Below are 57,671 nucleotides of genomic sequence, written 5' to 3' on the forward strand. Positions count from 1 at the left end.
ATCGGTTCAGGTTTTGGTAAAACTTCTGGTAGAGGTCACGGTGGACAAAACTCCCGTTCGGGTGGTGGCGTACGTCTTGGATTCGAGGGTGGTCAAATTCCACTTTTCCAAAGACTTCCTAAACGTGGTTTTACGAACATCAACCGTAAGGATTATGCAATCGTAAACCTAGACACACTTAATCGTTTCGACGAAGGTACTGAAGTTACGCCTGAGCTACTAATTGAATCAGGCATCGTGAGCAATGCTAAATCAGGTATTAAGATTCTGGGTAACGGAATTCTTGAGAAAAAGATCACTGTCAAAGCTCACAAATTCTCTGCTTCTGCTAAAGAGGCAATCGAGAAGGCGGGCGGACAGACCGAGGTGGTTTAATGTTTCAGACAATCGCCAACTTTATGCGAGTAAAAGATATACGGTCTAAAATCTTTTACACACTACTGGTACTCATTGTTTTTAGACTAGGAACATTTATTCCAGTCCCAAACGTTGATGCAACTGCACTACAGCAAACTGATAATAATCTTATTGGCCTACTGAACGTGTTTGGTGGGGGTGCCCTTGCGAACTTCTCGATCCTTGCAATGGGAATTATGCCTTACATCACTGCATCTATCATCGTGCAATTATTGCAGATGGATGTCGTACCTAAATTTACTGAATGGGCGAAACAAGGAGACGTTGGAAGACGGAAACTTGCGCAGTTCACGAGGTATTTCACAATAATCCTAGCCTTTATTCAAGCAATTGCTATGTCATTTGGTTTCAACCAAATGTATGGTGGTACGCTGATAAAAGACGAAGGTGTTTCGACATACGTGGTTATCGCGATCGTATTGACGGCAGGAACTGCATTTCTTTTATGGCTTGGTGAACAGATTACAGCAAAAGGTGTTGGGAATGGTATTTCCATCATAATCTTCGCTGGTATCGTCGCAGCAATCCCAAATGCAGTCAACCAACTTTACGCAACTCAGATTCAAGATGCGGGCGACGCACTGTTCATTAAACTGGCAGTTATGGCTCTTCTACTCGTCTTGGTCATTGCGATTACTGTCGGAATTATTTACTTCCAAGAAGCACTACGGAAAATTCCGATCCAATATGCGAAACGTGTCACTGGACGAGGTCAAACGACTGCAGGCCAACAGACACACTTGCCCTTGAAACTTAATGCGGCAGGGGTTATCCCGGTAATCTTTGCTTCTGCATTTTTTATTACACCACAATCAATAGCGACCTTCTTTGGCACTAACAGTGTAACAACTACAATTACAAACGTTTTCGATTATACGAAACCGGTTGGAATGGTATTTTACCTGATACTGATCATTGCATTCACATACTTCTACGCATTCATCCAGGTGAATCCGGAGAATATTGCGGATAATTTGAAAAAGCAAGGCGCTTATATCCCGGGCATTCGTCCAGGACAAAATACACAAAATTACCTAACGAGCACTTTGTATCGATTGACATTTGTGGGGGCAATATTCCTCGCTACAGTGGCAATCATGCCGATATTCTTCATCAATATCGCAAACCTTCCACAGTCTGCGCAAATTGGAGGAACAAGTTTAATCATCGTCGTCGGGGTTGCACTTGAAACGATGAAACAACTTGAATCACAACTTGTGAAAAGGCATTACAAAGGATTCATGAAGTAATAATCACAAAGGTTCATCTCTATGTGATGTGAATATGAATGGGAGTGCAATACGTATGAATATCGTATTAATGGGTCTGCCAGGAGCCGGTAAAGGTACACAGGCAGACAGAATTGTCGAAAAGTACGGAACCCCTCATATTTCTACAGGCGATATGTTCCGTGCTGCTATCCAAGAAGGCACGGAACTTGGAGTCAAAGCAAAATCGTTCATGGATCAGGGAGCACTTGTCCCTGATGAAGTGACAATCGGAATTGTTCGTGAAAGACTAAGCAAATCCGATTGCGATAATGGATTCCTACTCGATGGTTTCCCACGTACAGTTCCACAAGCTGAAGCACTTGATCAGCTTTTGGCTGACATGGGTCGGAGAATTGAGCATGTTCTCAATATCCAAGTCGAGAAAGAAGAACTTATCGCGAGGCTGACAGGCCGCCGCATCTGTAAAGTTTGCGGTACATCCTATCATTTGCTTTTTAATCCTCCACAGGTTGAAGGTAAATGTGATAAGGATGGCGGAGAACTTTATCAGCGAGCCGATGACAATCCGGAAACTGTCACGAACCGTCTGGAAGTAAATATGAAACAAACCGCACCACTCTTGGCGTTTTACGATTCCAAAGAGGTGTTGGTAAATATCGATGGACAAAAAGACATCAAAGACGTTTTCAAGGATCTGGACGTTATTCTGCAAGGAAGCGGACAATAATCCTTTTCGAACTTAGATATTATACGCATTTTTTGGGCAGTATAGCATAGAAGCATAGAAGGACGTTTCAACGAGCTGCAAAAGCATATGATGCCCGGTATAACAACTAGATGGTTTTTAGCAGGGTTATGGTTCTGAAACATAGTAAATGCATTTTCTTGCTTTGGTAGGTATAATGGATTTCGTGGAAAGAACTGTATAACGTAACTGGGAACTCATCCACGGCATTCTGGACAGTCGTGTCCATTTCGACGCGATTTTCCATAACAAGAAGTCGAGGACGGACTTAAGGGAAACGGAATGTGGCAGACCTCTTTCGAACATCACTCATGCAATCCGGACATATGTTGAAGGAAGCTTTAAAGGCGACTGATGCCGCTCGATGGTGAGAACCTTTATTGGATATAGAAGGGAGACTGGGTTGATGGCGAAAGATGATGTAATTGAAGTTGAAGGAACCGTACTCGAAACACTGCCAAACGCAATGTTTAAAGTAGAGCTGGAAAACGGCCATACGATTCTTGCGCATGTATCTGGCAAAATCCGTATGCACTTTATCCGTATTCTACCTGGCGATAAAGTGACAATGGAACTCTCGCCTTATGATTTAACACGTGGTCGTATCACATACCGTTTTAAATAAACTTTTGTAACTCCGGAATACTGAAGGAGGTTGGGTAAGATGAAAGTTAGACCATCTGTAAAACCGATGTGCGAAAAATGTAAAATTATTCGCAGACGCGGCCGAGTAATGGTAATCTGTGAAAATCCAAAACATAAACAAAGACAAGGCTAATTCTGAAGGAGGTGCACAATATATATGGCACGTATTGCTGGTGTAGACGTTCCGCGCGATAAGCGCGTAGTCATTTCATTAACTTACATTTTCGGAATCGGAAAAACAACTGCTCAAAAAGTATTGGCGGCAGCTGGAGTATCTGAGGACGCACGAGTTCGCGATCTTACTGACGCAGAGCTTGATAAAATCCGTGAACAAATGGACACGCTTAAAGTTGAAGGTGACCTTCGACGTGAAACTTCCCTTAACATCAAACGTTTGATGGAAATCGGTAGCTTCCGTGGTATCCGTCATCGTCGCGGACTTCCTGTTCGTGGACAAAACACGAAAAATAACGCACGTACTCGTAAAGGTCCTAAACGGACAGTAGCGAACAAGAAAAAATAATAGGTAAAGGAGGTATCTTCTTAACATGGCACGTAAACAACAAACTCGTAAACGTCGTGTGAAAAAGAATATTGAATCCGGTATTGCACATATCCGTTCGACGTTCAATAATACAATTGTTACAATCACTGACATGCAAGGGAACGCAATATCTTGGTCAAGTGCAGGTGCATTAGGCTTTAAGGGTTCTCGTAAATCAACACCTTTCGCTGCACAGATGGCTGCTGAAGCGGCTGCTAAATCATCTATGGAGCACGGTCTGAAAACTTTGGAAGTTACTGTTAAAGGTCCAGGTGGTGGACGTGAAGCAGCAATTCGTTCATTACAGGCTGCAGGTCTTGAAGTTACTGCAATCAGAGACGTTACCCCGGTTCCACATAACGGATGCCGCCCGCCAAAACGCCGTCGTGTATAATGGCTTCTTCTCCATATGATTGAGAAACACAATTTATGTCAACAATGATTGTGCGATTGCAATTTGCCGTCTATGAAAATCGATTTCAATATGGAACGGCCTATACATTGATGTTTTGAAGGAGGGTAAATGAATGATCGAGATTGAGAAACCGAAGATTGAAACAATTATGATCGCCGAAGACATCAAGTTCGGTAAGTTTATCATCGAACCACTTGAACGCGGATACGGAAATACGTTAGGAAACTCCCTACGTCGCATCCTTCTATCTTCACTGCCAGGAGCTGCTGTTACATCTATCCAGATTGATGGTGTGCTTCATGAATTCTCAACAATTGAAGGTGTCGTCGAAGACGTCGCATCAATTATTTTGAACGTGAAAAAACTGGCTCTCAAAATCTATTCAGATGAAGAGAAAGTGATTGAGATAGACGTGAAAGGCGAAGGTGTTATCACAGCTGCGGACATTACACATGATAGTGACGTAGAAGTGTTGAATCCTGAACTTCCTATCGCGACACTTGGTAAAAACGGTCACTTGCGCATGCGTATGTATGCTGTACGTGGACGTGGTTACGCACCTTCTGATCAAAACAAACGTGAGGATCTCGCAATTGGCGTTATTCCAATCGACTCTATTTACACTCCGGTTTCACGAGTTAACTTCCAAGTGGAGAATACTCGGGTTGGCCAAATGGCGAACTTTGATAAGTTGACACTTGATGTTTGGACAGATGGTAGCATCGGTCCTAAAGAAGCTGTTTCACTTGGGGCAAAAATCCTAACTGAGCATCTAAATATATTTGTCGGCATGACAGATGAAGCACAAACTGCAGAAATCATGGTAGAAAAAGAGGAAGATCAGAAAGAGAAAGTACTCGAGATGACTATTGAGGAACTTGACCTTTCAGTTAGATCTTACAATTGCCTAAAACGTGCAGGCATCAATACAGTTCTTGAACTTGCTAGCAAGTCAGAGGACGAAATGATGAAAGTACGAAATCTTGGCCGTAAATCACTTGAAGAAGTGAAAGCGAAATTGGACGAGCTTAACCTAGTGTTACGCACCGAAGATTGAGCGAATTTATAGATTGAAGGAGGGAAACTTCTATGGGATACAGAAAACTTGGACGTACAAGTTCACAACGTAAAGCAATGCTTCGCGACCTAGCGACAGATCTAATCGTACACGAACGTATTCAAACGACAGAAGCTCGTGCGAAAGAATTGCGTTCAGTTGTTGAGAAAATGATTACGCTTGGTAAACGTGGAGACTTGCATGCACGTCGTCAAGTTGCACAATTTATCCGTCGCGAACTGGTTACAGTGGCAGACGGTGAAGGCAACGAGAAAGAAATCTACGCAATCCAAAAACTTTTTGATAATGTTGCACCACGTTACGCTGAGCGTCAAGGTGGATATACACGTATCATGAAAATGGGACCTCGTCGCGGCGACGGAGCACCTGTCGTTGTAATCGAACTCGTTTAATATATACAATGGCAATTGATTAAATCTTCAAGGGGTGTGTCTGGCGTACCCAGAGCCGCACCCTTTTTTTAAAAATTTATACGACAACTTTAAAAGCTGAGTGTTACGATCGTCGGTTTATACCGTCTGGTCTAGCTCTACGCACCTCATCCGCGGTACCGGATTGAGCACCTGGTACCAGTCATAGATATGAGCGCATTTCTTCGGATGAGGTGCGCGCTTTTTTTTATCCAAAAATAATGTCCAGATTTTTCAATATATAAGTTTTTGACTAATATGATGTCTAGGCACCAGACGCACGGGTCATAAGAGGGTAAGCTAGGAAGGATTAAACTTGCTTTTCTTTTACGCCTTCCTTGGCAAAGAACGCCGCTTCGCCGGTCCCTCTAATGCCTGCCGCGGACCTACAAGATGTAGGTCATGCAGCTATTACCCCTGGAAATGGTGTTCTTAAGCTGCGTTCATTTGTGACGGTGCCTAGCGCATTTTTAAAAAAGGATTCCTTGTCAATTGGCAGGGGATCCTTCGTAGTATACATAATGTGAATGTAGCCGGAGGTGGTAGGCGATGAAGGAAATTCTGTCGATGGATAATGTGTCTTATTCCTATGACTCTGAGGACGAGGTAGCAAAGAAAGCAGTCGACGGCGTGTCGTTTACGGTACAAGAAGATGAATGGATTGCTATTGTTGGCCATAATGGTTCCGGTAAATCGACACTTGCGAAATTGATGATTGGACTTTTGTTCCCAGAAGAAGGGGACGTTAACGTATTTATTGAAAAACTGACTGAGAACAATATATGGGAAATTCGTTCACGGATGGGTTTTGTTTTTCAAAATCCAGATAACCAGTTTGTTGGTTCGACAGTTCAAGATGATGTTGCATTTGCGCTAGAGAACAATGGAGTTCCCTTCGAAGAAATGGTGACTCGGGTTCATGAGGCACTTGCGCAAGTAAACATGAGTGATTTCCTCGACCAGGAGCCTCACCATCTCTCAGGCGGACAAAAGCAACGAGTTGCAATAGCTGGGGCGCTCGCGTTACATCCAAAGCTTCTTATTATGGATGAAGCGACGTCGATGCTTGATCCACAAGGACGTAATGAAGTAATTCATTTAGTAGAAGAATTAAAGCGTAAGACGGGCCTCACGGTCATTTCCATTACACATGATTTGGAAGAGGCGCTGTTGGCAGATCGTATTATTGTCATGAACAAGGGGAAAGTTCTGACTGTTGGTACGCCGGAGCAGATATTTGCTCGGGGAAATGAACTTGAGGAAATTGGTTTGGACTTACCATTCGCTTTAAGAGTATCCAGTTTGTTACGTGAAAATGGGCTGGATCTTGTCGGTGAGCATATGACGGAAGAAGAGTTGGTGAATGAATTATGGACATCTCACTTCAGCAAGTAGGATATTTGTATGGAAAAGATACTCCTTTTGAGAAAAGGGCATTGCAGAGTGTAGATGCGACAATACATTCTGGCTCTTATTCTGCAATAATTGGACATACCGGATCAGGAAAATCGACACTTCTTATGCATCTGAATGGTTTGTTAAAGCCTTCAGAAGGGATTGTGAAAATTGGAGATACGACAATTACTGCCGGTACGAAAGCGAAAGGACTGAAAGATGTCCGGAGGCATGTGGGTATTGTATTCCAGTTTCCAGAGCATCAGCTTTTTGAAGAGACTGTTGAAAAAGATATTATGTTCGGTCCTATGAACTTTGGTGTACCTGAAGAAGAGGCAAGGAGACGAGCGCATCAACTGATAGAATTGCTAGGACTTCCTCCAGAGGTTGCCCAGCAGTCTCCTTTCGATCTTTCGGGAGGGCAGATGCGCCGGGTTGCGATTGCGGGTGTACTCGCGTTTAAACCTTCTGTGCTCGTATTGGACGAGCCGACTGCGGGACTTGATCCGCGGGGGCGGCTTGAAATTATGGAACTTTTCAAACGTCTCCATGTGGAAGAAAAACTAACGACAATTCTTGTGACGCATAGTATGGAAGATGCTGCACGTTATGCGGACAATATTATCGTTATGCATAACGGAAGTTCAGTCATGTCTGGGACGCCTCAGGAAGTGTTCGCTGACGAAGAGAAGCTGACCTCCTTTAGATTAGGTCTACCGCGCTCAGTAAAGTTCCAGCGTGACATTGAGAAGTTAATTGGTCGTCCTCTCCAGGGACTGGCATTAACGGAAGCTCAGCTTGCCAAGGCAATTGCATTTGCCGCTACGGAAGAAGGTGGCCGTTAATGTTGGAAAAGATGATTTTCGGACGCTATATTCCAGGCAATTCATTTGTCCACAAGCTCGACCCTCGTTCGAAGCTGTCATTTGTTTTTCTTTTCATCATTGGAGTCTTCCTTGCAAATAATACTGTTACGTACGCCGTGTTATTAGGATTTACGTTACTCGTAATTTTAAGTTCAAGGATTCGGTTGTATTTCCTATTTAACGGATTGAAACCAATTCTTTTCTTGATTATTTTCACGCTACTCATGCATATCTTTTTTACGAAAGAAGGAGCACTTCTCGTCGATTGGAAGTTCATCAAGATATATGAAGAAGGGTTGAGGCAAGGTATTTTTATTTCCATTCGTTTTCTTGTATTGGTTTTGCTGACGTCTATCTTGACGTTGACGACATCGCCGATTTCAATCACGGATGGTATGGAAGACTTGCTGGGACCATTTAAGCGAATTAAATTGCCTGTTCATGAGCTTGCGCTGATGATGTCAATTTCCCTGCGCTTCATCCCCACATTGATGGATGAGACGGATAAGATATTGAAAGCGCAATTGGCGAGAGGTTCGGACATTAGTACGGGTTCTATTAAGCAGCGAATTCGTGCAGTCATTCCTTTGCTCGTACCTCTCTTTGTGAGTGCGTTCAAACGCGCTGAAGACCTTGCAGTCGCCATGGAGGTTCGTGGCTATCGTGGAGGCGAGGGGAGGACGAGGTACAGGCAGCTGAAGTGGCACTGGCGTGATACCACGATAATGGTATTGCTTGCTGTTCTAGTTGTCGTCCTCTTTCTGCTTAGGGCATAGGAGGTGGATACAAATGCAACGTGTTAAAGCAATTGTTTCGTATGATGGTACTCGATTTTCTGGATACCAGATACAGCCGGGAATGCGAACGGTGCAATTGGAAATTGATAAAGCATTAGTGAAAATGCATAAAGACAAGGAAATTTTTTCGGTCGCAAGCGGCCGGACGGATTCGGGTGTACACGCAAATGGCCAAGTGATTCACTTTGATACACCGCTGAACTTGCCGATAGATCGATGGAAGCTGGCGTTAAACGTCCTTTTACCTACAGATATCCGACTGGTTGAAGTTGAATACGTCAGCGAAGATTTCCATGCGCGTTATTCTGCTACTGGCAAGACGTACGTTTATAAGTGGTCCTATAGCGAAGTGCATAGTCCGTTTGAGCGTGATTTTTCCGTTCATCTCGGTAGATCACATCCTGATATTGAGTTGATGAAGGAAGCTGCTGCCTATTTAATTGGGACGCATGATTTCACAAGTTTCTGTTCAGCAAAAACCGCGACTTCCAATAAAGTCAGAACGGTGAGAATGCTGACACTCGAAAAAAAAGGCGATTATCTCATCATGACAATTGAAGGAAATGGCTTTTTATATAATATGGTAAGAAGCATTGCAGGTATGCTTCTTGTCGTAGGGAACGGCTGGAAAACGCCGGCAGACGTCAAGCAAATACTTGAATCTTGCAGCCGTAAAGCGAACGTTAAAACCGCGCCAGCACACGGTTTGTATCTAGATGAAGTGAGCTACAAAGACTAAGGCAACTTTTCCTAGCGTATTTAGAGGAATCGCTTGACTTAATGTGGAATTCAGTATAAGATGAGTAATGGTATTTCAATAACCCCACAAATAAGCCCCGGAAGGTAAACTTGTGTTTAGGGATAGAGAAAACGGGAACTAATAGAGATTCATTTAGGAGGATAAAATTATGCGTACAACATTCATGGCTAAAGGTCACGAAGTAGAGCGTAAATGGCTCGTTGTCGACGCTGAAGGACAGACGCTTGGTCGTCTTGCTTCTGAAGTTGCATCACTTTTGCGCGGCAAACATAAACCTACGTTCACACCACACGTTGATACAGGTGACCACGTCATCATCATCAATGCAGAAAAGATTCATCTTACAGGTAACAAATTGAAAGACAAAATTTACTACCGTCACTCAGGTTACACGGGTAGCATGAAACAACGTACGGCTCTTGAAATGCGTACAAACTTCCCGACAAAAATGCTTGAACTTGCAATTAAAGGAATGCTTCCAAAAGGTCCTTTAGGCCGTCAAACATATAGAAAACTTAATGTATACGCTGGACCAGATCACCCGCACGCAGCACAACAACCAGAAGTATTCGTACTTCGCGGTTAATTAAAGAGGAGGAAACAACTTGGCACAAGTACAATATCTCGGCACAGGCCGTCGTAAAAGCTCAACAGCTCGTGTACGTCTAGTTCCTGGAGATGGCACAATTATCATCAACAAACGCGACGTAGAAGACTACGTACCATTTGCAACACTTCGCGAAATCATCAAACAACCACTTGTAATTACGGAAACTCTTGGAAGCTACGATATCCTTGTAAACGTTGATGGTGGTGGATACACTGGACAAGCAGGAGCAATCCGTCACGGAGTTGCACGTGCTCTACTTCAAGTAGACCCTGACTTCCGTCCAGCGCTTAAATCAGCAGGACTTCTTACACGTGATGCAAGAATGAAAGAACGTAAAAAACCAGGTCTTAAAGGCGCACGTCGTGCACCACAGTTCTCAAAACGTTAATCTTTCAATTAAAAAAAGCCCTTTTCCATTCGTGGAAGAGGGCTTTTTTATGGTTGTATCCTGAGAAGGTAGTTAGTTAATTAAGAAAATCACTTGACCTACAGTATATGGCAATTCATAATTAGAGCTATTGGAGCATAACTGGATATAACTAGTTATATCCAGTTATAATAGACATGAGAAAAGGGAGGCTTATGATGATGAAAAAGATGAGTTATTTCCTTGTTTTACTATGCTTGCTATTGATTTCGGTAGGGTGTTCTAATGGTCAACAACCAATTGTCAGTGATTCAGATGATGAAGTTGAATTAATAATTTCGGCCGCGGCCAGTTTAACAGATGCATTGAATGAACTGAAAACTAGTTTTGAAAGTGAACATTCGACCATTACCTTGTCGTTCAATCCCGGGGGCTCAGGTAAATTAGCGCAACAAATTGAGCAAGGTGCACCCTCAGATGTGTTCCTATCGGCAAGTAAAATAGATATGGATAAGCTGCAGGAGGGAAATCTGCTACTTGAAGATACACGAATAGATTTTGCTACAAACGAGCTGGTGTTAATTACGAATAAAGAAAAACCGTTCAATTTATCCTCATTTGAAGATATAGATCCAGCAACTATTGATCATTTTGCTATCGGCGAGCCAGAAAGCGTGCCTGTTGGCCGTTATTCGAAAGAGGTACTTGAAACATTGAAGCTTTGGGAGCCGTTACAAAGTAAGTTGGTTTTGAGTTCGGATGTACGCCAAGTTCTGACACATGTTGAAATGGGCAATGCGGATATTGGCGTTGTGTATGCCAGTGATGCATTGATTTCAGATAAGGTAAAAGTAGTGGCTACGGCTAAACCTGAATGGCATGATCAAATTGTTTATCCGGGGGCCGTCATTGCCGACTCGAAGCACCCTGAAGAAGCGAAAGCATTTTTAGCGTTTCTCGCAGGCGAGCAAGGCAAAGAAATCTTGAAGAAATACGGATTCAAGTAAGTAGAAAGAGGGATGCATGTGAATGAGACGGATTATACGCCATTACTTTTATCGTTAAAAGTAGCGGGCATCTCCACTCTTTTCGTTTTTATAGGAGGAGTCTTCTTCGCACGAATACTGGCACGCAAAACGTTCTTTGGAAAAGGGTTTATCGAAACGTTATTCCTTTTGCCACTCGTTTTACCTCCGACTGTCGTTGGGTTTGGATTACTGATACTTTTTGGGAAGAATGGGTTTATCGGAAGTTGGCTATATTCCGTGTTCGGTATTCAAATCATTTTCTCGTGGCTTGGCGCGGTTATAGCTTCAATTGTCGTCTCATTTCCTTTGATGTATCAAAGTGCAAGTGCGGCTTTCGAAAACTTGGATTCAAAGTTGGAGAATGTGGCTAGAACAATGGGAGCTTCGGAGTGGCGTGTTTTTTGGACCATTTCGTTTCGTCTTGCTTGGCCGGGTCTTCTTGCTGGTTTAGTCCTCTCTTTTGCAAGGGGACTCGGGGAATTCGGGGCTACGTTGATGTTGGCGGGCTATATTCCTGGAAAAACAGATACGATTCCGATGGCCATCTACTTTGCGGTAGAATCGGGGCAAATGGAGAAGGCTACCTTTTGGGTAGTTATTATCGTTGCTTTAGGATTTAGTACAATCATGTGGTTAAATTGGTGGAGCAGGCGGAACATGCGTCGCTATAAAAATGACAATGGATAAGAGGATGATTGTATGCTCGAAGTACACATCAAAAAAAAGCTACCTCACTTTTTGTTGGATATTGAATTGAAGGTAGAAGATGAAATTCTTGTTTTATTTGGACCCTCTGGATCCGGGAAAACATCAATTTTAAATAATATAGCAGGGTTGGACAAACCCGACGCAGGATATATCAAGTTAAATGGAAAAACGTACTTCAGTGAAGGAGGCAAACCGCTACCGACTAAAAACAGAAACATCGGCTATCTCTTTCAGGATTATGCACTTTTCCCTCATATGATTGTGGAAAAAAATATTGCCTATGGAATGAAAAAGAAAAAAGAGGGTGAGCCCCCGTTTCGGATTGAACACTTAGTAAGCGTGTTAGGGATAGAGCATTTGTTACAAAAATATCCCCACCAAATTTCTGGCGGAGAGAAGCAAAGAGTTGCACTTGCGCGTGCCTTAGCAACAGAACCATCCATTTTATTACTTGACGAGCCCTTGTCTGCGTTAGATCATGAAACGCGGATTGAGTGCCAGGACGAACTGTTAAGACTCCATGAGATTTGGCGAATTCCGTTCATTATCGTTACGCATGACATGAATGAGGCGGAGAAGCTTGGAGATACAATCCTGTATCTTGAAAAGGGGTCGGTAATAAAGACTGTCGATAATTTGCATAAAAGGATAGCTGTTTCAAATTGAAAAAAGTTCCACCCTTCAACTGAGTCAAATCGTTGAAGGGTGGAACTTTTTTAGACTTCGTTAAAATGTTTCATAGATGATTTTCCCTGTTTTGGATAAATCGTAACCGCCAATTGATTGGATCTCTTTCTGAAATGAATCTGAATGTAAAATATGTGTTATCAAATTAATAAGCCCTTCATTTTGTGGAGTTTTCAATATGACGAGATCATACTGTTCTTGGATGAGGGGAATAAAGTCAACGTCAACGAGGTGGGCAGTTTTCTCAGTGCCTATCCCTACATCGGCTTTTTCGCTTGCAACTTTGCTGGCAACTCCTATGTGGTTCAATACTTCTACTTCATAGCCAAGTACATGTTGAGGAGAAATACCTTCTATCCGAAACTTCTCGTCAATTAATACCCGTACACCAGATCCTTTTTCCCGGTTGACCATTGTGATTCCTGGTTTCGTTAAATCGGTCCAAGATTGAATGTTTTTAGGGTTTCCCTTTCTCACGTAAAAGCCTTCCCAGCGTGATAGGAAATTGATGATGAGGTAAGGTTGTCCGACGAGGATTTTGCGGATGTACGGAATATTATATTCCCCTGTGTCTCCGTCAAACAGGTGAGTACTTACGACATCTGCCTCCCCTTGGTACATGGAAACTAAACTATTCAAACTGCCTGTATACGAGCGAAGTGGACGATACCCAGTCGAATTCTTCTCAATGTAATTAGCCAATATGTCTAAGCTCAAATCCTGCCCGCTAATTATGATTTGTCTAGTTGGTGTGGTAAATGACTTACTTTCATCGGGAGGGTTTCCGTTAAAGTGCGCGTCCACTCTATTTACGTTTCTTCTACTTTTAGTTTGTTCTTTATAATCAGCCAAGTCATGGGCGTCTACTCGTATTTGGCGTCCAACCCGGTACGAGGGCAATTGTTCTTTTTTGATCAAATCGTAGACCGTCAATTTGGACACTTTCAAAATCTGAGCAATTTCTTCGGTCGTGTATGAAATATCTTCTTTCATGCTCGATTCGTCCTCCTTCGTGTTGCATGATAATCTAGATTCCACCGAGGTATTAAAGACAGGGTATAAATAGAGTGCAAGCCTCTTTAAAGCACCGTAGTGGATTTGAAAGGAGTCATAATTTCAATTTATACTAGTTCTCAAATCATTTCTAACTATATATGTTGGACAAATGAATACCTATATAAACTGAGCGGGGGCGCCTTACAAGGGGTAGCCGAAGCCCTAAGACTGGCGGCGAAGCTGCTTGGCTTAGGGCGGGAGGCATCCCCGAGCGGCGAAGCGGATTCAATGGGATTCTTCATTTCAATATATGTAGTATACCAAAGCTTTTAGGTAGAACCTAATTGAGCTTCAGCTGGAACTTGTCGTTGAAGGCAGCTGTTTTTCGTGAATATCACCGCTTCTATGGTAAAGTAGAAAGGATAAAATGTGAGGAGGATTTGCTATGAAAGAAATCACAACTACCGAATTACAAGAACGGCTAGAAAAAGGTGAGCAGCTTAACTTGGTCGACGTGCGCGAGGCAGATGAAGTAGCGGCAGGGATGATCCCTGGTGCAATTCACATCCCTCTAGGCGACGTACCGGTGCGTATGAGTGAACTTGATAGCTCTAAGCCATATATACTGATTTGCCGTTCAAGCGGCCGTAGTGGGCGTGCGCAAGAGTTCCTAGCGGATGAAGGCTATGATGTTACAAACATGCTAGGCGGCATGCTGGAATGGGAAGGCGCTACTGAATAAGTACTTTTGGAAAGGAACCTTGCGGGGTTCCTTTTTTGGTTTTAGGAATATAGGGGTACAGTTGGCTTGTTGTTTAGTTTAAGGGAAGCGTTGTGGAAATTTATGAAAGTGTTGTGAACTATTGCTGTAGTCTCTTTTGGTTTTGGCAAAGCATTGCTTCGTTCAGTAAAAACTAATTCTACCCCCAATCTCTACTCAAAGTAGGACATATCTGCCGCTGAATCTGCGTATAGTGAAGGAAAAAGGCGGTGTCCATATGAAACGGTGGTTTGTGATCTGTTTATTATTTGTGTGTTCTCTTGGAATTGTCATGTATGGCGTTAAGGCTTCGTCAGATCGGAATTTTTTCATGCCCGCAGAGCTTGGTGGGGTGAAGATACTTATCGACCCGGGACATGGAGGTATGGACGGGGGCGCTTCATCCGGAGATGTCGTAGAACGGGATATTACACTGAGTATCTCTCATGAATTGAAGAAGCGGCTTGAAAAGAAAGGGGCGACAGTTATCATGACGCGGACACAAGATGGCGACGCGTTGGCCGAACATGCCCCGGCTGAGAAATTCGGAACAACTCGCGAACGCAAAATGGCTGATTTGAAATTGAGGGAAAGCATTGCAATCAGTGAAAAACCTGATATGTTCATCAGCGTTCACGTTAACGCAATACCAGAGGAAAGATGGCGCGGGTCTCAAGTTTTTTATCATCCGGGGGGAGATCCTAATGGTGAATTTCTGGCAAAAGCTATTCAAGAATCATTCCAGACTAATTTAAAAAATACGGAACGAGTAGCAATGGCAATTAAGGGTGTCTATTTGCTGAAAAAAGTACCGACTCCAGCAGTTCTCGTTGAAACAGGTTTTCTGTCAAACAATGAAGAAAGGGCCCTCCTAATTGACCCTGCTTATCAAGGCAAGGTAGCTGATGCGATCATGGAAGGTATCGTTGAATTTCATACTGCAGATGAAAAGTGAGAGCCTTAATGGGATTTGCGGGTAGCTTATTATGGTATACTTGGAGGTGAATGAATAAACCTCCAAGGGGTGTCTACATTGATGAATGAAGAAACAGTACGTGAATTGTTGGGGCAACTGAAAGATCCGTTTTTACATAAAACGCTTGCGGAGACGAGTGGAATTACAGGCGTAACAATCAAGCCAGAGAAGAAGCATGTTAGCGTGAAGATAGCTATCGCTAAAATTAATACTGCTGAACAGATGGGTCTTCAAACACAAGTGGTCGATGCATTGAAAGGAGCAGGTGCTGATTCTGTTGGTATCCGTTTCGAAGAATTACCGGCAGAAGTGCTGGAACAGTTCCGTGGAAAAGTGACGGAATCGGAAGCACAAGATTTATTGTCACCGCTGAATGACGTTGAATTTATTTCAATAGCGTCTGGTAAAGGTGGCGTAGGGAAATCGACTGTGTCGGTTAACCTTGCTGTAGCGCTTGCGCGTCTAGGGAAAAAGGTCGGTTTAATTGATGCTGATATTTATGGCTTTAGTGTACCAGATATGATGGGTGTAACTGATTTGCCGGTTGTTCGGGGTGACCGGATTATCCCAGTTGAACGTCTAGGCGTAAAAGTTATTTCTATGGGCTTCTTCGTTGAGGATAACGCACCAGTTGTATGGCGCGGTCCAATGCTTGGGAAAGCACTCGACCAGTTCTTCCGCGACGTTGAGTGGGGAGATCTTGACTACCTATTCCTCGATTTGCCGCCAGGTACAGGGGATGTTGCGCTTGATATCCACCAGATGATTCCAACGTCTAAAGAAATCGTTGTAACGACTCCGCATCCGACAGCTGCATTTGTTGCTGCGCGTGCAGGAGCAATGGCGCTTCAGACCGACCATGAATTGCTTGGTGTAATTGAAAATATGTCTTGGTTCGAATCGAAAACGTCAGGTGAACGTGAATTCGTATTCGGTCAAGGCGGCGGCGTAAAATTAGCTGAGGAACTTCGTACAGAGTTACTTGGGCAAATTCCTCTTGGCCAACCGGACTGGGATGAAGAAGATTTTGCACCTTCCGTCTATGCAGAAGATCATCCTATCGGGAAAATTTACATGGACATTGCGGAAAATATTATTAAAAAAACTACGAAACAATAATGGATGTAAAAAGGTGGAGAAGGCTATTTGCCTCCTCCGCCATTACTTTTTTCCTGCTTGTCTTCTCCGCTACTTCCGCCAGCACCTCCACCACTACCTCCACCGCTCTCCTCTGGTTTCGGTTCACCGGCTTTTAAAATCAGTTCTTGCCATTTCGTTTGCAGTAAAGGGCTGTTAATGGTTTCTTCAACAACTTTTTCAAGATGTTTCTTCATATTTGCCGACTGGGTAACGGTTTCTAACTGCTTTAACATATCGGGCTGGGTGAAAAACTCTTCCAACTGTTTTTGGAATGATGAATCATCCATCAGTTGTTTCATGATATCTTGCTGCTGTTCCTTCATGCTTTTTGCAATGGTTTCAGTGAACTTTGGATCTTCGAACGTTTTTTTCCAAAAATCTTCCCCTTTTTTAGAAAGGAGAGTGTCTTCGACGGATTTCTTTACTTCAGGTTGTTCTAGAATAAGTAGTTCCTTAAATTCCGGATCTGCGAACATTTGCCGAACCGCTTTTTTCCCCTCCTCCGTCTGGAGTGCATCGGTCATCATTTTTTTTGTTTCGTCGTATGTCGGAGCAGCCTGCTGCATGCTACATCCAGTCAATAAAAGGGCCGAAAACAGGAATAGACCAATTCTTTTTTTCATGGAAATCAAATTCCCTTCCAGATGCATTTTCATTTATTGTTCACAATACGACGTAGAATATGCATGAATCGTTTAATGAAATAGATTTTTCATCAAAACGTTGTTACACTATTGGAAGGAAAAACAAAACGGAGGATCACTATCGTGACAATACGAAATTGGGTCAAATTCTTTTTTACAGCATTACTAATCGGAGGCTTCATGACGGCGGTTGTAGGATTAATTGTCCGCTGGGAGTTCTTCTCTCAATATTTATCCAATGGTGAATACGGTCAATTCATAGGTGCATTTCTTTGGATGATCTTCCTTGGGTTTACGATGAGCGTCGTTGCGCAAATGGGCTTTTTTGCTTATTTAACGGTCCATCAATTCGGTGTGAATATCTTTAAAACACTCACATTGTGGAATTGGGTTCAGCTATTAATCATTGCGATTGTCCTATTTGACCTTATCTTCTTCAGATTCCAATTGACGTCAGATGAGACAGGTCGTACAGTTCTGTACCTAGGATTACTTGCAACACTAGTAGGTGTTTCCGCGGTAACCGCTTATTTCAAGGCGAAATGGACGAAGAAACACACGCTCATTTCAGCACTATTCTTCATGATCGTTATTACAACACTTGAATGGTTACCTGCGTTGATGGTACGTTCAGGTAATATCGATTCATGGGTCACAATCCTGCTCTTCCCGCTTCTTGCAGTGAATGCGTATCAAATCTTAGTACTACCGAAGTTCAACAAGCAGTCTGATGAAGATAAGGTGAAGCTGGAAGCACGCAGAAAAGCACGAGGCAAAGTTACGAAGTCTGCTAAAGCAAAATAAAAAAACAGCACACCAGCCAGTTGATAATGGCGGATTGTGCTGTTTTTTTATAAGAGTAGGTGAGGCGGTTGGGTTATTCGGGTATTTTTTTGACATTCACCTTCGTTCCGAATAACATGGCTTCGACGGATATAAAAGTTCGATCTTTATCTAACTTTTTTAACTCAGCCAAATTAACACGGTTTTCCCGGTGATGGGGGACAGAAATAATTTCTCCTTTAGTGACAGAAGGGAGGTCGCCACCATTCCAAACAACAGATGAACCCAGTGCATTAACTTCCGCATCCCAGAGCATACTATGCAAGTTCGCTGGAAAAACTTCATCAATGGTACGAAACCAAAGAGGTTTTACCCCGAAAGTTTTTTCGAACTGCTCAAGTTGTTCTGTGAACAAAATTGTGTTTTGTTCATAGGTTACACCCTTATCGCCGAGTAACCCTATAGAAATATTTTTTTCTTTGATGAGTTGCACGGTTTCTGGAAAACGACCAGCCCATTTCATATCAACGAGTAGAAGTGGATAAGGTTTACTGAGTTCTTGGATCCATTGTTCCACTTCTATATCCCCGAATGAAATATTTACGGTCAGTGCGGAACCACTAGCGCCGCGTACAATAACAGCAGGTTCCTCCGTTACGCGGAACACGGATACAAGAGATAGTTGTTTAGGTAAAGCGGGAAGGAGCAGGAAGAGCGCGCAGCAAATAATGGCAGTGATCATGTACTTGTTTCGCATATGTTGTCCCCTTTTTGCACAATCTACCGTAAGTTTATGAAAGTGTGTTGACAAATATGCAAAAGACGTGATAATATATATAAGTTGCTGTCGGGAACAAAACAAACTTTAAAAAAGGTCTTGAAAAATATTTAATGTTTGTTATAATGGAGTTTGTCCTGAACGACATGAACAAATTTAAATGAATACTTATTATTCCGCAGTAGCTCAGTGGTAGAGCAATCGGCTGTTAACCGATCGGTCGTAGGTTCGAGTCCTACCTGCGGAGCCATATGCTTCCATAGCTCAGTAGGTAGAGTGCTTCCATGGTAAGGAAGAGGTCACCGGTTCGAATCCGGTTGGAAGCTCCAGAGCAACTTTAAGAATGAGGCCCCTTGGTCAAGCGGTTAAGACACCGCCCTTTCACGGCGGTATCACGGGTTCGAATCCCGTAGGGGTCATTAAAACTTTTTCAGCGTGAAATGTTGAAAGAAGTTTGCTTGTTACTTAAGGTTTTGAATCTAATAATACATATTTTAACATGGTGGGGTAGCGAAGTGGCTAAACGCGGCGGACTGTAAATCCGCTCCTTCGGGTTCGGCAGTTCGAATCTGCCCCCCACCACCATTACTTTTTCAACGCTTGCGTTGAAAACAGTATTCCTTGATTTTAACGTTTCGCGTTAAAAAGAGTTTACTTTAAGGTTGTTATGTAAAGCATTGAATAGAGTAGATCTTACTTTAATGCAAAGCACCGAAAAGAATTAAACTTAAATACTAATGGGGTATAGCCAAGTGGTAAGGCAACGGACTTTGACTCCGTTACTCGTTGGTTCGAATCCAGCTACCCCAGCCATTTTCTTGCTTTACCAAACCATGTGAATTGCAAATAGCTTTATTAACCCTTTCGCCAAAGTGAAAGGGTTTTTTTCTATTTTCAACTAGATATAATTCTCTATATTGAACAAATGAAATACCGATATGAACTGAGTGAAGGCGCCATAAAAAAGATAGCTGAAGTCGGCAGGTATCCCTTAGCTCCGAAGCGAATTTACTGAAGTTCTTTATTTCATCATATATAGCCCGAAAGAACGAATTTATAGTAGAGTAAATGGGGTTATAATTATTTTTGCAGGCCCACGTAGGTTGAAAAAGGTTTTTAGGAAAGAAGTGATTTTATGCAAGGAAATAATAAAATGGTAGATGATTTAATTCGCCATGATGGTAGTCATAGTCCGGAAAAAATGCTTAGGGACATTGCCTATGCACTTGATCAGTCAGCTATTGTTGCTGTCACAGACCAGACTGGGAAAATAGTGTATGTGAATGAGTTGTTTACAAAAATAGCGCAATACAGTGTGGAGGAACTTGTGGGGGCAGACCATCGGATTATCAATTCAAGCTTTCATCCTTCTTCGTTTTTCAAAGAGCTATGGGCGACAATCGGCAGGGGAAATACATGGCGTGGTGAAATCTGTAATAAAGCCAAGGATGGATCTTATTATTGGGTCGACACGATGATAGTTCCATTTTTAAATGATAACGGAAAGCCCTATCAATATATATCCATCCGCTATGACATCACTAAGAGTAAAGAGTCTGAGCGGATGATACGCGACCTTGCTTATAATGACCAATTGACCAGTTTACCTAATCGAACTTCATTTCGGAAAATGTTTTATCAAGAAATAGAAGTAGCGAAAAAACAGAGAACAAAACGAGCCTGTATCTATATGAATGTCGACCGTCTTCGCTATGTGAATGATTCGCTTGGACACGAGGTAGGTGATTATATTTTGTCTGTTATTGCGAAGAGGTTAAGGACAATTCTAAAAGAAAAAACTGTTATTGGCAGACTTTCAGGTGATGAATTTGCATTCCTTCTTTTAGATGTACGTGATGCACAACACGCTGAACAACTGACAAAAGAAGTTCAGCAATATATTGAGGAACCTATTGAAGTAAAGGACCAAATGCACACACCATCTTTAAGTTTCGGGATTGCCTTGTATCCGGAGCATGCTAAAAAACCTTCAGAGCTTGCAATGAAAGCAGAAAAAGCTCTTTCTATCGCCAGAACGCATGGCGGCGGAGGATGTGAGATGTATCAGCACGGAACAGCGGCCAAAACATTGGAGCGGATCTTGCTGGAGAATGAATTACGGAAAAGCGTTCATTTGGGTCATCTCCATCTTGATTATCAGCCTAAAGTGAACTTGAAGACAGGGAAGTTGATAGGTGTTGAAGCGTTAGTGCGGTGGAATCATCCCGATCTTGGCAGAATACCACCCGATAAGTTCATTCCCGTGGCGGAAGAGACGAAAATCATCATACCTCTCGGGGAATGGGTACTGCGTGAAGCTTGCGGGCAGGCAAAAAAGTGGCAAGATAATGGATATGGACCGTTTCGGGTGGCTATCAATATGTCAGCCGTGCAATTGGAAGAACCAACTATTTTGCATACGATTAAAACAATTCTTGAAGAGACGGGTGTCACAACAGATTTGATTGAAATCGAATTAACTGAAAGTGCATTTGCCGACCGGGAAGATATGCAGGGAAGAATTCGTGAAATAAGGGCGTTGGGTATTACGGTGTCTATCGATGACTTTGGAACAGGTTATAGTACGTTTAGTTATATCAAAGAACTACCAGCTGATACGATTAAAATCGATATGTCCTTTGTGCGCGATATACACCTGAATGAAGATAGCCAGGCAATCGTTAAGGCTATTGTAACTTTAGCAGATACTGTGGGCTTAAACGTCATTGCGGAAGGTGTGGAGTATGAAGAACAAGCCGTTATCCTAATGAATTTAGGTTGTCGTGAGGGTCAAGGCTATTACTATAGCAAACCAAACTCTCCTGATGCATGTGAACAGTTCATGGGGAAAAGATTGTAAACGAATAAATATTCAGATACTTGTTGAGTTGAGCCAAACCTTCTCATGGACTTATACTAGAGATATAGATAAGGGGAGGTAATTTGACATGCAACATTTGAATATTTCATTAATCGGTGTACCACTCGATTTTGGACAAAGTCGTCGTGGGGTGGATATGGGGCCAAGTGCAATCCGATATGCAGGTGCTGTAGGGAGAATTGAATCGATTGGCCATCAGGTTACGGATGAGGGCGATGTTCAGGTAAGTGCTGTGGAAAGAAAAAAACATAGTGATACGAATTTGAAGAACTTAGATGAAGTCATTCAAGCGACTACGGAGCTTGCGCGAAAAGTTGCTGAAGTTGTGGATGCGGGTAGATTCCCACTTGTTTTAGGAGGCGATCACAGCATCGCTATTGGAACACTTGCTGGCTTGTCGGAAAAATATAAAAATCTCGGTGTCATCTGGTATGATGCGCATGCAGATTTTAATACTGCAGAGACATCGCCTTCCGGTAATATTCATGGAATGCCTCTTGCCGTAAGTGTTGGGCTAGGGCACGAAAGTCTCGTTAATATACATAGTGAAGGTCAAAAAGTAAAACCGAAGAATGTTGTCATCATCGGAGCACGTTCTGTGGATCCGGAAGAACGTCAATTGCTCAAGGAGCAAGGTGTCAAGGTGTTCACGATGCATGAAATCGATCGCTACGGAATGACTTCGGTTATGGAAGACGCTCTCGCCTATCTACGTTCACGTGATGTCGACGGTGTCCACTTGTCGCTTGACTTAGATGGACTTGATCCGCTGTATACACCAGGAGTCGGAACGCCGGTACCGGGGGGAATTAGTTATCGGGAAAGCCATTTAGCGATGGAAATGCTGGAAGACTCAGGCATGATTACTTCGGCTGAATTTGTAGAAGTAAATCCGATTTTGGATGAGAAGAATAAAACAGCTGATGTTGCGGTAGGTTTAATGGGCTCACTGTTTGGAGAAAAACTAATTTAATCAGTTCTTGAAAGCCCATCTGGTAACTTAGATGGGCTTTTTTTTGAGGGGAGCGAGTATAAACACTGAAAGAGCCATGCATTCCACGGGACAACCGTTTCGAATCCTGCATTTCACTTCAATCATAAGCCACTTACTTTTCTAATCATAAATATAGTGAGGAAATAACTAACAATATCTGTTAAAATAAAATTAATGAAAAAAAATGAAACCTGTCGACACCTTCAAACGTATAGAAGGGACAGCCGCATAGAGCGGAGGGTGAAATACATTGGATGAACTGATCAATAAACGAATAAATGAAGTCTTGAAAGGCGATCAAAATGCATTTGAAGAAGTAGTGACTTTATTTCAGCATCGCCTATACCAAGTATGTTACAGGATGCTTGGCAACGCACAAGAAGCAGAGGATATTGCGCAGGAAGCATTTGTCCGTGCCTATATCAATATTCATACATTCGATCAAAAACGGAAGTTTTCAACGTGGCTGTTTCGGATTGCGACGAATTTATGCATCGACCGAATTCGAAAGAAGAAACCTGATTATTATCTCGATGCAAATGTCCCGGGTACAGATGGTCTGAATATGTACTCACAAATTGCCGCATCCGGCGAGCTACCTGAAGATGAAGTCGAAAGAATGGAATTACAGGAACGAATCCACTACGAAATCGGAAGACTTCCTGATAAATACCGTTCCGTCATTATTTTAAGATATATCGAGGAATTACCGCTACAAGAAATTGGTGACATTTTGGAATTACCACTAGGGACCGTAAAGACCCGTGTCCATAGAGGGCGGGAAGCACTTCGGAAACAGATAGGTAATATGTAGGAGGGAATTAATATGAATACGTGTCCGGAACAAATCGTTCACTATATGCACGCGTATTTAGACGGTGATATTAGCCGTGACGAAGAGCGGCTATTGAAAGAACACCTAGATAGCTGCAAAGAATGTAAGGAAATTATGAATGGATTAACTGAGTCTATTGCTTTTATAGGAAGTGCTGCAAAAATAAAGGCACCGGACAGCTTTGTCAACGGTGTTATGGCACGACTTCCCAAAGAAAAATCCCAAGCGGGTGTTCAACGCTGGTTGCGTAGCCATCCACTTTTGGCAGCTGCAGCCATGTTTTTAATCCTTATGAGTGCAACACTATTTTCAAGTTATGGAAACGACCAGCAGTTTTCGGTGACGAAACAGCCGAATCTTGTTGTCGAAGGACAAACGGTACTCGTGCCCGCCGGTGAAACAGTTAAAGGTGATATAGTCGTTAAAAATGGCACCCTCCGTATCGAAGGAGAAGTGGATGGCAACGTAACAGTTATTAGAGGTTCTAAATACATGGCTTCTACAGCGATTGTAACTGGTAAGAGCGAGGAAATTGACAAAGTGTTTGACTGGCTTTGGTATAAAATAAAAACAACAGCTAAAGACATCTTTCCATCTTCAAAAGATGACAAGCAAGATGGAAAATAGACAGGGCGACCCGCGACCGTTTAGAGTTGGTAACCGGTCGCTCTTTTTCATTGCTTAGAAAACTATAAAATCACGTACAGTGGATTGGCTGCAATATAGAGACTTCACGCAGACATTGCCGCAGGACGTGGCATACTTTGGCTGTGTTCATTTATAACAGCTGCTTGCGCTTTTGTTCTTTTCTAAGAAAGGACAGTGCAGTGCTGTTATGCTATACTATACGCATAAGAAACTGTTTATGAAGGTAGGCGAAGCACATGCCAAAATGGCAAGAATTAGTTGATTTCAGTCCAGTAGCGGCATTTATTAATATTGTAGATGTGCTTCTCGTCTGGTTTGTTTTTTATAAATTGATTACGATTATAAAAGGAACGAAAGCGGTTCAACTTTTAAAAGGGATTTTTGTCCTTCTCATTGCTCGTATTCTGACTGAGTTTTTTGGACTTGATACACTTCAATGGATGATGGATCAGGTTCTTCCGTTTGGATTTCTGGCTATTATTATCATCTTCCAACCCGAGCTACGGCGTGCGCTTGAACAGATTGGTAGAGGACGGCTATTTGCTCGTACAATGATGCAGGAAGAAGAGGAACGTGATCGTCTGATTGAAGCGTTTGTGAAATCTGTTAGCTATATGGCGAAACGGCGAATTGGAGCGCTTATTTCAATTGAAAAGGAAACAGGTCTAAGTGAATATATTGAAACCGGTACAGGTATGGATTCGCTGATTACGTCAGAACTTCTTATCAATATCTTCATCCCGAATACGCCACTCCATGATGGTGCAGTCATTGTCCAGCGTAATCGCATTGCGGCAGCAGGATGCTATCTGCCGCTGTCGGAGAGTCCGTTCATCTCAAAGGAGCTTGGAACACGACATCGTGCAGCCCTTGGAATTAGTGAAGTAACGGATGCTGTCACGATTATCGTGTCAGAAGAAACTGGAGCAGTAAGCCTTACTGCAAATGGGGATATAGATCGGAATCTTGATATGGAGGAATTTGAAGCGCGGTTGCGGAGAGTCTGGTTCGGTTTAACAACTGAAAAGCAGGATTCTTCCATCTGGAAGTGGAGGTGGAGAAAAAATGGATAAGTTTATGAATAGCCCATGGTTTCTTCGCTTGACAGCCTTATTCCTTGCAATTATTCTTTTTTTTACTGTGCAGGCAGAAGAAAAAAAGGGTAGCAAAGCAGTTGGAGATGCGAGGGACATCATTCAGGATTTCCCTGTACAAGTGTTTTATGACAATGAAAATCTTGTCGTGACTGGAGTTCCAGAAACGGTCAATATGACCATTGAAGGCCCAGCGAATATTGTCCAGACAACGAAATTATTAAAAGACTTTACGCTACGAGTCGATTTGTCTAGTTTGCCAATGGGTAAGCATACAGTTGAGATTCAAAGTGAGAATGTTTCTGAGAAGCTGAAAGTCATCTTCGATCCCGCGACAATCGAAGTCGTAATCGAAGAGAAAATCACACAAACATTCCGTGTTGATCCTGAACTGAATGAACGTCTGCTTGCTGAAGAGTTCAATGTCGTTAAGATAGATGTCGATCCGTCAACTATCGAAGTGACGGGGGCGAAGAGTGTTATTGAATCGATCAGTTTTGTAAAAGCCTCAATAACAGGAGACAAGGAAATTAACAAATCATTCGAGCAGCAAGCACGGGTTCGGGTCTTAGATAAAGATTTAACGAAGCTGAATGTGACGATTGTTCCTGAACAAGTGACTGTCAAAGTTGAGATTTCCGAATATAGTAAAGAAGTGCCAATCGTACTTAAATCGCGTGGAGTTCCTGTTACTGGTGTCACTGTCGATGCCATTTCTGCTCAGGATAAAACGATTAGTTTATTCGGTCCACGGAAAGTACTGGATCAAATTAAAGAATTCAGCGTTGATGTGGATGTATCCGAAGTAAAAGGACAAGGAACAATGGCGATTGATTTGAAAAAACCTAAAGGTGTTACAAAGATGTCTTTAGATAAAGTTAAAGTGAAAATAGATGCAACAGTGATTGATTCAGACTTGGAAGTAATCAATCCGGAGCCGCCTGTTGAGGATGTAAAAGTAGTTACGAAGGAATTTAAAGACATGCCTGTTACTGTAAAAGGACTTGATGAAAGTTTCACGAGTTCATTTCAGAAACCGGCGGCCGGTTTGGTTGTACTAACTGTCACGGCGGAACAGGATGTAATTGATACATTGGAGAAATCAGATTTCACCGTTTATATCGATGCGTCTGAAACCACGGACGAAGGAGAACAGAATTTCTCAGTCTTGGTTGAAGGACCCCTAGATGTGAAATGGATACTATCAGATAAAGAAGTAACGATGCATATTGAACTTGCCTGACATACAGTTGAATGTGCAGGATTGAAAGGGAGAATGAAAATGACAAAGTATTTCGGGACCGATGGCGTCCGTGGGGTTGCAAATAAGGAATTGACACCGGAAATCGCATTTAGATTGGGTAGAATTGGTGGGCATGTGTTAACAAAAGAATCATCAGGGAAGTCACAAGTACTCGTCGGCAGGGATACGCGTATCTCGGGTCAGATGCTTGAAAATGCCCTAATTGCGGGTCTTTTATCGACGGGGATTGAAGTGATGACTCTTGGGGTTATTAGCACACCAGGTGTCGCTTACTTGACGCGCGTCATGAATGCACAGGCCGGAGTCATGATCTCAGCTTCACATAATCCTGTCGAAGACAATGGCATCAAGTTTTTTGGTGCAGATGGTTATAAACTGACGGATGAACAGGAAGAAGAAATTGAACAACTGTTAAACGTACAAGAAGACTCGTTGCCGCGTCCGACTGGAGCAGACGTTGGTTTTATAACAGAGTATTTTGAAGGCGGACATAAATATATTCAGTACTTAAAACAGACGGTCGACGAGGAATTCGCGGGAATTCATGTTGCACTCGATTGTGCACATGGTGCGACATCTACACTGGCAACACATTTGTTTGCTGATCTTGATGCAGACCTAACAACAATGGGAGCATCGCCAAACGGCTTGAACATTAATGACGGTGTCGGTTCGACTCATCCTGAAGAATTGGGTAAACTCGTTGTTGAAAAAGGTGCCCATATTGGTTTAGCGTTTGACGGAGACGGAGATCGTCTTATCGCTGTAGATGAACGTGGAGAAGTTGTTGATGGTGACCAGATTATGTTCATCATCGCACGTCATTTACATGAAGGAGGCCGCCTTAAATCAGGAACGATTGTCTCAACGATTATGAGCAATCTAGGTTTCTATAAAGCATTGACGGAACACGGCATGAAGAGCATTCAGACAGCCGTTGGTGATCGGTATGTTGTAGAAGAAATGAGAAAAGGAAATTATAATCTTGGCGGTGAGCAATCAGGCCATATTATCTTCCACGATTACAATACAACAGGCGATGGGCTTCTTACAGGACTTCAGCTCGTTAACATTATGAAAATAACTGGACGTAAGCTATCTGAACTTGCGGCAGGCATGAAAATTTATCCACAAAAACTTGTTAATGTACGTGTTACGGATAAGAATGCTGTGACGGATAATGCATTAGTAGCAGAAGTAATAGCAGAAGTAGAAAAAGAGATGGCAGGCAATGGCCGCGTTTTGGTTCGTCCTTCGGGCACTGAACCGCTTGTGCGCGTCATGGTAGAAGCGCCTTCTGAAGAAGATTGTGTACGTCTTGTTCAGCGTATTGTTGACGTTGTGCAAGCAGAAATGGGAACTGAATAAGAGACTAAACCATTGATCGAAGATGTCGTTATTGACGATATCTTCGGTTTTTTATTTTGCCGAAAACAAAAAGGCATCTCAAGATAGTGAGGAAAACACTAACTCGAGATGCCCTTTTTGTTTACCAAATGAGATTATCAACCGAATCGCCCGTTGATGTAGTCATCGGTGCGTTCGTCTGTCGGCGTACTAAATAGTGTGGATGTACGATCGCATTCTACGATTTCTCCGTTTAGGAAAAATGCAGTGCGGTCGGAAATTCGTGCTGCCTGTTGCATGTTATGTGTAACGATTGCTATTGTTACATCGTTTTTGATGTTGCGAATCAATTCTTCGACTTTATGTGTCGATACCGGGTCTAGTGCTGAAGTTGGCTCATCCATTAGGATTACTTCTGGGTCAACTGCGAGGCAGCGTGCTATACAGAGCCGTTGTTGCTGTCCGCCGGAAAGTCCATATGCGCTTTTGTTCAGACGGTCTTTTACTTCATCCCATAAGGCTGCTTTACGTAAGCTGTCTTCAACAATTGTATCTAACATTGCTTTGTTACGGATACCGTGAATCTTCGGCCCGTATGCAACGTTTTCATAGATGGATTTCGGGAATGGATTGGGTTTTTGGAATACCATGCCGACTTTTGAACGAAGCAATTCCACGGACATCGCTTTGCCAAGAATATTATTGCCCATAAATGTAACATTACCAGAAATGGTGACGTCGCCTACGTTTTCTACCATACGGTTTAGTGTTTTTAAATACGTAGATTTTCCGCAGCCAGAAGGACCTATGATTGCTGTTACTTCTTTTTCATTGATGGACAAGTCGATGTTTTTAAGCGCGTGCGCCGTGCCATACCAGAGATTTAAACCGTTTGTTTCATAAACTGCTTTTGTCCAATTTTCATTTTTCATGACACGCAGCTTAGCATCTTCAGTAGGTCGAACGAGTGTTTTTGTCATAATAATCCTCCTATCAATTTTTAAGCTTTTTTTGTGATCTATTTCTAAAGTAAATCGCAAATCCGTTCATTGTAATGAGTAAGATCATAAGCACGATAATTCCTGCTGAGGCAGCATCTGCAAATTCGGGTTGTGGGCGTTTAGCCCAGTCGTAAATTTGCATCGGAAGAGCTGTAAATGTACTAAGCGGTCCAGTTGGCAGGAATTGAACGATCACCGGTATCCCAAGAACAATGAGCGGTGCTGTTTCACCGATGGCACGTGAGAAGGATAAGATGCTACCTGTCAAAATAGAACCTGCTGCGGACGGTAAAATCACATGAATGATTGTTTGCCATTTTGTTGCACCCATGCCATATGAAGCTTCTCGAAGTGTGTCTGGAACGGAACGAAGTGCTTCTTGGGAAGCTACGATGATGATTGGTAAGATTAGCAAACTCATCGTCAATCCAGCAGCCAAGATACTATTGCCTAATGATGATGCACGGACAAAAACAGTTAGACCAAGAAGTCCGAAGACAACGGAAGGAACGCCGGCAAGGTTACTGATATTCATTTCAATAAAAGAGGTCCATTTATTTTTTTTAGCATATTCTTCAAGGTAAATAGCGGAACAAAGGCCTAGGAACATGGATACCGGAATAACGACGGCCATGAGAGCCAGTGTACCGACAAGAGCTGCTTTAATGCCCGCCTTTTCAGGGAAGCGGGATCCGAAATTCGTAAAGAATGAAAAGTTCAACCGTCCGACGCCATCTGCACCAATGCCGTAAAACAGGAAGAATGTAATTCCGAGGACGGCGGCAGCGATTGCACCGAACAGCCATTTCATCGCTGAATCTTTTGTAAGTCGACGATTTGTTTTTGACTGAAGAACGCGGTCCATATTAGTATTCCTCCCTGAATTTCGTCTTGATGTACAAAGCGGCCCGGTTCATTAGGAATGTGAACAAGAATAGCATGAACCCGACAGCGTAAATGGAATAATAGATTGTTGTGCCATAGCCTGCGTCGCCTGTTGCGACTTGAACGATATAAGAAGTCATCGTTTGAATTGAACCTGTAAAGTCCATATTGAATATTGGCGTGGAACCTGCGGCAAGTGAGACAATCATTGTTTCTCCTACAGCCCGTGAAGCAGCAAGGATAATCGATGCTGCAATACCGGAAATTGCTGCTGGAAAGACGACTTTGATAGCTGTTTCAAATTTTGTAGACCCAAGCGCGTAAGACCCCTCGCGGAATGAGGCAGGAACAGCAGAAAGTGCATCTTCCGAAAGTGAGATTATCATTGGTAAAATCATAATACCGACTACAATACCGGCACTTAGTGCGTTAAATAACTTCAATTGTGGAATGAAAGACTGGAGCCATGGTGTCACGACTGTTAAGGCAAAAAATCCGTAAACAATCGTTGGAATTCCAGCCAGTAACTCAATAATTGGTTTGATGAACTTTTTGATTTTGGGTGACGCATATTCACTGAGGAAAATTGCACACGCAAGTCCGAAAGGGACCCCGATAAGAAGCGCAACACCTGCAATTTTTAAAGTCCCGACGATTAAGGGAAGTACACCGAATGCCTGATCAGCATTGGAGAAAGGTGCCCATTCAGTTCCAAAAATGAAGTCAGTGATCTTTATTTCTTGAAAAAAGATGAATGTTTCTTTCAGTAATGTGTAGATAATCCCAAATGTTGCCAGTACAGTGATGGAAGTGACAGCGAGTAACAGATGCGGGATGAGTTTGCCGAACTTCTCATTCTTTTTAGCAGCAGCAATGACATCGCGTGTTCGCAACTTATCTGTCGGTTTTATTGAAGTCAATCTATGGACCTCCTATTGGATAACGTTGTTTAGTTACGGTGTTGAAAGGATAATGGCTGCCCTACTATGCAGGACAGCCAGGAATCGTTCTATTATTTCAGAGAATCCAATGCTTTACGTCCTTCTTCATAGTCTGCTTCAGGCAGTTGTACATAACCAACTGCTTCGGCCATTTCTGCTGAGTTGTCGATAACAAACTCCATGAAGTTACGAACTTCTTTTTTCTCTTTAACTGCATCGTTGCTGACATAAATGAATAGTGGGCGAGAGAATGGAGTGTATTCGCCAGACTCGATTGTTTGTGCATTCGGTTCAATACCATCTATTAATACTGCATTTAGCGCGTCTTTATTTGATTCGTAGTAAGCATAACCGAAAAATCCAATTGCATTTTTGTCACCTTTAATTCCTGTAACAAGAACGTTGTCATCTTCAGAAAGTGTTGCAGATTTTACAAGGTCAGCATCTTCCAAGACAACTTCATTGAAGTAGTCATATGTGCCAGAATCTGTACCTGGTGAATAGAAGACGATTTCTTCAGCTGGCCAGCTTGGGTTGATATCAGACCATTTTTTTGCTGATCCATCTTCTGCCCACATTTTCGCGAGATCTTCAACAGTAAGTGAATCGACCCAAGTGTTTTCTTTATTTACAACGATTGTTAAACCGTCGTTTGCAATTTTAAGTTCTGTATAGTCAACGCCTGCTTCGTCAAGCTTTGCTTTCTCTTCATCTTTAATGGGGCGGGATGCATTTGAGAAGTCTGTTGAACCAGCGATGAATTTTTCAAATCCGCCACCTGTACCGGAAACACCTACGGATACTTTAACGTCTTTTTCAGCTTGTGCATATTCTTCAACAATCGCTTCCATGATTGGCGCAACAGTCGACGATCCGTCCCCTGCTACACTACCGCTTAAGCCTTCGCTAGTTTTAGCTGATGTATTACCGTCCGCTCCACCGCAAGCAGCGAGAAAGATCGAGCATGCAAGTCCGAGTGTTGCGAGTGTTTTCATGTTTTTCATCTGTTGTTGCCCCCCTAGAGTGTTTTGACTACAATTCAAATGATAGAGGAGAATTGTTGAGCGGGTATGAAGGAATCGTTAAGGTTTTGTAAACGAGATAGGGGGATATGATCGGTGTGGAAGGGTATATGATTGTTCTTCGCGGTTGTATGATCGGTGTAGGAACGCCATTAAAAAAGACTGCCCTGATGAGGACAGCCCGTGGGATGGTATTTAAAAAGGTATAAGTTTTTTCAACCTGGAGCAGTGTCTAGGCTCCAGGCGCAAACTCTCGGGTCATAAGTCGTTTTGCTATGGGGCTGAAGTACGCCTCCTCGCAAACCGTCTTATGCCTGTCGGGGCTAAACGGCAGCTTGCGCTTTTCTTAGTTCATTCGAAAATATAATGCAGTGCTTTTACAGCCTGATCGACAGTTTCGACGGTAGCGTTTGCTTTGCGTGACAATTCCTTTAGTGCATGATGATGTGCTTCATTACGAATTAGGATGAGTGGTTTGCCGAATGCGACGGCGGCACTCGCGTCCATCGCGGTATTCCACTGCTTATATTTCTCCCCAAATAAAGCGATGACAAGATCGGCTTGCTTCATTAATAGCTCCGTACGCAAATTATTAAAGCTAGATGCCGCAGCATCTTTGGAAATTGCATTCGGCTGCTTGCCTAGAATATCTTCCCCGATGTTATCAGAACGGTCATGGTCTTCCATGGGACCGACGAAATCGATTGGCAACTTAAGTGCAGCCACTTTCATCTTTACTTCCTCACGCCATGAACTATGGATTTCCCCTGCCAGGTAAACAGTTAATCTCAACTTAATCCCTCCTAATCATTAATCTTAATTGTAGCATTGATAATCAAAATGTTGCTCGTGAATGACCGAAAGTTTAGACTATAACTAGAGAGATAGGGGGAATTGAGATGAAAACACTTTGGCATAATGGCACGATGTATACGATGGAGCAAGAAGGCGACCAAGTTGAGGCGCTGCTCACAGAAAACGGTAAGATTAGTGCAGTTGGCACATATGGCGATTTAAAAGAACGAGCAGATAATGAAATTGACTTACAGGGTTCCGTTCTTTATCCAGGATTCGTCGATAGTCATATGCATATGATTGGTCACGGCGAAAAATTACTAAGTTTGGACTTATCGAAGGCAACGTCCGCTGATGACATGATGGATATGCTGATAAATGCTCATCCTGATTTGAAATCTGACGAATGGTTTATCGGAGAGGGATGGAATGAAAATAACTTCCCAGATAAAAAGATCCTCACGCGACATGAATTGGATAAGGTCACGGATTCCCCTATGATTTTGAAACGGACATGTAGACATGCGGCGCTCGCCAATTCAAAAGCGCTTGAGCTGGCAGGTATTTCAAAAGATACACTTGATCCCGAAGATGGTGTCATTATGCGTGATGCGAACGGGGAACCTACGGGCTACTTGAAAGAAGGAGCGCAGGAGATTGTACTTGCCCTTATTCCAGAGCCGACAGAGGAATCATTGACTCGGGCCTTACAAAAGTCAGTCGATGATTTGCTGTCACTTGGACTGACAGGGGGAGTGACGGATGACCTCGGGTATTATGGGGATTATAAAAACCCGCTACAAGCATTCAAAAACGTTATTGGTGAACAGAAGAAATTCCGCGCACATTTATTGCGACGGTCAACTGTTTTCCAGCAATTGAAGGAAGAGCAAGCTACTTATAATGAACCTTGGATTGAGCCTGGCGAGATGAAATTTTTCATCGACGGAGCGCTTGGAGGTAAAACGGCTTTGTTAAGTAAACCGTATGCAGATACGCCCGAAACATTCGGCATGACAGTCATTACGGATGAAGAAATTGGTGCGATAGTGTCGCTCGCACGCAAGTATGGCGAAGCAATTGCTGTTCATGTCATTGGGGATGCAGCTGTTGAAAAAGCACTCGATGCGATAGAGAAGTACCCGGTACCTACTGGCAAACGTGATCGACTTATCCATGTAAATGTCTTGCGTGAAGATCTAGTCGAGCGGATGGAAAAGTTGCCAGTCATCCTTGATATACAGCCGGTGTTTGTTTCATCAGACTTCCCATGGGTCATGGATCGTTTAGGGGAAGACCGTCTTGATTGGGCCTATGCGTGGAAAAAGCTGCTTGACCGTGGATTCATTTGCGGCGGCGGTTCGGATGCGCCAATCGAGGAGGTCGACCCATTGCTTGGCATCTATGCAGCGGCAACGCGTCGGAAGCCTGGGGAAACCCACGATGGCTATTTGCCAGATGAAAAACTAAGTCGCTTTGAAGCGGTCGGCCTCTTTACGACGGGGAGTGCGGGAACAATCGGAAAAGCGGACGTCCGCGGTAAGCTTGCGCCCAGGTTCGATGCTGATTTCACAGTGCTCGACAAGGATTTATTCCGAGTGGAAGATGAAGAGATCGTGAACGCGAATGTTGTGATGACCGTTATTGCGGGTGAAGTGATGTATAGAGGGTGAAATGGGACTCGTCTAATCCATAATTCATGTTTAAAGGAGGGGTGGAATTTGCGACCAATCGAAAAAGTAGAAATCTGGGTGCAGCAAGAAGTTGGGAGTGCCGTCCATTGGATGAAACGGCTTCCAGGCAGTACGTCCTCACTTCTTTATGAAGTGAAGACGGAAGACTCGGAAATGGTTTTACGACAATTTGACAATGAGGAGTGGCTTCTTGAAGAACCTGATCTCGTCAAGCACGAAGCGGCGAGCCTTCGAAAAGCTTCGTATAGTGGGCTGCCGACTCCAGCGCTGATTGGGTCTGATGAAACAGGAAAGCTGAGCGGGTTGCCGTCTATCCTTATGACGAAAGTTGAAGGGAAAGTAGAGCTTCTGCCAGATGATTTCAACCAATGGACGGATGGGTTGGCAAAAGCACTTGTGCAAATTCATCAAGTTAAAGCGAATGATTTTACATGGAAATATGCACCATATACAAAACGGGCGGACGTCAAATTCCCCGAATGGACGAAGAAACGGGATGTGTGGCAGGCGGCATTTGAACGTTTCCATGGAACGGAGCCTGAATTTCTCGAGACGTTTATTCACCGCGACTTTCATCCTGCAAACGTGTTGTGGACTAACAAAGAAAGTCAGTGGGATTGTCGATTGGCCGAATGCATGCCGCGGTCCAGCGGGTATCGACGTGGGTCATTGTCGTGTGAACCTCGCGCTGTTGCATAGCGTCGAAGTGGCAGACCTATTTTTACAAGCATATCAAAGACATGCTGAACCCTCATTTTCGTATGAGCCCTATTGGGATATTGTCTCCGTGTTTGATTTCTTGGACGGACCTCCTGTTGTATATAGTGGCTGGGCGGCGTTTGGTGTTACAGGTTTGACGGATGAAATGATGGCAGCACGATTGGATCAATATTTGGAGAGTATCAGTAACAAAGAGTAGAATCATTAAAAAAGCGTCCGTTCCCCACAAAAGGAACGGACGCTTTACGTATTATATCAACCTCTGAACGGCCACCATACCCCTCTGCCAAACGATACAGTAATCGCCGGAATGAGTAATGGAAGAATGATGAGTCCATACAGAAGGAGTCCTGTAATGACAATTGTAGCGATTTGTACGAGACTCAACACGCCTGAAGGCATCATTGCACCAAATGTTCCGGCGAGTATGATGGATGCAGTAATGATGACCGTACCCATTTTAGCCATCGACATCGTAAGGGCCTCTCGTATATTCAGCCCATTAATGCTCTCCTCACGGAAGCGGTCGAGTAAGAAAATGGAGTAATCCACACCGAGCGCAATAAGCAGAATGAAGCCAAAGAATGGAACTGCCCAGCTGATACCATCATAACCCAACATATTGACAAAGATGAGTTCAGTTACAGCGATAGATGTGTAATATGTGAGCAGCAAGGAGCCAATCATATACAAAGGCATGATTGCAGAACGGAATAAGAACGTCAAGACGACGAACAAACTGGCAAGCATAATAATGACTGTGCGCTTGAAGTCTTTTGACGAAATATCATACAGATCCGAATTCATGCTGGATACACCGCTAAATGCAAGCTCTGCGTCAAAGAAAGGTGTTCCGATAACTGAACGGGTTACGCTGTCTTTAATGTCATGCACCGTTTGGATCGCTTCCCTTGAATAAGGATCATAGTCCAAAATCACTTCAAGTAAAATCCCTGATTCGGCTCCGAACGTATAACGGTCAATCACCGGCTTGAACGTTTCATTGCTGAGCGTGCCTGACGGGATGAACAAACCGGTAGCACGCACACTGTCCAACTCACTCATTTCTTTTAATGATGCGGATAATTCGCCAAGACCGGAACCGATTTCATCCAGGCCTTTAGTAGAAGCACCAACACCTGCAGAAAGCTGCCCGATACCACCTGCGGCTTGTGCAAGTCCAGCACCATTGACTTCAGCTGCAGAACCGGTAGAAAACATGCCGGTCACTTGGTCCAGTCCGCCTTGAACTTCTGTCAGTCCTTTTTGTACCTTATCCAGTCCGTCAGTCGCATCACCAAGACCCTCTGACATGAGACCAAGCTGATGGTCGACATACAAGTCTTCGATAATTTCACCAGTTGGACGCGTGATCGTCCGGACCGTTTTCACGCCGTCAATCTTCTCGATATCCCGGCTGATTGCTTCGAGATAGGTGACGTCAGTTTCGTTGACAATCGGGCCGTCTTTTTTCAATAAAACCTGAATTGGCAACGAATCTCCTTTCCCGAATGCTTCAGAAATAGCATTGAGGCCCATGACCGATTCTTTACTCTTATCAATCTCATCGACTGTGTTGAATGACAAATCATTATCATATGTCAATAGAAGAGGGACTGTGATAACGGCCACAATTAGCATAGAAATGAGCGGCCGCTTGACCGAAACTTTACTGAAGGCAACCCATATTTTACTGTCTTTATGCGATGCAGCTTGTTTTGAAGGCCAAAACAATTTGTCTTTCAATAAAACCATGAACAATGGAACAACTGTAAATAGCACGACCATCAACACGGCAATTCCGACCGCGACAGCCACAGCTGATTTGAAAATCGGGAAGTCTGCAAATCCGATTGCTGCAAATCCGATAAAGACGGCAAGACCGCTGATGAACAGTGTACGGCCAGCAGTTTTATACGTATTAACGACTGCATCCTCGACGCTATGACCTGCTAGCAATTCTTCTTTATAACGGCTGAGCAACAGAATACAATAATCCGTTCCTAGTCCGAAGAGGATGGCTACAAGGAAAATCTGTGTGTAATTAGAAACAGGGAATCCGAACCAGTCAATGAAAAAGGCAACAAATGATTGACTGAGTAAATAGGAGATCCCTACCGCAATAAGCGGTATAAATGGTGTGACAATTGAGCGGAATACGATGAGAAGCAAACCGAAAATAAGCACGACGGTAATAATTTCTGTTTTTTTCAAGCCGTCTTGTGCGCTTTGGTTTACATCATTGCCGATAATCGCTTCACCTGTTAAATAGACTGTCTGGTTTTTGGATAAAATATCACTATGAATTTTATCAGCAAGGGCAATAATTTCATCAAATGTACCGTCCACAGTAATTGGTACGAGGACTGTCTTCTGATCTTTTGAAACAAGTTGCGCTTCCAGTTCTTTACTTTCAAAAGGGTTAAGTATTGCTGAAACTGGCTTGCCCAGGGCTTCAAGTTTGTCTACAACCGATTGAATTTCTTTTTTCATCGCAGCATCTACTGGTTTTTTCAGCGGATAGACGAGTGAAATCGTATCTTCGGAAGCACCGGCTTTTTCTAGCATATCAGCCGCTTTTTGCGAATCAGCACTGCTTGGAAGTTGTAGTGAGCCCGCTTCTTCTGCTTGTTTTGCCAAATTTGGTGCTAAAATGAATAACGCAATTGTCAATGTAAGTAAGCCGATGAAAATCGGCCATTTGAATTTTAAAATAGCTCTCAAAATTACATCTCCTTCATTTGTAAAATCTCTTTAAGTTTTCGGAAGGTCTCAACGAATGTCTCCAGTTCCTTTTCATCAATTCGATCTTTAAAAAGTTTTTCAATATTTTCATAGACCGCATTATTGGACGTTTGAAGAACCTCGATACCTTCCGATGTAAGTCGTATGATTTTGGCACGCTGATCGTTTTCGTCACGCTCGGATGTCACAAGTCCTTTTTCCTCCAACTTTTTTAAACGGCTCGAGACGGCGCTTTTATGTACACCTTGAATTGTGGCAAGCTTTCCGCTCGAAAGTGCTCCATAAGTAGAAAGGATTTTGAGTACTTGAATTTGCTCAGGAGAATACTCTTTCCAAATGGGAATATCCATGTTTTTAATAACATGTTCTGTCCCGAAAATCATTACTTCTTCGAATAAATCAACAGCTTCTAGTAGTTTTTCTCTCAATATAGTCTACCCCCTAAACCAATAATAGTAGTTTAGGGGGTAAACGAATAAATGTCAACGGCAAAGTAATCGGCCATTTTATGATAAACTGAAGGAAGTAGATACAAAGGGGACTGAGAAGCTATGACAAATATGTGGCATGAACGTTTTTCCGTTGAAGAATACGTCTATGGCAAAGAACCCAACGGATTTCTTGTGGAGGCGGCACAGCAATTACCGAAGGGTAAAGTGCTTTGTATCGCGGAAGGTGAAGGGCGTAATTCGGTCTACTTGGCAACGCTTGGCTTTGATGTGACAGCATGGGATTATGCGCCGGCAGGACTGGAGAAGACAAAGCAGTTGGCGGGTGAAAAAGGTGTCGTTGTAAAAACGGAACTGCACGATTTGGCAGAAGTGGCATGGGAAGAAGAGCAGTGGGATGCCATCGTTCACATCTTCGGACATTTCCCGGGAAACGTTATGGACCGTACTCTAGCAGGGATTAAAAAGGCATTAAAACCTGGTGGATGCTATGTAAGTGAGTTGTATACGAAAGAACAGCTCCAGTACGGAACAGGCGGCCCACGGGTCGAAGAAATGCTGTGTAATCCTATTAAGATGCTCGAACAATTCGATGGTTATTTCGTCAAACACTTCCATATCGGGGAAGTCAATCGCGTGGAAGGCCAACTTCATACAGGAACCGCACACGTCGTGCAAAGTATATTTCAAAAAAGAGAGGAAGAATAATATATGAATGGAAAGAATCGTGCAGATGTAACACCAGGCTTAAAAGTAGCAGTTATCTTGAAAAAAGATCAGCGGTCGGGCTCGAAAACGGAAGGTGTCGTTAAAGATTTATTGACGAACTCAAGTTTCCACCCGCATGGCATTAAAGTACGCTTAGAAGACGGACAAGTTGGACGGGTTTGCGAGATTTTATAATAAGAAAAGGCCTAAAAAGGATAACCATGCGCAGTCTATTGCCGCGCGTAGTTATTCTTTTTAGGTAATAATTCAGGTTGGGGTGGACCATCAATGAACTTGAAATAAGGAAAGACGATACCAATGATAGATACCAAACTTATCGCTAATCCAATCATTATATATAAAGGTCTAATTCCCCATAACTCACTAATAATTCCTCCAAAAACAATCCCAATTGGCATCGCCGTTCTACTAATTACTAATCTAACCGACATCACTTTCCCCATCATATGATTCGGAATCGCCCGCTGACAAATTGTGATGTTGTGAATACTGAAGAAAGCCATCATAATTCCTGCAATAATTTCGACGATAATCGCTAAAATGATTGCATTAATAATTCCTAACGAAATGTAGGTTAATCCACCGATTACTAGGGATCCTAACATGAACATTCTTCGACTTCGGAATTTTATCTTTCCAATTAACAGAGATCCGATGACATAACCCAATGGAAAGCCAGCCATATAGAGGCCATAATCTTCATAATTCCCCTTCAGCACATCCGTGATATACGGTAAATTAATCACCATTGTGACACCAACGCCAAATTGGACGAATGCAAGGAAGATTCCTAGCCACACGATTGTTCGTTCTTTAAAAAAGTAATGGATGCCTTCCTTGAATTGTTCCAACCAAGTCTTCCGTATATCTTGAGGAACTCGTTGCTCGTCCATCCGTAACAGCAAAAATCCACTTAGCGCAAGCAATATAAACACGAGTAACAAAGTGAAATCTGTCCCTATATAATTAATAACAACTCCACCAGCCATGGGTGCTAAGAACATCATAAGCCTCGTTGTACCATCGAGATAAGCATTGGCCGTACTTAACTGTTCCTTAGCGACAATTGTCGGTGTAATCGCTTGACTTGCAGGAACGTAAAGTGGGGTGACAAGGCCAATGATGACCTGAACTACATAGATATGCCAAACTTCCAAATGGCCAAGGAACATTGATAAAAGTGGCACCAGAAAAATCAATGCCCGTGTCCACTGGGAGAAAATCATAATCCATTTGCGACTCCATTTATCAATGAACGGCCCACTGACGAGTTGAAACACGATTGAGGGGAGAAAATACAGTAACCACATACTGCCCAACGCCAGTTTTGACCCTGTGAGTTCATAAACAATAATCGAATTGCAAAACGTGCCAAAGGAGCCGCCCAGTTCGGATATGGCACTCCCCGCCCACAATGAAACGAAGCCCCTATTTTTTAAGACAGTAGTGTTCATAAGCTGCGGCTCCTTCAAGTATTATTGGGTTAAATAGAGTTCCAACTCTTTGGGCAAGGAAGCAACAGACTTTTCTTTCAAATAATAATTGGAGGATTTTTGACCAACTAAAGAGGCGGCCTTTAAAATTTTTAAATGATGATGAACAGTTGATTTCCCTAATTCGAGCTGCTCAGTTATATCCTTTAACGTGCAATCTTGTTCAGATAAAAGCTTAACCATGCGAAGCCGGACTTCATCTCCCAATGCTTTATGTTTCTGAATTAAAAAGTAATCGGGAAGGTACTTATCAGTTGGATCAATGCTTGTGTTCGGAATCGGATAATAAAAAACTTTCGTTTCTTCAATATCCGATACAATCGTCCAAGGCCGGTACGTCAATTGGGGAATCAATAAAACACGATGAACGCTTGGCTCAGGAATATACTCTGTTCCATTTGTGGCCCATGCAACAAATTCTTCAGGCGTCAGTTTCTCTTTCATATTTATTTTTTCATCGAGATCTCTTTCCAAGATGGCTAACAAGGGATTCGTATCTGCATCAAGAACTGTTTCAGTCCACAAAGACATGACAGTTAGTAAATGCTTTTTAAAGTCAACGCCATTTACATTGCTGATAAAGTCAATATAAGCAGGTAGAAAAGGGTTTTCCTTTGCTACTTGTTTTATTAAATCGACAGCAACTTTATCACCATTCGCCGCCAGCATCCTACTTTCTTGTAAATCTGTTCCGAAGTATGGGAGACAAGTATACTTCAGTTCCACATCGCTTAAATTGTTGACATAAATCTTGAATTTTTCAATGTCATTCGAATTTCTTTCAAAAGCGTGTAAAAGTTGAAGTATACTTTTCCATGTATTGTGTTCTTCAACGTAATTCAGTTCGATAACTAACTCGTCAGGCATTTCATTTCGTAGTAATTCAAATACACTTTTTTTCTCGAGCGTGTCTAGCAGCGGTGTATTTGTGATCGCTGCAATACCTAATGCACATTCCCATAATAGAGAATACTCGAGCTCCACTTTGTACGATTCTCTTTTTCTACCTGTAATTGTTAGTGTATTCATACTAATTCGCCTCCTACTTGGTAAAGTATACCTATTTGGAATGCGAAGTTCAATAATTTTAGAATATTTTGTTCAATTAATTTTGAACTATGACATATAAATCATAAATAGATAGGTTGTGACTTTTATCCATCAAACGTGAAAGTTTAAAAAATCACGTTTGTTTTAGAGTTGTTTGAGAGTGATGGACGAGCGTTCACCCTCCGCAGTAAGAAATCTCAATAATGATGCAGTAGTTGTTCAGGCCAAAGTGATCCGAGAGCAACTGTGTATAGGGCTTCTAGTGTTTAAACACAAATGCAAACAGTCATTTATTGGTTCATCAACAGATGTGTATTGGAAACATTTGTATGGAAAGAAACGTCTCGATAGGAGTGGGTGCACAATGAAGATTGTTCTAAAAGTAACCGGGAAAATCAAGCGAAAATCGTTTGGATTAATAGTAATACAGTTTCAATCAACGGTGTTGAACTTAATGTGCAAAAAGATGTGTATGATTGGAGAGAACAGTAACGGGCTCAAATGAGGTTCGCTATACAGAAATGCTTTAATACTAAGGGGGACTCAGCTTGAAAAACATCCTAATGATTGCAACCATCCTAATGATTATTGTAGCGGCGACGATAGTGGCGTTGCCATTGGCTTTTATATCTGTTTTATTCATAACGCCGAATATGTATTATATAGTACCTTTGCTTATTGCAATCTACGTAATACTGGTTATTTTGATTCTATTCAAAACGATAGGTTGGACGAAATATCCGAACGGAAAAAAAGCTTTTTATGGCGTTGCTGCGCTGATAGCCGTTATGGCATTGTCTTTCTCGGCTTCCGGTATATATAAGCAGAACTTGGACAGGTTGGAGGATACAGAAGTGAACCTGCAACAATACAGTCCGTTCGCATCTGGGACGAAAGCTATGAAACTGGACGAGCCAGCGACCTTGAAGCTGGAATCGGATTTACCTGTCATAGATGGTGCGACCGCGCTTTACCCAATGTATGCTGGATTCGCACAGGCAGTCTATCCAGAAAAGGAATACAATCTCTATAACAGTGAAGTGATGTCGAATATGACAAACGTAGCCTACGAAAAGCTCATTGATGGGGAAGTCGATATAATTTTTGTAGCAAGTCCTTCTTCTACTCAATTGGCATCAGCAGAACGAGCTGGCAAAGAATTAACGCTGACACCAATCGGTAAAGAAGCGTTCGTTTTTTTTATCAATGCGAAAAACCCTGTAAAAACCTTGACGATGAATGAAATCAAAGGGATTTATTCCGGAGAAATAACAAATTGGAAAGACGTAGGCGGAAAGAAAAAAGCGATACGGGCATTCCAGCGGCCACAAGACAGCGGCAGTCAGACTGCACTTCAAAACCTGATGGGTGACGTGTCGATCATGGATCCTCCGGTTGAAAATGTGATTGATCTTATGGGAGGAATTATTGATGAGGTATCGGACTATACGAACTACAGCAATGCATTAGGCTTTACTTTCAGATATTATTCAACCGAAATGGTCACTAACGATAAAATCCGATTGCTTCAAATTGAAGGAATTGAACCGTCATTAGAAACAATCCAGTCTGAAGATTATCCTCTTACGGCTGATATTTATGCCGTGACTGCGGGCAGTGATAATCCGCATATCGAGAAATTCATCGATTGGATTTTGTCTGACCAAGGACAGGCGATCATCGAGAAGACGGGGTATGTTACAAACCGATAGGCTGAAAACGGGATTGCTTTACTCGTAATAGTATAAGGAATAAAAACACTTCACGAATTTTTCACAACGAAAAGCTACACTGAAATTGATTTGATTATGTTCAAGTTTTTAAGTTCGTAGTTTTAATCAGCAATTAAATTAGGAGGTATTACAGTGAAAAAGTTATTATTAATTACATTTGTCTTCATGTTTATTTTTACTACCAGTGCTCTGGCACATACAGGGTTAGAAACGTCTTCCCCAGAAGATGGAGAAGTTGTTACAGAAGAAATGCGCGAGATAGCCTTAACCTACGAAGGGAAAATCGAACAAGGAGGAACGTTAGAGGTCAGTAATTCAAATGGCCAATCTATTCCAGTTGAAGATATTTCCATAGCAGATACGCAAATGACAGGGACGTTTACAAATGCCTTGGAAAATGGTGACTATACAGTTGTTTGGAATATTATTGGAGCAGATGGTCATCCGATTGCAGGAGAATTTTCTTTCACTGTAGATGTTCCTGTATCTGAAACAGCGGTTGAAAATGAATCCGAAGCCAATTCACAGGATGTAAATCAAGATGAAACACCATTAGAAAATGTTGAAGATACTAAAACAAATGAACAAAGTCAATTACCTTCTTATCTCATTCCTGTAATCGTTATTGTCTTAATTGCAATTATTGTGGGGATTTTCGTCGGGTTAAGGAGAAAAAAATAATAAATGTTTATGGTAATTGTTAGTGAAATACTTTTATATCTTTGCGTATCGCTTCTTATAGGAAGTTTTCTTATAGCTCTAGTACCGAGTTCTTTTCGACCGGAAGTAAACATACCAAGAAGTGTACAAATTATAGCTACACTCGGTATCGCAGTGTTCTCATTTGCGCCTGTTTTAGTGCTAATCATATATTTGTACGAGAATATGGGACTTTCTGAAACACTACAGACAGTTCTACTTACTTTTGAAGTCGGCAAAGCATGGATTTTCACTTTTCTAGTTGTCAATGTCTTGTTCATTTTTATCGTTTGGTTTGATGATCGTGAGAAACCAATCTACTCTTATATAGGAATCATTTTTGTTGTCATTTTAATCATGGGAATTGGTTGGGCTAGTCACGCTAGTTCCCTTGATCATGTCAAAGGATTTTTAACGCATACAAGCCATTTTACAGCGGTGAGTATTTGGGTAGGAATCTTGCTTGTAGTTAGCTGGTTTTCAAAAGATCATTCAAACTGGTTGAATTTCTTGAAATGGTTCTCGCCTGTTGCCATTATTTGTTTTAGCATCACCATTGTGTCAGGACTTATTTTAATGACATTTGTAGTGGAGTTTAATGAATATGCCAATGCGTGGATGCTTCCGTATGGTCAATTATTGTTATTAAAACATTTAACGATCATTCCATTACTGGTATATGCAGGGATCAACAGCATACTTATTAGAAAGAAGTTACTTAAGGATAATGACTTTAATCCAATACCTTGGACAAGAGTGGAAAGCATACTTATTTTGGTTGTTTTTTCGATAACGGCTGCATTAGGTCAACAATCGCCGCCTAGCGAAAACATATTGAAAAATGAAGGACTTTCCAAGCTGTTCAGTTTCTTTTATCAAGGTCAGTTTCAGCAAGGAATGAATGTCGAACTTGTAGCAAATGCCACAGGTCTCTCTCTTCTACTGTTAGCGATTCTTTTCGTCGTTTTAACTGTGTACTCATTTATTAAGAAAGCACCGGTAATCGTAACTTTCATTTTGAGTATTCTTTTCATCTTTACAAGTTATTTAGCTTTACTACTTAGTATCCAATAGAAAAAGTGAAAGGTAGCTGACTTAGCTACCTTTTTTTCTATATAATGGGTACTATAGAGATTAAAATAAAGAATTCTAGTGAATTCGCTTCGGCGCTTCGGGATGCCTCTTGAACTAAGCGAGGGCACTGAAAAAGTACGATTTCCTTCAATCCCGTTGATTTCCGTTCCGAGCGGACGCTTTCCGCGGGCACGGCTTCAGCCAATCGAACAGCAAAGGGTTCGATTTGCCGTATTTCTGCGTTCTTTGCAGAAATTAAGGCATTCTTGCCCCGTGCTCCCAACGCTAGCGCTTTTGCTCGCAAAAGCCGTTCTTCGTAACGGCTCTTCCTGCGGGGTCTTCAGCTCGCGCTGTTCCCGCTGGAGTCGCCGCTCTTCACTACAATCAACTAGTTTTTACTATAAAAAAGAACTTTTTCAGTGGCTACCCCTTGTGAGGCGCCTTCATTTGGTTAATATAGGTTTCATTTGTCCAACATATATAGCGGTATTTACGTTGAACGCAGAGAATTGGAGGAGAGTCGAATGAATAAGCTGAATTTGATGGCAATGTTAGGAATCGAGCATCCAATCATCCAAGCACCAATGGCGGGTGTGACGACGCCAGAGTTTGTAGCAACATCTGCAGAAGCGGGGATTCTCGGTTCAATTGGGGCTGGGTATCTTTCGGCCGAAGAGACGCGGAATTTCATTCGTGAAGTGAAAAGTCTTACGATGAAGCCATTTGCGTTGAATTTGTTTGTTCCAGAAACGGTGAATCCGAGTCAGGAGCAATTACGGGGGGCATATGAAGCACTCCAACCGATAGGTAAGGAACTCGGGATTCCTCAGTGGAATACGCCATTTTCAAAAACGGAATTTGAAGGGCAAGTTCAGGTACTAATAGAAGAAGGTGTGAAAGTCTGTTCATTTACTTTCGGACTGCCGGACGAAAAAACTGTGCAATTATTGAAGGGAAATGATGTATTTCTAATAGGGACAGCGACTTCAATAGAAGAGGCAGAACTGGCGGAGCAGGTGGGAATGGATGCGGTTGTAGTACAAGGTAGTGAAGCAGGTGGGCATCGTGGTTCCTTTGTAGGCGAATTAAAATTGATTTCATTGAATGAATTACTGCTGAAAGTAGTCTCCTCCGTTCGACTTCCAGTTATTGCAGCGGGCGGCATTGCAAGTAAAGAAAAAATGGTGGATGTGTTAGCTAGCGGGGCACAAGCTGTTCAAATCGGAACTGTACTTCTAGCTGCTGACGAAAGTGGTGCACATCCGCTTTATAAGCAGGCAGTTTTGGACGCGGATAAAAGATGTACAGTGTTAACAAAGGCGTTCTCCGGTAAAATGGCACGCGGAATTAGCAACCGCTTCATCAGTGAAATGAATGAAGCAATCATTGCTCCGTACCCATTTCAGAATGATTTAACAAAAGAGATTCGTAAAGAGGCGGCAAAGCAAGGGGATACTGAATTCATGTCATTATGGGCGGGTGAAAGTGTGCATTTAAGCACCAGTGGAAAACTCAAGAACATTATTGAAAGATTTGTCTAACAACATAGTCCATTCATCAATCTGATTTGGTACACTAGATATAAAAACGGCGGTGCATCATATGCGGAAATATATTGGGGAAATTGGACTTATCATTACAGCAATTATTTGGGGCAGCGGGTTTGTGGGCAGTGCCGTAGCCTTGGAATACTACACGCCGTATCAAATACTGGCAGGGCGCTTTTTAATCGGCGTACTCATTTTAGGAATCGTATTTAATAAACGGCTAAAAACGATAAAGAAAAGCACATTTATAAAAGGGTCGATATTGGGGATTTTCCTCTATATCGCTTTTGCTCTTCAAACGGTAGGTTTACAATATACGACTCCTTCAAAGAATGCATTCTTAACTTCTACCAATGTAGTTATTGTTCCTTTTATAGGGCTCGTCATTTATAAAAAGAAAATCGATATTTTTGAACTCGGTGGGGCATTTATGGCGATAATCGGAGTAGCGGTACTATCACTTAAATTCTCTTCTGAAGTCAACGTAGGGGATCTACTAACATTATGCTGTGCAGTTGGATTTGCTTTCCATATTTTCTACACCTCTAAATTTGTAAAAGACGAGGACCCTATCCAGCTAACGATTATTCAAATGATGGCAGCAGCAGTCATCGGGTGTCTGTTTGTAGTATTTAAAGGTGAAACAACTTTTTCTACGCAAACGGAAGGTTTGATTCCACTCCTCTATCTGGCAGTTTTTTCGACAACAATCGCATTTCTATTACAGACAGTTGCCCAAAAGTACATAACAGAAACAAAAGCAGCAATCATTCTATCTACCGAATCATTTTGGGGCATGGCATTTTCCGTTGCGATTTTAAGTGAAGTGATGACGGTGAAAATGGGTATTGGAGCGATTCTTATTCTTGGAGCGATTGTATTATCCGAGACAAAGCTTAGTTTTTTGAAAAAGAAACAGGTGACTGGAATGCTTGAAAGGTGGGATGACGGTGTCTAAGGCTGTTTACTGTGAAAAGTGTTCTAAAGAAATTAAGTTTAGGGGAGATTTAGTAACCGCAACTTTATTTTTTGTTATAGTCGCTTATCATGAAGATTGTTATGTAAAAGACTTGAAAGGGTTCAGAGGACTTTTCTTAGATAATCAACCGCTTAACGGTTTTCCGGGTAACTTTTTGTTTGTCGCCGCAGTCTTGGTGAGTATCGGATTTGCTTTTGGTTCGATGAAGTGGGTCTCAATTATAGCCTTACTTCCAGTGTTATACAGGATATATTCTTACTTTAGGTTTGAAAGAAAATTGGAAAAGTAGATAGGGAGTGTCCATCCCTCTCAATCCTAGACAGTAAATTTTCGGTGGCAGTCACGGAAAAGATGGTTTAAAGAAAAAGGAGATTACAATGGAAATACACTACAAGTTAACTGAGGAAGATTACATACACTTCAATTTGTATCACATCAAAAATTCTAAAACTGGTAAGCGGGCGTTGGCGTTACAAAGGTTTATAACGCCATTATTCTTTATCATTATTTCCTATATTTACTCCTTGATAAGTGACATGTCGTTTCTACCGCTGTTTATCATTTTTTTAGTAACGAGTATTCTATGGGTTATGTTTTATCCGAAGTATTTTTATGGCCTCATTGCCCGTAATGCTAAGAAAATGATTAAAGAAGGTAACAATGATGGCCTAATAGGGAATCATCAACTGAAATTGACGGAAGAAGGATTAATGGATACGTCTTCAAATAAAGAAACAAAAGTAACTTGGTTAGGCATTACAAGTTTTCAAGAAGACGATGGATATTTCTTTCTTTACAATAGTTCAGTGAGTTCCTATATCCTGCCTAAAAGAGAGATAGATAATGTAGACGAAATGAGACAATATATCCAATCGAATTTAATGCAGTAAAAAAGCAATTGAAGAACTAAATGCATAGAAGTTTTTTTGAAGGGAGAATAAAAATACACCGAAAATGTATTCACTCTTTTAGCACTTTAATTTCTGCCTGCTGAAGTGAAAAGTATACATTTTTCGTACCGTCATTACGGTTTATCAAAGGTGGGACTTGGTTGAGAGCGGGTTATAGCATTTTAAGGGAAACTCATAGGAAAAGTTTCATACCTAAAGCAAATGATTACGGGTTAAAAGAAAGAGAGTTTGAAAACATTATCTTTTTTTAGAGAACAAAGGGTATCTAGAGAGAGTTTTAAGGATAAATGATGAATTCTCTCTAAATGCAGCCCGTTTAACTCAAAAAGGAATTGAGTTGTTGGAAGAACATAAAAAATACGAAGAATCATACCCAGGGCGGGAACAGTTAAAAGCGTGGGTGCAAATTGAAAAAGAGCTGTATTCCAAGGGGGCAGAAAAAAGGTGACAGGCACTCGTTCAGTCGTGAATGTTCAAACAATCCCATTTGTTTGAAATGACATGATTGTTTTAGTGCCAGTGCCTTTTTTAAAACTGAGCGAAGAAGCCTTCCAAGGGGGGCCTCCCACCATAGCGGATTCAATGGAATTCTTTATTTCAACCTATATAACGCAGCATAGACAAGAAAACCCGTCGATGAAGAAGGACGGGGTTTTTGCGTTTTATCTTACGACTTTGCTTGTAAATGGCTTCCTTGGCCCGTACTAAATAGTAATATATGCTAAGATGTAATTAATATTGGGAATAAATATACTTTATATATGAGGAGACATATTATGAAAGTTAAATTAGAAGATGTTGCGAAAGCAGCCGGGGTGTCCCCAACGACTGTATCTCGGGTATTGAATAATAGAGGTTACATTAGTGAGCTGACGAAGAAAAAAGTAGAGGACGCCATCGAAGAATTGGATTATTACCCGAATGACGTTGCAAGGTCTCTGTTCAAAAAGAGAACGAATTTTATCGGACTAATCGTTCCGACGGTTAGTAATCCTTTTTTTGGAGAATTATCGTTGTATATTGAAAATATCTGCTCATCTTTAGGGTATAAAATTATTCTTTGTAATAGTTCAGGGCAATTTGAAAAAGAGAAGGCTTATTCGACGATGCTGATTCGACATCAAGTAGACGGTATTCTTGTTTGTTCGTATAACCGGGGAATCGATACGTATAAGTATCCGAAGCTCCCGATTGTTGCGATTGACCATTACTTGGCACCGACAATACCTGTAGTCGGTTCTGATAATTATATGGGTGGAAAATTGGCGGTTCAGCATTTAATCGATCGAGGATGTCTGTCAATTATTCATATTAATGGTCCTCTTGAATTAGAAACCCCCACCCAATATAGAAGAAAAGCTTATGAGGATCTGGTCGATAATCCCGTTACATATGAACTGCAGTTTGATGAAGAAGATATTGTATTATCAATCAGAAAAATTTTATTGGAACGTCCCGAAACAGATGGTATATTCGCCAGTGATGATCTGATGGCGGCTGCTTGTTTGCAAGTTGCTAGAGAATTGAACATCCAAGTGCCTGAGCAACTAAAGGTCATCGGCTATGATGGAACGAAAACGACCAGAAGTTTATTACCTCAGCTCACGACAATTAAACAACCGATCGAGGAGATTGCTAAAACATCTGTGACAAAGTTGATGGATATGATTGATAACTCGGAACTTTCAGGTCCGTATGAAACGGTGTTGCCAGTTCAGCTATTAATCAATGAGACGACCTAATTTTCATGGGATTAGGTTTTTTTATTTTATTTTATGTCAAGCGGTTGACATATGAAAGCGGTTAACATACTATTAACTCACAAATCAAAAAATACTTAAGGGGGCTATGTATAGAGATGATTACTGATTCAAAAACAAACCGTAAGAGAAAAAGTTTGTTTCAGTATATGAAACAAAACTATATGCTGTATTTATTTTTAGCTCCAGCGATTATTTTGACAATTATCTTTAAATATATTCCAATGTACGGATCAATTATTGCCTTTAAAGATTTTAGTCCTATGAAAGGGATATGGGGAAGTGATTGGGTAGGGTTTGAGCATTTTACAAAATTTTTAACGTCCCCCAACTTCGGAGACATTTTTATGAATACGCTTAAACTAAGTGTTTTCGGGTTAGTGTTAGGATTTCCGGTACCGATTATTCTGGCATTAATGTTAAATCAGGTGAAACGAGCATCCATTAAGAAAAATATTCAACTCATTCTGTATGCACCGAATTTTATCTCGGTTGTTGTTATTACAGGGATGCTATTTATCTTCTTGTCACCAACGGGACCTATTAATACGATTTTATCGTTTTTCATGGACAAGCCGATTTCGTTCATGTCTGATCCAGATGCATTTGTATCCATCTATATTCTTTCGGGTATTTGGCAAGGTGCAGGCTGGGCTTCTATCATTTATGTGGCAGCGCTTTCTAATGTGGATCCTCAGCTACATGATGCAGCAACCATTGATGGAGCATCATTGTTGCAAAGAGTAAAGCATATCGATCTTCCGACATTAAAACCTATGATGGCTGTTCTATTTATCCTAGCGGCAGGTGGAATCATGGGCATTGGATTTGAGAAAGCCTATTTGATGCAAACCGCCATGAATATTCCAACGTCTGAAATTATTGCAACCTATGTTTACAAAGTGGGGCTACAAGCCGGAGACTATGCATACTCATCGGCAGTTGGATTATTTAACTCCATTATCAATGTGATTTTGCTTATTTTTGTGAACTACGTAGTTAAAAAACTAAATGAAGGTGAAGGTCTTTATTAAAAGGGGGACAAGATAGAGATATGAATTATTCGAAAAAAGATCGATTTCTGCTCATGATAAATAAGTATTTCCTCATTATTGCGACGTTGATTATTCTGTTGCCTTTGCTCTATGTGCTGTTAGCCTCATTTTTAGAACCTAACGTTTTGCTAAGTAAAGGCATATCGTTCAATCCGGACGATTGGAGTGTGCAAGGCTATGTGAAAATTTTGCAAAACGAAGCGATTATTAGAGGGTTCTTTTACTCGATTCTGTACTCAGTTGGATTTGCTTTGGTGACAGTTATTGTTTCCATACTAGCTGCTTATCCATTATCGGTTGAGGGCTTTAGGGGTACGAAAGTCATTATGATTTTCTTCCTTATCACAATGTTTTTCAGTGGTGGTTTAATCCCGACGTATTTAGTGATCAAGGATCTAGGGATGTTAAATAGCATATGGGCTATTATTTTGCCAGGTGCGATTAGTGTCTGGAATATTATTTTAGCTAGAACATATTTCAAAGCCATTCCTAAGGAACTACAGGAAGCGGCAAAAATCGACGGGGCATCTGATTTACTTATATTCTTCAAGATTATTTTACCGCTATCTAAACCGATTATTTTTGTTCTTGCCTTATATGCCTTTGTAGGACAATGGAATTCTTATTTTGACGCCATGATTTACTTAGAGGATGCTAAATTGCATCCATTGCAATTGGTGTTACGTTCGATTCTTATCCAAAATGAAGTACAGCCTGGTATGATTGGCGATCAGCTTGCCATGGCAGAGTTGAAAAAGATGTCGGAAATGATTAAATACTCATCTATTATTCTTTCTAGTTTACCTCTAATCATTATGTATCCTTTCTTCCAGAAGTATTTTGAAAAAGGCGTAATGGTTGGTTCAATAAAATAAAAAAATGGGGGTTTTAGTATGAAAAAGAGCAACAAGGCACTATCAGCTTTACTCGTGACGGGATTATTATTTGCGGGATGTAGCAAAGATAGTGGCACGTCATCTGAAGCTTATGAGCTAAAAGATATCACATTTCCATTGGAAGAAGCAGTGAGCTTAAAATTCATGACACAAAGCTCACCTTTAGCACCGACAGACCCGAATGAAAAGCTAATTTACAAACGATTAGCAGAAAAGTCGGGTGTCAATATTGAATGGAAAAACTATACGACTGATTCATTTATTGAAAAGAGAAACTTGACGGTTGCGAGTGGTGATTTGCCAGATGCTATTCTAGACGCCGCTTACAGTGACTATGATCTTCAAAAATTAGGGAAGGATGGCACGATTATTCCCGTGGAAGATCTCATCGACCAGTATATGCCGAATTTGCAAAAGGTATTAGAAGCAAAACCGGAATACAGGTCTATGATTACGGCAACAGATGGCCATATCTACGCATTCCCTTGGATTGAGGAATTAGGAGCAGGTAAAGAAAACATTCACTCCATTGACACGTTTCCATGGATTAACGTGGATTGGCTAAACAACTTAGGATTGGACATGCCAACCAATGTAGAAGAGTTAAAAGAAGTGTTGCTAGCCTTCAAAGATGACGATCCAAACGGCAATGGACAAGCCGATGAAATCCCGCTTTCTTTCATCATTAACAAAGGTGGGGAGGATCTTGCATTTTTGTTCAATCCATTTGGCTTGGGGGATAATTGGGATCACACGGTCGTTTCCAACGACGGTGAAGTAATCTTTACAGCAGCAGACGAAGGTTACCGTGATGCCATGATGTACTTTGCGGACCTGTATAAAAATAACCTCATTGATGAAGAAGCTTTTGAACAAGACTTCAATACGTATGTGGCAAAAGGAAAAGACGAGAAATATGGTTTATATTTCACGTGGGATAAAGCGAACATTAGTGGCGACAACGATCACTATGAACTGATGCCTCCGCTTGCTGATGCTGAAGGTAATATCCATGTTGCGCGCACAAATGGCATGGGCTTTGACAGAGGGAAAATGGTTATCACAAGTGCCAATGAAAACTTAGAGTTAACAGCTAAATGGATTGACCAACTTTATGATCCTGTGCAATCTGTGCAAAATAACTGGGGAACTTATGGAGATACAGAGCAACAAAATATCTTTGAGTTTGACGAGAATACCAATAAGCTAAAACATCTTGCACTGGAAGGAACTGCCCCCGTTGAGCTAAGACAAAAAACAAATATTGGCGGACCATTGGCTATTCTTGATGAATACTATGGCACTGTTACGACAAAGCCAGATGACGCAATAGAAAGATTGGATTTAATGAAGGAAGTCATGTCACCGCATATGAATGCCGACAATATTTATCCGAAAGTATTTTTCTCTCTTGATGAGTTAAAAGAGCTATCGACAATCGAAGCAGATTTATTCGCTTATGTCCACAGAAAACGAGCGGAGTGGATTAAAAATGGAAAGGCAGAAGAAGAGTGGGGCGAGTATTTGGCGGAGCTAGATCGATTGAATTTCCCTACTTGGCTACAAATTAAACAAGATGGCTATGACCGAAATTCAAACTAACAGAGGAGGAAATAGTAATTGCCGACTTATAATCTTGAGAAGTATAGACCAACCTTGCACTTTGCACCACAGAAAAATTGGATGAATGATCCGAACGGAATGGTTTATTTTAAAGGTGAATATCATTTATTCTTTCAGCATAATCCAAATGATAGCATATGGGGTCCCATGCATTGGGGCCATGCTGTCAGTCGGGATATGATTGAATGGCAGGAATTGCCGATCGCCCTCTATCCAGATGAACTAGGGACCATTTTTTCAGGAAGTGCTGTAGTAGACTGGCATAATACAACGGGTCTTTTCCCGGATGAGCCAGGAATTGTAGCGATTTTTACGCATCATTTGGATAAGGCTGATGGAACGACGGCTATTCAAACGCAAAGTCTTGCCTATAGTCATGACCAAGGCCGAACATGGACGAAGTACGAAGGGAATCCTGTACTCGGGCACCCGACAAAAGTAGATTTTAGGGACCCGAAAGTGTTTTGGCATACTAAAACGGCAAAGTGGCTGATGACGTTAGCAACAGGACAAACGGTGACTTTTTACTCGTCACCGAATTTAATAGACTGGCAATTTGAAAGTGAGTTTGGGGATAATATTGGCTCCCATGATGGTGTTTGGGAATGTCCTGATCTATTTGAATTAGTCGTGGATAATAGTGAAGAGAAGAAGTGGGTGTTATTGGTCAGTATTGGGGACAACCCTCAATTTGATAGTGGCTCAAGAACGCAATACTTTGTAGGTTCTTTTGATGGCTCTACTTTTACAGCTGACCATCAAGAGATTCAATGGCTAGATTTTGGAAAAGACAATTATGCTGGTGTTAGTTTTTCAGATATTCCTACTGAGGATGGTCGAAGAATATATCTGGGCTGGATGAGTAATTGGCGCTATGCCAACGAAGTACCGACTGAGGGTTGGAGAAGCCAGATGACGTTGCCGAGAACGTTAGCGTTACAACATGTTGGAGATCAGCTACTGGTCGTTCAAAATCCCGTCAAGGAACTAGATTCATACTTTACGAAAGTTGTTGAAATTGACGATGTGCTAATCAACGGCGAAGAGACAAAAACGTTTGCGGTGGATAAGTCGAGTGTGGAGATTGTTTTAACGATTGATAATCATGATGCGAAGCAATTCGGTGTCGAGTTGTCCCATACGGAAAGCCAAAAAACGTTGCTAACGATAGATGCAGAGACGAATTATGTCACGTTGGATAGAAAGAATTCGGGAGAGATTACATTCTCGGAAAACTTTTCGAATCGCCAAGAGTTGAACCTGCAAGTTACAAATCAGATGAAATTGCGTATTATTGTAGATTCTTCTTCTATTGAAATATTCTTGAATGAGGGTGCTTATGCTGTAACGAGCCTGATTTATCCAGATAAGGTCTGTGAAGAGATTGCCCTATTCGCATCAGGTGGAGCTATCCAATTAACAAATAGCTATATTTCAGTATCTCACTCATTATAAGTATGGAGAGGAGAATGTATCTTGCTAGGTGCAATTGAAGCGGGTGGAACAAAGTTTGTCTGTGCTGTGGGGGATATGGATTTTAATGTAATTGAGCTGATTGAAATTCCAACAACAACCCCTACTATGACTATGGAGAAAGTTCAGGAATTCTTTCAACAATTTGAGATTCAAGCATTAGGAGTGGGCTTATTCGGTCCGGCTGATATTAACCCGAACTCTGCAAGTTATGGTTGTATTACAACGACGCCTAAAGTACAATGGCAGCATTTTAATATCCTGTCTTCGTTAAAAGAGTACTTGGATGTCCCGATAGTGTTCGATACGGATGTCAATATTGCAGCATTGGGAGAGGCGGAGTTTGGAGCTGCTCAGGATGTTGATAGCTGTATCTATATCACGATTGGGACTGGAATCGGCGTGGGCGCGGTGAATAATGGCAAAATGCTGCATGGAATTAGTCATCCTGAGATGGGGCATGTCACGGTCAGAAGACATCCAGATGATCATTTCGAGGGCGGTTGTCTATTCCACCTAGATTGTTTGGAGGGACTAGCTTCTGGACCAGCGATTGAAAAAAGATGGAACCAGAAAGCTATGTTGCTTGAAGGTCGACCGGAAGTGTGGGAAATCGAAGGCTATTATATCGCTCAAGCGTTAATGACGTATATTCTAACGCTATCACCCGAAAGAATTATTCTAGGTGGTGGGGTCATGAGGCAAAGACAATTGTTGCCCGTTATTTACAAACATTTGCAGGCGATGAATAATCATTATTTGGTTTTCCCGCAGCTGGAGGACCAGATGGCTAATTATATTGTAACACCTGGCATTGAAGGGTTTTCGGCGATTAAAGGTGCGTTTTATTTGGCTAAGGGTGAGTTGCAATAGGGACCCTTTGAACTTGCTTTGACGAGAGGCACCCCCTAGCACCGCAGTGAATTCAATGACATTCTTTATTTTAACCTATCTAGAATCAAAATAAGAGATCAAATCGATTGTTTTATTGCAATTGGTTTGGTCTTAAATTTTGCTTAAAAGCGCTTAAATTAGGGGGAGTGAAGATATTTTGAAAATGAAAAGACTAATTGTTACGATGATGGGGATGTTGGTTTTTCTAGTCGGATGCAGTGAAGTTGAACCAGATGTAAAGGGGGATAAAGATTTGAAGGCAGTGGGTCTTCGTAAGAAGCAGGCAGCGAATGCTGATTATTATACGGAAATGTATCGGCCACAATATCATTTTTCAACGCCATCAGGGAATTTAGCGGATCCAAATGGACTTATTTATTTTGAAGGAGAATATCATTTATTTCATCAAAAGAATGGTAACTGGGCGCATGCCATTAGTACAGATATGCTCCATTGGGAACACTTTCCTGTCGCTTTGGAGCATGATTTTCTTGGACAAGCCTTATCGGGGAGTACAGTTGTAGACTGGAATGATTCCAGTGGATTATTTGATGGGAATTCTGGTTTAGTTGCCTTTTATACGAGTACCGAGGGCGGCGAAGCGCAGGGGATGGCGTATAGTAAAGATAAAGGGAGAACATGGGAGCGCTATGAAGGCAACCCAATCATTGAAAATCCCGGTATCAAAGACTTCCGCGATCCAAAAGTATTTTGGCATGAGGATACAAATAAGTGGGTCATGGTGATTTCTACGAATCAGAGTGTTGCGTTTTACAACTCTGATAACTTGATTGATTGGACGTTTCAAAGTCAATTTGGAGATGATGAAGGCTCACATGTTGCTGTATGGGAGTGTCCGGATTTATTCCAGCTACCAATCAATGGAGATCTGGGGAATCAGAGGTGGGTTCTGCATGTGAGTGTTGGAGATAATGATGTAACGAATGGTTCAACAGCTCAATATTTCATCGGAGAGTTTGATGGAACGAAGTTTGTTAATGACAATTCCCCAGAAACAGTGCTAACGACTGATTTCGGACAAGACTTTTATGCGGCACAGTCATTTTCTGATATCCCCGATGAGGATGGCAGAAGAATTTGGCTAGGCTGGATGGCGAATTGGCGCTATCCATACCAATCTCCAACAGATCCATGGATGGGCTCCATGTCGATTCCGCGTGAGTTATCACTTCGGACAATCGAAGGTGGTAGTATTCGGCTTTTCCAAGGACCTATTAAGGAAATAGAAAGCTTGCGGGCAAATGCTCATCATGTGGAGGCATTCCGGTTAGAGGGCGATCATCCGATTGATGCATTTGCGAGTACAACATTTGAATTTGAAATGATCGTGGAATGGGATGATGTAGAGGAGTTCGGTATTCGCCTTCGCCAATCCGAAGAGGAAGAAGCCGTATTTGGCGTCGATACAGCAACGAATAAAATCTTCTTGGATCGTTCAAATGCAGGACTGGAACAATTGACGGATCGGAACGGAAATATGTATCAGTTTGGTAACCGTCACGAAACAGATTATCCAATGGAGCGAAAACAGATTAAAATAAGAGGTCTTGTAGATGAATCTTCCATTGAGTTATTTATTAATGAAGGTGAATTCGCGTTTACTAAATTGATTTATACAAAGCCGACGAATAATGCCAT

General features: G+C 41.9%; 61 protein-coding genes and 5 tRNA genes (2 of these 66 only partly in view). 54 read left to right on the forward strand and 12 right to left on the reverse strand.

The genetic code is table 11. From position 1 onward, the window contains the following. The 18 genes from rplO to H7992_RS01460 all read left to right on the forward strand — a co-directional run. Positions 1-375: the 3' portion of a 50S ribosomal protein L15 gene (gene rplO, locus H7992_RS01375; RefSeq protein ID WP_067204796.1), read on the forward strand. It extends 66 nt beyond the left edge of the window; 375 of the gene's 441 nt are visible here — the last part of the coding sequence; its start codon lies beyond the left edge, outside the window; it ends in the stop codon at positions 373-375. Continuing rightward, complete coding sequence (gene secY / locus H7992_RS01380; RefSeq protein ID WP_067204799.1) at positions 375-1,667, forward strand: preprotein translocase subunit SecY; 1,293 nt, start codon at positions 375-377, stop codon at positions 1,665-1,667. Before rplO ends, secY begins: the two co-directional genes overlap by 1 nt. Positions 1,668-1,722: 55 nt before the next feature. Then, a complete protein-coding gene (locus tag H7992_RS01385; protein WP_067204801.1) occupies positions 1,723-2,376 on the forward strand; it encodes an adenylate kinase in 654 nt (217 codons plus the stop codon). 424 nt (positions 2,377-2,800) lie between these two features. Beyond that, positions 2,801-3,019 (forward strand): translation initiation factor IF-1, encoded by a 219-nt coding sequence (gene infA, locus H7992_RS01390; protein ID WP_067204804.1) that lies wholly within the window; start codon positions 2,801-2,803, stop codon positions 3,017-3,019. A gap of 39 nt (positions 3,020-3,058) precedes the next feature. Next, positions 3,059-3,172, forward strand: a complete 114-nt coding sequence (gene rpmJ / locus H7992_RS01395; protein WP_067204807.1) for a 50S ribosomal protein L36 — start codon at positions 3,059-3,061, stop codon at positions 3,170-3,172. A 24-nt stretch (positions 3,173-3,196) separates the two neighbouring features. Continuing rightward, positions 3,197-3,562 (forward strand): 30S ribosomal protein S13, encoded by a 366-nt coding sequence (rpsM, locus tag H7992_RS01400; protein ID WP_067204810.1) that lies wholly within the window; start codon positions 3,197-3,199, stop codon positions 3,560-3,562. A 25-nt stretch (positions 3,563-3,587) separates the two neighbouring features. After that, complete coding sequence (rpsK, locus tag H7992_RS01405) at positions 3,588-3,977, forward strand: 30S ribosomal protein S11 (RefSeq protein WP_067204813.1); 390 nt, start codon at positions 3,588-3,590, stop codon at positions 3,975-3,977. 133 nt (positions 3,978-4,110) lie between these two features. After that, the gene (locus H7992_RS01410) at positions 4,111-5,055 is read left to right on the forward strand and encodes a DNA-directed RNA polymerase subunit alpha (protein ID WP_067204816.1); all 945 of its coding nucleotides are present in this window, start codon (positions 4,111-4,113) and stop codon (positions 5,053-5,055) included. A 32-nt stretch (positions 5,056-5,087) separates the two neighbouring features. Next, positions 5,088-5,468, forward strand: coding sequence for a 50S ribosomal protein L17 (gene rplQ, locus H7992_RS01415; protein WP_067204818.1), 381 nt, complete (start codon positions 5,088-5,090; stop codon positions 5,466-5,468). A 567-nt stretch (positions 5,469-6,035) separates the two neighbouring features. Further along, complete coding sequence (locus H7992_RS01420; protein WP_067204821.1) at positions 6,036-6,881, forward strand: energy-coupling factor ABC transporter ATP-binding protein; 846 nt, start codon at positions 6,036-6,038, stop codon at positions 6,879-6,881. After that, positions 6,857-7,726, forward strand: coding sequence for an energy-coupling factor ABC transporter ATP-binding protein (locus H7992_RS01425; RefSeq protein ID WP_187046455.1), 870 nt, complete (start codon positions 6,857-6,859; stop codon positions 7,724-7,726). The genes H7992_RS01420 and H7992_RS01425 overlap by 25 nt, the downstream gene beginning before the upstream one ends. Then, on the forward strand, positions 7,726-8,523 hold the full coding sequence (locus tag H7992_RS01430) for an energy-coupling factor transporter transmembrane component T family protein (RefSeq protein WP_067204827.1): 798 nt from the start codon (positions 7,726-7,728) through the stop codon (positions 8,521-8,523). Before H7992_RS01425 ends, H7992_RS01430 begins: the two co-directional genes overlap by 1 nt. A gap of 13 nt (positions 8,524-8,536) precedes the next feature. Beyond that, positions 8,537-9,283, forward strand: coding sequence for a tRNA pseudouridine(38-40) synthase TruA (gene truA, locus H7992_RS01435; protein WP_187046456.1), 747 nt, complete (start codon positions 8,537-8,539; stop codon positions 9,281-9,283). Between the two features lie 169 nt (positions 9,284-9,452). Then, positions 9,453-9,890, forward strand: a complete 438-nt coding sequence (gene rplM, locus H7992_RS01440; RefSeq protein WP_067204834.1) for a 50S ribosomal protein L13 — start codon at positions 9,453-9,455, stop codon at positions 9,888-9,890. A 19-nt stretch (positions 9,891-9,909) separates the two neighbouring features. Beyond that, positions 9,910-10,302: a 30S ribosomal protein S9 gene (gene rpsI, locus H7992_RS01445; RefSeq protein ID WP_067204837.1), complete on the forward strand. Its 393-nt coding sequence runs from the start codon at positions 9,910-9,912 to the stop codon at positions 10,300-10,302. 197 nt (positions 10,303-10,499) lie between these two features. After that, the gene (gene modA / locus H7992_RS01450; protein WP_187046457.1) at positions 10,500-11,288 is read left to right on the forward strand and encodes a molybdate ABC transporter substrate-binding protein; all 789 of its coding nucleotides are present in this window, start codon (positions 10,500-10,502) and stop codon (positions 11,286-11,288) included. A gap of 18 nt (positions 11,289-11,306) precedes the next feature. Continuing rightward, entirely contained in the window at positions 11,307-11,996 is a 690-nt protein-coding gene (gene modB, locus H7992_RS01455) for a molybdate ABC transporter permease subunit (RefSeq protein WP_067204842.1), read from the forward strand. 12 nt (positions 11,997-12,008) lie between these two features. Next, positions 12,009-12,683, forward strand: coding sequence for an ATP-binding cassette domain-containing protein (locus tag H7992_RS01460; RefSeq protein ID WP_067204845.1), 675 nt, complete (start codon positions 12,009-12,011; stop codon positions 12,681-12,683). Between the two features lie 60 nt (positions 12,684-12,743). Here the strand turns inward: H7992_RS01460 and H7992_RS01465 are convergent, their stop codons facing one another. Further along, positions 12,744-13,697 (reverse strand): substrate-binding domain-containing protein, encoded by a 954-nt coding sequence (locus tag H7992_RS01465; protein ID WP_187046459.1) that lies wholly within the window; start codon positions 13,695-13,697, stop codon positions 12,744-12,746. A 448-nt stretch (positions 13,698-14,145) separates the two neighbouring features. On the opposite strand from H7992_RS01465, the gene H7992_RS01470 reads away from it, so the two are divergent. From H7992_RS01470 to H7992_RS01480, 3 genes are all read left to right on the forward strand, one after another. Further along, positions 14,146-14,442, forward strand: coding sequence for a rhodanese-like domain-containing protein (locus tag H7992_RS01470; RefSeq protein WP_067204850.1), 297 nt, complete (start codon positions 14,146-14,148; stop codon positions 14,440-14,442). A gap of 256 nt (positions 14,443-14,698) precedes the next feature. Then, positions 14,699-15,415: an N-acetylmuramoyl-L-alanine amidase gene (locus H7992_RS01475; protein WP_067204853.1), complete on the forward strand. Its 717-nt coding sequence runs from the start codon at positions 14,699-14,701 to the stop codon at positions 15,413-15,415. A gap of 81 nt (positions 15,416-15,496) precedes the next feature. Beyond that, complete coding sequence (locus H7992_RS01480; RefSeq protein ID WP_370569990.1) at positions 15,497-16,555, forward strand: Mrp/NBP35 family ATP-binding protein; 1,059 nt, start codon at positions 15,497-15,499, stop codon at positions 16,553-16,555. Positions 16,556-16,578: 23 nt separating this feature from the next. Here H7992_RS01480 and gerD read toward each other — a convergent pair whose 3' ends face one another. Next, complete coding sequence (gene gerD, locus H7992_RS01485; RefSeq protein ID WP_187046461.1) at positions 16,579-17,199, reverse strand: spore germination lipoprotein GerD; 621 nt, start codon at positions 17,197-17,199, stop codon at positions 16,579-16,581. A gap of 144 nt (positions 17,200-17,343) precedes the next feature. Between gerD and H7992_RS01490 the strand changes: the two genes are divergently transcribed. Then, positions 17,344-18,024 (forward strand): KinB-signaling pathway activation protein, encoded by a 681-nt coding sequence (locus H7992_RS01490; protein ID WP_067204859.1) that lies wholly within the window; start codon positions 17,344-17,346, stop codon positions 18,022-18,024. 73 nt (positions 18,025-18,097) lie between these two features. Here the strand turns inward: H7992_RS01490 and H7992_RS01495 are convergent, their stop codons facing one another. Continuing rightward, positions 18,098-18,760, reverse strand: a complete 663-nt coding sequence (locus H7992_RS01495) for a polysaccharide deacetylase family protein (RefSeq protein WP_187046462.1) — start codon at positions 18,758-18,760, stop codon at positions 18,098-18,100. A 196-nt stretch (positions 18,761-18,956) separates the two neighbouring features. On the opposite strand from H7992_RS01495, the gene H7992_RS01500 reads away from it, so the two are divergent. From H7992_RS01500 to glmM, 12 genes are all read left to right on the forward strand, one after another. Next, positions 18,957-19,031: transfer RNA gene (locus tag H7992_RS01500), tRNA-Asn, on the forward strand. A 3-nt stretch (positions 19,032-19,034) separates the two neighbouring features. After that, a tRNA-Thr gene (locus H7992_RS01505) sits at positions 19,035-19,110 on the forward strand. 18 nt (positions 19,111-19,128) lie between these two features. Then, positions 19,129-19,200: transfer RNA gene (locus H7992_RS01510), tRNA-Glu, on the forward strand. Positions 19,201-19,282: 82 nt separating this feature from the next. Next, positions 19,283-19,366: transfer RNA gene (locus tag H7992_RS01515), tRNA-Tyr, on the forward strand. A 153-nt stretch (positions 19,367-19,519) separates the two neighbouring features. Next, positions 19,520-19,594: transfer RNA gene (locus tag H7992_RS01520), tRNA-Gln, on the forward strand. A 322-nt stretch (positions 19,595-19,916) separates the two neighbouring features. Continuing rightward, positions 19,917-21,641 (forward strand): GGDEF domain-containing phosphodiesterase, encoded by a 1,725-nt coding sequence (locus H7992_RS01525; protein WP_187046463.1) that lies wholly within the window; start codon positions 19,917-19,919, stop codon positions 21,639-21,641. 88 nt (positions 21,642-21,729) lie between these two features. After that, positions 21,730-22,635 (forward strand): arginase, encoded by a 906-nt coding sequence (gene rocF, locus H7992_RS01530; protein ID WP_067204869.1) that lies wholly within the window; start codon positions 21,730-21,732, stop codon positions 22,633-22,635. A gap of 271 nt (positions 22,636-22,906) precedes the next feature. Then, on the forward strand, positions 22,907-23,470 hold the full coding sequence (sigW, locus tag H7992_RS01535; RefSeq protein WP_067204872.1) for an RNA polymerase sigma factor SigW: 564 nt from the start codon (positions 22,907-22,909) through the stop codon (positions 23,468-23,470). Positions 23,471-23,482: 12 nt separating this feature from the next. Continuing rightward, positions 23,483-24,118: an anti-sigma factor family protein gene (locus tag H7992_RS01540; RefSeq protein ID WP_187046464.1), complete on the forward strand. Its 636-nt coding sequence runs from the start codon at positions 23,483-23,485 to the stop codon at positions 24,116-24,118. A gap of 257 nt (positions 24,119-24,375) precedes the next feature. Further along, positions 24,376-25,212, forward strand: coding sequence for a diadenylate cyclase CdaA (gene cdaA / locus H7992_RS01545; RefSeq protein ID WP_067204877.1), 837 nt, complete (start codon positions 24,376-24,378; stop codon positions 25,210-25,212). Next, positions 25,205-26,476 carry a CdaR family protein gene (locus H7992_RS01550; RefSeq protein ID WP_187046465.1) on the forward strand — a complete coding sequence of 424 codons (1,272 nt, stop codon included), beginning with the start codon at positions 25,205-25,207 and terminating at the stop codon, positions 26,474-26,476. Before cdaA ends, H7992_RS01550 begins: the two co-directional genes overlap by 8 nt. A gap of 39 nt (positions 26,477-26,515) precedes the next feature. Continuing rightward, on the forward strand, positions 26,516-27,865 hold the full coding sequence (gene glmM, locus H7992_RS01555; protein ID WP_187046466.1) for a phosphoglucosamine mutase: 1,350 nt from the start codon (positions 26,516-26,518) through the stop codon (positions 27,863-27,865). A gap of 137 nt (positions 27,866-28,002) precedes the next feature. Here glmM and pstB read toward each other — a convergent pair whose 3' ends face one another. From pstB to H7992_RS01580, 5 genes are all read right to left on the reverse strand, one after another. Further along, a complete protein-coding gene (gene pstB / locus H7992_RS01560) occupies positions 28,003-28,776 on the reverse strand; it encodes a phosphate ABC transporter ATP-binding protein PstB (protein WP_231885811.1) in 774 nt (257 codons plus the stop codon). Positions 28,777-28,837: 61 nt separating this feature from the next. After that, positions 28,838-29,710 (reverse strand): phosphate ABC transporter permease PstA, encoded by an 873-nt coding sequence (gene pstA / locus H7992_RS01565; RefSeq protein ID WP_067204887.1) that lies wholly within the window; start codon positions 29,708-29,710, stop codon positions 28,838-28,840. 1 nt (position 29,711) lies between these two features. Further along, a complete protein-coding gene (pstC, locus tag H7992_RS01570; RefSeq protein WP_156475937.1) occupies positions 29,712-30,650 on the reverse strand; it encodes a phosphate ABC transporter permease subunit PstC in 939 nt (312 codons plus the stop codon). A 92-nt stretch (positions 30,651-30,742) separates the two neighbouring features. Beyond that, positions 30,743-31,675: a PstS family phosphate ABC transporter substrate-binding protein gene (locus H7992_RS01575; RefSeq protein WP_067204890.1), complete on the reverse strand. Its 933-nt coding sequence runs from the start codon at positions 31,673-31,675 to the stop codon at positions 30,743-30,745. A 369-nt stretch (positions 31,676-32,044) separates the two neighbouring features. Beyond that, complete coding sequence (locus tag H7992_RS01580; protein WP_067204893.1) at positions 32,045-32,485, reverse strand: YtoQ family protein; 441 nt, start codon at positions 32,483-32,485, stop codon at positions 32,045-32,047. Between the two features lie 107 nt (positions 32,486-32,592). Between H7992_RS01580 and H7992_RS01585 the strand changes: the two genes are divergently transcribed. From H7992_RS01585 to H7992_RS24545, 3 genes are read left to right on the forward strand one after another with little or no spacing between them, the layout of a single operon-like run. Beyond that, a complete protein-coding gene (locus H7992_RS01585; protein ID WP_067204896.1) occupies positions 32,593-34,161 on the forward strand; it encodes an amidohydrolase in 1,569 nt (522 codons plus the stop codon). Between the two features lie 48 nt (positions 34,162-34,209). Continuing rightward, positions 34,210-34,881, forward strand: coding sequence for a phosphotransferase family protein (locus H7992_RS01590; RefSeq protein ID WP_255428555.1), 672 nt, complete (start codon positions 34,210-34,212; stop codon positions 34,879-34,881). Further along, positions 34,844-35,101 carry a hypothetical protein gene (locus H7992_RS24545; protein WP_255428556.1) on the forward strand — a complete coding sequence of 86 codons (258 nt, stop codon included), beginning with the start codon at positions 34,844-34,846 and terminating at the stop codon, positions 35,099-35,101. Before H7992_RS01590 ends, H7992_RS24545 begins: the two co-directional genes overlap by 38 nt. Positions 35,102-35,157: 56 nt before the next feature. Here the strand turns inward: H7992_RS24545 and H7992_RS01595 are convergent, their stop codons facing one another. Both H7992_RS01595 and H7992_RS01600 read right to left on the reverse strand, forming a co-directional pair. Continuing rightward, on the reverse strand, positions 35,158-37,626 hold the full coding sequence (locus H7992_RS01595) for an MMPL family transporter (protein ID WP_187046467.1): 2,469 nt from the start codon (positions 37,624-37,626) through the stop codon (positions 35,158-35,160). Between the two features lie 2 nt (positions 37,627-37,628). Next, a complete protein-coding gene (locus H7992_RS01600) occupies positions 37,629-38,075 on the reverse strand; it encodes a MarR family winged helix-turn-helix transcriptional regulator (RefSeq protein WP_067204903.1) in 447 nt (148 codons plus the stop codon). 123 nt (positions 38,076-38,198) lie between these two features. Here H7992_RS01600 and H7992_RS01605 point away from each other — a divergent pair, with 123 nt between their 5' ends. Then, positions 38,199-38,804 (forward strand): class I SAM-dependent methyltransferase, encoded by a 606-nt coding sequence (locus tag H7992_RS01605; RefSeq protein ID WP_067204905.1) that lies wholly within the window; start codon positions 38,199-38,201, stop codon positions 38,802-38,804. A 3-nt stretch (positions 38,805-38,807) separates the two neighbouring features. Then, the gene (locus tag H7992_RS01610; RefSeq protein ID WP_067204907.1) at positions 38,808-38,999 is read left to right on the forward strand and encodes a YwbE family protein; all 192 of its coding nucleotides are present in this window, start codon (positions 38,808-38,810) and stop codon (positions 38,997-38,999) included. Positions 39,000-39,034: 35 nt separating this feature from the next. On the opposite strand, the gene H7992_RS01615 is transcribed toward H7992_RS01610, so the two are convergent. Then, positions 39,035-40,279 carry an MFS transporter gene (locus H7992_RS01615; protein WP_187046468.1) on the reverse strand — a complete coding sequence of 415 codons (1,245 nt, stop codon included), beginning with the start codon at positions 40,277-40,279 and terminating at the stop codon, positions 39,035-39,037. A 21-nt stretch (positions 40,280-40,300) separates the two neighbouring features. Continuing rightward, positions 40,301-41,347, reverse strand: coding sequence for an ArsR/SmtB family transcription factor (locus tag H7992_RS01620; RefSeq protein WP_187046469.1), 1,047 nt, complete (start codon positions 41,345-41,347; stop codon positions 40,301-40,303). A gap of 378 nt (positions 41,348-41,725) precedes the next feature. On the opposite strand from H7992_RS01620, the gene H7992_RS25000 reads away from it, so the two are divergent. From H7992_RS25000 to H7992_RS01695, 15 genes are all read left to right on the forward strand, one after another. Next, on the forward strand, positions 41,726-41,860 hold the full coding sequence (locus tag H7992_RS25000) for a DUF5412 family protein (protein WP_187046470.1): 135 nt from the start codon (positions 41,726-41,728) through the stop codon (positions 41,858-41,860). A 56-nt stretch (positions 41,861-41,916) separates the two neighbouring features. Then, positions 41,917-43,080, forward strand: coding sequence for a PstS family phosphate ABC transporter substrate-binding protein (locus H7992_RS01630; RefSeq protein WP_255428557.1), 1,164 nt, complete (start codon positions 41,917-41,919; stop codon positions 43,078-43,080). Between the two features lie 153 nt (positions 43,081-43,233). Then, complete coding sequence (locus H7992_RS01635) at positions 43,234-43,782, forward strand: copper resistance CopC family protein (protein ID WP_187046471.1); 549 nt, start codon at positions 43,234-43,236, stop codon at positions 43,780-43,782. Between the two features lie 3 nt (positions 43,783-43,785). Further along, on the forward strand, positions 43,786-44,874 hold the full coding sequence (locus H7992_RS01640; RefSeq protein ID WP_187046472.1) for a copper resistance D family protein: 1,089 nt from the start codon (positions 43,786-43,788) through the stop codon (positions 44,872-44,874). Positions 44,875-45,398: 524 nt separating this feature from the next. Continuing rightward, positions 45,399-46,415, forward strand: coding sequence for an NAD(P)H-dependent flavin oxidoreductase (locus tag H7992_RS01645; RefSeq protein WP_187046473.1), 1,017 nt, complete (start codon positions 45,399-45,401; stop codon positions 46,413-46,415). A gap of 61 nt (positions 46,416-46,476) precedes the next feature. Next, the gene (locus tag H7992_RS01650) at positions 46,477-47,379 is read left to right on the forward strand and encodes a DMT family transporter (RefSeq protein ID WP_187046474.1); all 903 of its coding nucleotides are present in this window, start codon (positions 46,477-46,479) and stop codon (positions 47,377-47,379) included. Further along, positions 47,372-47,689 (forward strand): hypothetical protein, encoded by a 318-nt coding sequence (locus H7992_RS01655; RefSeq protein WP_187046475.1) that lies wholly within the window; start codon positions 47,372-47,374, stop codon positions 47,687-47,689. The genes H7992_RS01650 and H7992_RS01655 overlap by 8 nt, the downstream gene beginning before the upstream one ends. A gap of 88 nt (positions 47,690-47,777) precedes the next feature. Beyond that, positions 47,778-48,290, forward strand: a complete 513-nt coding sequence (locus H7992_RS01660; protein WP_187046476.1) for a YcxB family protein — start codon at positions 47,778-47,780, stop codon at positions 48,288-48,290. A 797-nt stretch (positions 48,291-49,087) separates the two neighbouring features. Further along, positions 49,088-50,053: a LacI family DNA-binding transcriptional regulator gene (locus H7992_RS01665; protein WP_187046477.1), complete on the forward strand. Its 966-nt coding sequence runs from the start codon at positions 49,088-49,090 to the stop codon at positions 50,051-50,053. A gap of 116 nt (positions 50,054-50,169) precedes the next feature. Beyond that, the gene (locus H7992_RS01670; RefSeq protein WP_187046478.1) at positions 50,170-51,105 is read left to right on the forward strand and encodes an ABC transporter permease; all 936 of its coding nucleotides are present in this window, start codon (positions 50,170-50,172) and stop codon (positions 51,103-51,105) included. Between the two features lie 20 nt (positions 51,106-51,125). After that, positions 51,126-52,001 carry a carbohydrate ABC transporter permease gene (locus H7992_RS01675; RefSeq protein WP_187046479.1) on the forward strand — a complete coding sequence of 292 codons (876 nt, stop codon included), beginning with the start codon at positions 51,126-51,128 and terminating at the stop codon, positions 51,999-52,001. Positions 52,002-52,019: 18 nt separating this feature from the next. Next, the gene (locus tag H7992_RS01680) at positions 52,020-53,624 is read left to right on the forward strand and encodes a type 2 periplasmic-binding domain-containing protein (RefSeq protein ID WP_187046480.1); all 1,605 of its coding nucleotides are present in this window, start codon (positions 52,020-52,022) and stop codon (positions 53,622-53,624) included. 18 nt (positions 53,625-53,642) lie between these two features. Next, positions 53,643-55,100 carry a glycoside hydrolase family 32 protein gene (locus H7992_RS01685; protein WP_187046481.1) on the forward strand — a complete coding sequence of 486 codons (1,458 nt, stop codon included), beginning with the start codon at positions 53,643-53,645 and terminating at the stop codon, positions 55,098-55,100. Between the two features lie 18 nt (positions 55,101-55,118). After that, on the forward strand, positions 55,119-55,991 hold the full coding sequence (locus tag H7992_RS01690) for an ROK family protein (protein WP_187047755.1): 873 nt from the start codon (positions 55,119-55,121) through the stop codon (positions 55,989-55,991). 184 nt (positions 55,992-56,175) lie between these two features. After that, positions 56,176-57,671 carry the 5' portion of a GH32 C-terminal domain-containing protein gene (locus H7992_RS01695; RefSeq protein WP_187047756.1) on the forward strand. The gene runs 358 nt beyond the window's last position, so 1,496 of the gene's 1,854 nt are visible here — the first part of the coding sequence; its start codon is at positions 56,176-56,178; the stop codon falls past the right edge of the window.

The organism is Sporosarcina sp. resist (assembly GCF_014302295.1).
Classification (GTDB): Bacteria; Bacillota; Bacilli; order Bacillales_A; family Planococcaceae; genus Sporosarcina; species Sporosarcina psychrophila.

Bases quoted from the DNA above. Each gene is read 5' to 3' on its own strand.
- secY (WP_067204799.1), top strand. From the start codon at position 375: ATGTTTCAGACAATCGCCAACTTTATGCGAGTAAAAGATATACGGTCT.
- H7992_RS01385 (WP_067204801.1), top strand. From the start codon at position 1,723: ATGAATATCGTATTAATGGGTCTGCCAGGAGCCGGTAAAGGTACACAG.
- infA (WP_067204804.1), top strand. From the start codon at position 2,801: ATGGCGAAAGATGATGTAATTGAAGTTGAAGGAACCGTACTCGAAACA.
- rpmJ (WP_067204807.1), top strand. From the start codon at position 3,059: ATGAAAGTTAGACCATCTGTAAAACCGATGTGCGAAAAATGTAAAATT.
- rpsM (WP_067204810.1), top strand. From the start codon at position 3,197: ATGGCACGTATTGCTGGTGTAGACGTTCCGCGCGATAAGCGCGTAGTC.
- rpsK (WP_067204813.1), top strand. From the start codon at position 3,588: ATGGCACGTAAACAACAAACTCGTAAACGTCGTGTGAAAAAGAATATT.
- H7992_RS01410 (WP_067204816.1), top strand. From the start codon at position 4,111: ATGATCGAGATTGAGAAACCGAAGATTGAAACAATTATGATCGCCGAA.
- rplQ (WP_067204818.1), top strand. From the start codon at position 5,088: ATGGGATACAGAAAACTTGGACGTACAAGTTCACAACGTAAAGCAATG.
- H7992_RS01420 (WP_067204821.1), top strand. From the start codon at position 6,036: ATGAAGGAAATTCTGTCGATGGATAATGTGTCTTATTCCTATGACTCT.
- H7992_RS01425 (WP_187046455.1), top strand. From the start codon at position 6,857: ATGGACATCTCACTTCAGCAAGTAGGATATTTGTATGGAAAAGATACT.
- H7992_RS01430 (WP_067204827.1), top strand. From the start codon at position 7,726: ATGTTGGAAAAGATGATTTTCGGACGCTATATTCCAGGCAATTCATTT.
- truA (WP_187046456.1), top strand. From the start codon at position 8,537: ATGCAACGTGTTAAAGCAATTGTTTCGTATGATGGTACTCGATTTTCT.
- rplM (WP_067204834.1), top strand. From the start codon at position 9,453: ATGCGTACAACATTCATGGCTAAAGGTCACGAAGTAGAGCGTAAATGG.
- modA (WP_187046457.1), top strand. From the start codon at position 10,500: ATGATGAAAAAGATGAGTTATTTCCTTGTTTTACTATGCTTGCTATTG.
- H7992_RS01460 (WP_067204845.1), top strand. From the start codon at position 12,009: ATGCTCGAAGTACACATCAAAAAAAAGCTACCTCACTTTTTGTTGGAT.
- H7992_RS01465 (WP_187046459.1), bottom strand. From the start codon at position 13,697: ATGAAAGAAGATATTTCATACACGACCGAAGAAATTGCTCAGATTTTG.
- H7992_RS01470 (WP_067204850.1), top strand. From the start codon at position 14,146: ATGAAAGAAATCACAACTACCGAATTACAAGAACGGCTAGAAAAAGGT.
- H7992_RS01475 (WP_067204853.1), top strand. From the start codon at position 14,699: ATGAAACGGTGGTTTGTGATCTGTTTATTATTTGTGTGTTCTCTTGGA.
- H7992_RS01480 (WP_370569990.1), top strand. From the start codon at position 15,497: ATGAATGAAGAAACAGTACGTGAATTGTTGGGGCAACTGAAAGATCCG.
- gerD (WP_187046461.1), bottom strand. From the start codon at position 17,199: ATGAAAAAAAGAATTGGTCTATTCCTGTTTTCGGCCCTTTTATTGACT.
- H7992_RS01495 (WP_187046462.1), bottom strand. From the start codon at position 18,760: ATGCGAAACAAGTACATGATCACTGCCATTATTTGCTGCGCGCTCTTC.
- H7992_RS01525 (WP_187046463.1), top strand. From the start codon at position 19,917: ATGCAAGGAAATAATAAAATGGTAGATGATTTAATTCGCCATGATGGT.
- rocF (WP_067204869.1), top strand. From the start codon at position 21,730: ATGCAACATTTGAATATTTCATTAATCGGTGTACCACTCGATTTTGGA.
- H7992_RS01540 (WP_187046464.1), top strand. From the start codon at position 23,483: ATGAATACGTGTCCGGAACAAATCGTTCACTATATGCACGCGTATTTA.
- cdaA (WP_067204877.1), top strand. From the start codon at position 24,376: ATGCCAAAATGGCAAGAATTAGTTGATTTCAGTCCAGTAGCGGCATTT.
- H7992_RS01550 (WP_187046465.1), top strand. From the start codon at position 25,205: ATGGATAAGTTTATGAATAGCCCATGGTTTCTTCGCTTGACAGCCTTA.
- glmM (WP_187046466.1), top strand. From the start codon at position 26,516: ATGACAAAGTATTTCGGGACCGATGGCGTCCGTGGGGTTGCAAATAAG.
- pstB (WP_231885811.1), bottom strand. From the start codon at position 28,776: ATGAAAAATGAAAATTGGACAAAAGCAGTTTATGAAACAAACGGTTTA.
- pstA (WP_067204887.1), bottom strand. From the start codon at position 29,710: ATGGACCGCGTTCTTCAGTCAAAAACAAATCGTCGACTTACAAAAGAT.
- H7992_RS01575 (WP_067204890.1), bottom strand. From the start codon at position 31,675: ATGAAAAACATGAAAACACTCGCAACACTCGGACTTGCATGCTCGATC.
- H7992_RS01585 (WP_067204896.1), top strand. From the start codon at position 32,593: ATGAAAACACTTTGGCATAATGGCACGATGTATACGATGGAGCAAGAA.
- H7992_RS01605 (WP_067204905.1), top strand. From the start codon at position 38,199: ATGACAAATATGTGGCATGAACGTTTTTCCGTTGAAGAATACGTCTAT.
- H7992_RS01610 (WP_067204907.1), top strand. From the start codon at position 38,808: ATGAATGGAAAGAATCGTGCAGATGTAACACCAGGCTTAAAAGTAGCA.
- H7992_RS01615 (WP_187046468.1), bottom strand. From the start codon at position 40,279: ATGAACACTACTGTCTTAAAAAATAGGGGCTTCGTTTCATTGTGGGCG.
- H7992_RS01620 (WP_187046469.1), bottom strand. From the start codon at position 41,347: ATGAATACACTAACAATTACAGGTAGAAAAAGAGAATCGTACAAAGTG.
- H7992_RS01640 (WP_187046472.1), top strand. From the start codon at position 43,786: ATGTTTATGGTAATTGTTAGTGAAATACTTTTATATCTTTGCGTATCG.
- H7992_RS01645 (WP_187046473.1), top strand. From the start codon at position 45,399: ATGAATAAGCTGAATTTGATGGCAATGTTAGGAATCGAGCATCCAATC.
- H7992_RS01650 (WP_187046474.1), top strand. From the start codon at position 46,477: ATGCGGAAATATATTGGGGAAATTGGACTTATCATTACAGCAATTATT.
- H7992_RS01660 (WP_187046476.1), top strand. From the start codon at position 47,778: ATGGAAATACACTACAAGTTAACTGAGGAAGATTACATACACTTCAAT.
- H7992_RS01665 (WP_187046477.1), top strand. From the start codon at position 49,088: ATGAAAGTTAAATTAGAAGATGTTGCGAAAGCAGCCGGGGTGTCCCCA.
- H7992_RS01670 (WP_187046478.1), top strand. From the start codon at position 50,170: ATGATTACTGATTCAAAAACAAACCGTAAGAGAAAAAGTTTGTTTCAG.
- H7992_RS01675 (WP_187046479.1), top strand. From the start codon at position 51,126: ATGAATTATTCGAAAAAAGATCGATTTCTGCTCATGATAAATAAGTAT.
- H7992_RS01680 (WP_187046480.1), top strand. From the start codon at position 52,020: ATGAAAAAGAGCAACAAGGCACTATCAGCTTTACTCGTGACGGGATTA.